This window comes from Pseudomonas sp. SDO524_S393 (assembly GCF_054071875.1).
Genome location: NZ_JBSVVZ010000054.1, coordinates 1 through 46,206, shown reverse-complemented (window position 1 = coordinate 46,206; position 46,206 = coordinate 1). Strand labels below are relative to the sequence as shown.

Below are 46,206 nucleotides of genomic sequence, written 5' to 3'. Positions count from 1 at the left end.
CATCGTCAAGATTAAATTCCGAAACCCCATTTGCGAAAGCAGATGGGGTTTTGTTCTGGGCGGGTGAAAAGGCATTTAAGCGTTTTTGTTGCCCGACCTTCACGCTAAGCGCCCGCCTTTCTATGCAATGGTCTTACGCATGGCTATCATGCGTGCCTCATTGTGAGGCGATACTTGCATGCTGACGTTGTTGAAACTCTTGAAAGACGGTCGATTCCATTCTGGAGAGGCATTGGGTGTCGCCTTGGGCATCAGTCGCAGTGCTGTCTGGAAGCAACTGCAGCACCTGGAGGCCGAATTGAACCTGTCTGTCCATAAGGTTCGAGGGCGGGGATATCAGTTGGCATCGCCATTGGTCTTCTTGAGTGCTGAGGAGATCACCTCAAATGCGCCGACCCTAAGCTGGCCCGTTCATATTTCAGATTCCATTGACTCCACTAATGCTGAAGCGCTGCGCCTTGTCGAGATTGGCTGTGCCGCCCCGCTCCTGGTGCTCGCAGAGCAGCAAACGGCAGGGAGAGGGCGGCGGGGTCGGGCGTGGGTCAGTCCATTCGCACAAAATGTGTATTACAGCCTCGTATTGCGCATCGAGGGTGGACTCAGGCAATTGGAAGGGTTGAGCCTTGTCGTCGGGTTGGCTGTCATGCAGGCTCTGCGTGAGTCTGGGGTGCAAGGCGCAGCGCTGAAGTGGCCAAACGACGTTTTGGTTGGCAGAAAAAAAATTGCCGGAATTTTGCTTGAGCTGGTCGGGGATCCAGCGGATATCTGTCACGTTGTCCTGGGGGTTGGGATTAACGTGAATATGCAAAGAACTGCAGACGTTGATCAGCAGTGGACCTCGGTGCAGCTGGAAACTGGTCTGCCTCTTGATCGTAACCTTCTTGTTGCGAGACTTGGCCTGCAACTGCAGCACTATCTGGATCGACATAAGGCCTCCGGTTTTGCGGCGCTCCAAGAGGAGTGGGAGCAGAATCATTTGTGGCAGGGTAAAGCTGTTTCCCTCATAGCAGGGGTTAATCATATTGAGGGCGTGGTCTTGGGCGTCGATCGTCAGGGGGCTTTGCGATTGAGTGTAGAGGGTGTCGAAAAGACGTACAGCGGTGGTGAGTTAAGCCTGAGGTTGCGTGATGATTCTTGAGCTCGACTGTGGGAATAGCTTCATCAAATGGCGCGTGCTTGATTTGACAGCAATCGGCGTTTTTGCAGAAGGCGTCGTCGGTTCGGATGTTGCCCTAATCGATAGCCTGTTGGCGCTGCCCGGCGTCTTGCTGACACGCTGTCGTTTGGTGAGTGTTAGGGCTTCAGAAGAAACGAGCAAGTTGGTGGCGGCCTTGGAGGCGTCTTTTGGGGTTGTCGTGTCCTGCGCTGCGCCCGCGCGCGACATGGCGGGCGTTCGCAACGGGTATGAGGAGTTCGAGCGCCTCGGGCTTGATCGCTGGTTGGCAATGCTCGGTGCGTTCAAATTGGCCTCGGGTGCCTGCCTGGTACTTGATTTCGGTACTGCGGCAACGGCCGATTTTATTGCTTCGGATGGTGAGCACCTAGGAGGCTTCATTTGTCCTGGGATGCCGTTGATGCGTAACCAGTTGCGAACTCATACCCGCAAGATACGTTATGACGATGCCGCAGCCGAGCAGGCATTGGCGCGCTTATCGCCAGGTCGTACCACCGTCGAGGCAGTAGAGCGCGGCTGTACGCTCATGCTGAGAGGCTTCGTGCTGACTCAGCTGGAGCTTGCTCGAAGTTACTGGGGTGATGAATTCGTGGTGTTTCTCACTGGCGGGGATGCCGAGCTCGTTTCGGAGGCTGTGCCTCAGGCTCGGCTTGTTCCGGATCTGGTCTTTGTTGGCCTAGCGATGGCGTGCCCTTTGTCCTGAGGTGTTTATGCGTTGGCTGTTTTTGCTTTTGCTGGTCCTCAATGCGTTCTACTACATTTGGCATCAGCAAGAGGCGCCGTTACGGGCAAAGGATGTCACTCCTCTGAGTCTTTACAAGGGCTCGCAGCAAGATATCCGCCTTCTGAGTGAATCATCCGATGCCGTGCAAAAGCGTGACAGGGCCAAGGCTTCTGAGGTGAATACCTGTTTGTATCTGGGTGGTTTTGCGGATCAGCGGCAAGCGTTGGTACTAGAGCAGCGTCTGATCAGTCTGGATATAAAGGTCAAGATGCAATTGCTCAATACGCAGGAGGTCTCTGGTTACTGGCTCCGTGTTGCCCCCGAAAGCAGGCGCCTGGCTGAAGATCTGCCCTTTGAAAACCTTGCTAAGGAATTCAATGAGTTAAAACATAAAATAATGTTGTGCGAAGGCGTTGCAACTCTCGATTAGTTTGCATAGAATGGCGCCCGCTTCGCAGTGAAGACCTTTACGGTCAGCGGTGTGAAGCGAAGGTCAATGCAGCTAACCTCATATTTTTAAATGAGAAAATGCTTGACAGAAGGTCGGCGTAATGTAAAATGCCGGCTCGCTTAGGAGGGGTTCCCGAGCGGCCAAAGGGATCAGACTGTAAATCTGACGTCTACGACTTCGAAGGTTCGAATCCTTCCCCCTCCACCATTTTAGCGTGAGCTGCAAGCTCCGCGGGTATAGTTTAGTGGTAGAACCTCAGCCTTCCAAGCTGATGATGCGGGTTCGATTCCCGCTACCCGCTCCAAGTTTGCAGGTTGTGCAATGTGTTTCGCTCTTGTAGCTCAGTTGGTAGAGCACACCCTTGGTAAGGGTGAGGTCAGCGGTTCAAATCCGCTCAAGAGCTCCATATAACAAGGCAGATATGAAAATATCTGCCTTTGTTTTAACAGCTGCCTCGGCTTGATGGTGTTGTGCCTGGCTTTGTTGTCGGGTGATTTCAAGTCTCTTGGGGTTGGTTGTTGTAAAGTCTTTTTCAGGCCTGCATAATGGTCGGCCTGATTTGTTTTAGGTCAGTAGCTCAATTGGCAGAGCGACGGTCTCCAAAACCGTAGGTTGGGGGTTCGATTCCCTCCTGACCTGCCAGATTCACGTGGTGTGTCTGGCTTTCTTTTCACAGGATCTTCATAGATGACTCCTAAGGCTGAAGCTCAAAGCTCTCGTTTCGATCTGGTCAAGTGGCTTGCTGTGGTCGCGTTGGTGGTCGTAGGCGTTGTTGGCAATCAGTACTATTCTGCTTCGCCGATCCTGTACCGTGTGCTCGCATTGCTTGCCCTTGCTGCTGTAGCTGCCTTTGTAGGTCTGCAGACTGCTAAAGGCAAGTCTTTCGCGGTCCTGGTAAAGGAAGCGCGCACCGAAATTCGTAAAGTCGTTTGGCCGACTCGCCAAGAAACCACGCAGACCACCCTGATTGTGGTGGCTGTTGTTCTGGTTATGGCGTTGCTGTTGTGGGGTCTTGATTCCCTGCTCGGCTGGCTTGTTTCCTTGATTGTTGGCTAAGGGTGTCCCGTGGCTAAGCGTTGGTACGTTGTGCATGCTTACTCGGGTTACGAGAAGCATGTTATGCGCTCTTTGCTGGAGCGCGTAAAGCTGGCAGGCATGGAAGATGGCTTCGGCGAAATTCTGGTTCCCACTGAAGAAGTGGTCGAAATGCGGAATGGTCAGAAGCGCAAGAGCGAACGTAAGTTCTTTCCAGGGTACGTGCTGGTTCAAATGGACATGAACGAAGGTACTTGGCACTTAGTCAAGGATACCCCTCGTGTCATGGGTTTCATCGGCGGTACCGCTGATAAGCCTGCTCCAATCACCGATAAAGAGGCAGAAGCAATTCTGCGTCGTGTTGCTGATGGTAGCGACAAGCCCAAGCCGAAGACGTTGTTCGAGCCGGGTGAGGTTGTTCGTGTTACAGATGGTCCGTTTGCTGATTTTAACGGCACTGTCGAAGAGGTTAACTACGAAAAGAGCCGGATCCAAGTGGCTGTGCTCATTTTCGGTCGCTCTACTCCGGTAGAGTTGGAGTTCAGTCAGGTCGAGAAGGTCTAGCTGAGCAAGCATCCCAACCCCACAGTCCTAGGCTGTGGGGTTTTGTCGTCACTGGGATAAACGCGCAAGTAACCGGGGAGCCTTTCGAGGCGTTTGAACCCGTAATTGGAGTGCCTCATGGCCAAGAAGATTACCGCTTACATCAAGCTGCAAGTGAAGGCCGCTCAGGCCAACCCAAGTCCACCCGTCGGTCCAGCTCTGGGTCAGCACGGCGTGAACATCATGGAATTCTGCAAGGCCTTCAACGCCCGTACTCAGGGTCTTGAGCCAGGTCTGCCGACTCCAGTGATCATCACTGTATACAGCGACCGTAGCTTCACTTTCGAAACCAAGTCGACCCCAGCTTCGGTTCTGCTGAAGAAGGCTGCTGGTCTGACTAGCGGTTCCGCTCGTCCTAACACCGTTAAGGTTGGCACCGTAACTCGTGCTCAGCTGGAAGAGATCGCGAAAACCAAAAACGCGGATCTGACTGCAGCTGATATGGATGCAGCCGTGCGTACCATCGCCGGTTCTGCTCGTAGCATGGGCCTTAACGTGGAGGGTGTGTAATGGCTAAGCTGACCAAGCGCCAAAAGGCTATCGCTAGCAAAATCGAAGCAGGCAAGTCTTACAATTTCGAAGACGCTGCTGCTCTGCTGACCGAGCTGTCGACTGTCAAGTTCAGCGAGTCTGTTGACGTTGCTGTGAACCTGGGCGTAGACCCACGTAAATCCGACCAGGTTGTTCGTAGCGCTACTGTGCTGCCGCACGGCACTGGCAAGACTGTACGTGTTGCTGTCTTCACCCAAGGCCCGGCAGCTGAAGCTGCTCTGGCCGCTGGCGCTGATCGCGTTGGTATGGACGACCTGGCTGCCGAAATGAAAGGCGGCGACCTGAACTATGACGTAGTAATTGCTTCCCCGGATGCAATGCGCGTTGTGGGCCAGCTCGGTCAGATCCTCGGTCCACGTGGTCTGATGCCTAACCCGAAAGTCGGTACCGTAACTCCAGACGTCGCCAACGCAGTTAAAAATGCCAAGGCTGGCCAGGTTCGCTACCGCACTGACAAAAACGGCATCATTCACACCTCCGTTGGCAAAGTCGGTTTCGACGCCGTCAAGCTGAAGGAAAACGTTGAAGCCCTGATCGCTGACCTGAAGCGCATCAAGCCGGCCTCTTCGAAAGGTATCTACGTCAAGCGCGTTACCCTGAGCACCACTATGGGCCCAGGTCTGGTCATCGACCAGGGTTCGCTGAACGTATAAGACACAAATTGGCGCAGCTTTAAATGCGCCAATTGAAAGATTGGGGTCCCTGCCTGGCGGGGGCTATCCAAGACCGTAGGCGGCGAAAGTCTTAAACCTACAGCCTACGCAGATGGTGCTCCCGGTTCCTTACCGAATCAGACACCAAAACGACATCCGGCTCAGGCCTGATGAAACGGTAACAAGCAGGAGTTAAACCCGTGGCAATTAATCTCGAAGACAAGAAGGCCATCGTCGCTGAAGTCAACGAGGCTGCCAAAGTCGCTCTGTCCGCTGTCGTGGCTGATGCCCGTGGCGTAACAGTAGGCGCAATGACCGGACTCCGTAAAGAGGCTCGTGAAGCTGGCGTTTACGTACGCGTTGTACGTAACACCCTGCTCAAGCGCGCTGTTGCTGACACTGACTACAGTGTTCTCAACGATGCGTTCACCGGCCCGACCCTGATCGCGTTCTCCAATGAACATCCGGGCGCTGCTGCCCGTATTTTCAAAGAGTTCGCCAAGGGTCAGGACAAGTTCGAGATCAAGGCAGCTGCGTTCGAGGGCAAGTTCCTCGCAGCAAACGAAATCGACGTACTGGCAAGCCTGCCGACCCGTGACGAAGCTATCGCGAAACTGATGAGCGTGATTCAAGGCGCTACCAGCAAGCTGGCTCGTACTCTGGCAGCTATTCGCGACCAGAAGGAAGCTTCCGCGGCCTAAGGCCCTGGATTTCCTTTCGCGTATTTTTGTTTATTTCGATAGCCGTACTAGGCTGTCCCCCAATTCAGGAATTGAGTCATGTCTCTGACTAACGAACAAATCATCGAAGCAATCGGCCAGAAAACCGTTCTGGAAGTTGTTGAGCTGATCAAGGCAATGGAAGAAACCTTCGGCGTGACCGCTGCTGTCGCTGCTGCTGGTCCTGCTGCTGCCGCTGCTGTTGTTGAAGAGCAAACCGAGTTCAACGTTGTTCTGGTTGAAGCCGGCGAGAAGAAAGTAAACGTGATCAAGGCAGTTCGTGAACTGACTGGTCTGGGCCTGAAAGAAGCCAAAGAGAAAGTCGACGGCGCTCCTCAGGTTGTAGCTGAAGGCGTTTCGAAAGAAGCCGCTGAAGACGCTAAGAAGAAGCTGGAAGAAGCAGGCGCTAAAGTCGAGCTGAAATAAGCATCGACCTTGTGTCTCCGGCCCAAGCGTTAAGCTGAAGGCTGATGGCTGGTGGCTCTTGCCACCGGCCTTTTTCCGTTCTTGGCTGTCGACTCGGTCGCCGCCAAAAGCGTGTTGTAGCCACCCGATGCGGTGGTGCAAACCAAGGGGTTTGCAAGATTTTCTGGCTGCTCCCGTCGGGAGGGGCCAAACAAGCAGGTGACCAAGCTGGGGAACGCTGATGGCTTACTCATATACTGAGAAAAAACGTATCCGCAAGGACTTTAGCAAGTTGCCGGACGTCATGGATGTCCCGTACCTTCTGGCTATCCAGCTGGATTCGTATCGTGAATTCTTGCAGGCGGGAGCGACCAAAGATCAGTTCCGCGACGTGGGCCTGCATGCGGCCTTCAAATCCGTTTTCCCGATCATCAGCTACTCCGGCAATGCTGCGCTGGAGTACGTCGGTTATCGTCTGGGCGAACCGGCATTTGATGTCAAAGAATGCGTGTTGCGCGGCGTCACGTACGCCGTACCTTTGCGGGTAAAAGTCCGTCTGATCATTTTCGACAAAGAATCGTCGAACAAAGCGATCAAGGACATCAAAGAGCAAGAAGTCTACATGGGTGAAATCCCCCTGATGACTGAAAACGGTACCTTCGTTATCAACGGTACCGAACGCGTTATCGTTTCCCAACTGCACCGTTCCCCGGGCGTGTTCTTCGACCACGACCGCGGCAAGACGCACAGCTCCGGCAAACTCCTGTACTCCGCGCGGATCATTCCATACCGCGGTTCGTGGCTGGACTTCGAGTTCGACCCGAAAGACTGCGTATTCGTACGTATCGACCGTCGCCGCAAACTGCCGGCCTCGGTACTGCTGCGCGCGCTGGGTTACACCACCGAACAAGTGCTGGATGCTTTCTACACCACCAACGTATTCAGCCTGAAGGATGAAACCCTCAAGCTGGAGCTGATCGCTTCGCGTCTGCGTGGTGAAATTGCCGTTCTGGACATCCAGGACGAAAAAGGCAAGGTCATTGTTGAGGCTGGTCGTCGTATCACTGCACGCCACATCAACCAGATCGAAAAGGCCGGTATCAAAGAGCTGGAAGTGCCTCTGGACTACGTCTTGGGTCGCACGACCGCCAAGGCCATCGTTCACCCGGCCACCGGTGAAATCCTGGCTGAATGCAACACCGAGCTGAACACCGAGATCCTGGCGAAAATCGCCAAGGCCCAGGTTGTTCGCATCGAAACGCTGTACACCAACGACATCGACTGCGGTCCGTTCATTTCCGACACGTTGAAGATCGACTCCACCAGCAACCAATTGGAAGCGCTGGTCGAGATCTATCGCATGATGCGTCCTGGTGAGCCGCCGACCAAAGATGCGGCCGAGACGTTGTTCAACAACCTGTTCTTCAGCCCTGAGCGCTATGACCTGTCTGCGGTCGGCCGGATGAAGTTCAACCGTCGTATCGGTCGTACCGAAATCGAAGGTTCGGGCGTGCTGAGCAAGGAAGATATCGTCGAGGTTCTGAAGACCCTGGTCGACATCCGTAACGGCAAAGGCATCGTCGACGACATCGACCACCTGGGTAACCGCCGTGTTCGTTGCGTAGGTGAAATGGCCGAGAACCAGTTCCGCGTTGGCCTGGTACGTGTTGAGCGTGCGGTCAAAGAGCGTCTGTCGATGGCCGAAAGCGAAGGTCTGATGCCTCAGGACCTGATCAACGCCAAGCCAGTCGCTGCGGCGGTGAAAGAGTTCTTCGGTTCCAGCCAGCTTTCCCAGTTCATGGACCAGAACAACCCGCTCTCCGAGATCACCCACAAGCGCCGTGTTTCGGCACTGGGCCCGGGCGGTTTGACCCGTGAGCGTGCAGGCTTCGAAGTTCGTGACGTACACCCGACTCACTATGGTCGTGTATGCCCGATCGAAACGCCGGAAGGTCCGAACATCGGCCTGATCAACTCCCTGGCGGCCTACGCGCGTACCAACCAGTATGGCTTCCTGGAAAGTCCATACCGTGTGGTTAAAGAAGGTGTGGTCACCGACGACATCGTGTTCCTGTCCGCCATCGAAGAAGCTGATCACGTGATCGCTCAGGCTTCGGCCACGATGAACGACAAGAAAGTCCTGATCGACGAGCTGGTGGCGGTACGTCACCTGAACGAGTTCACCGTCAAGGCGCCGGAAGACGTCACCCTGATGGACGTTTCGCCGAAGCAGGTAGTATCGGTTGCAGCGTCGCTGATTCCGTTCCTCGAGCACGACGACGCCAACCGGGCATTGATGGGTTCCAACATGCAGCGTCAGGCTGTACCAACCCTGCGTGCTGACAAGCCGCTGGTCGGTACCGGCATGGAGCGTAACGTCGCTCGTGACTCCGGCGTTTGCGTCGTGGCTCGTCGTGGCGGTGTGATCGACTCCGTTGACGCAAGCCGTATCGTGGTTCGTGTTGCCGATGACGAAGTTGAAACTGGCGAAGCCGGTGTCGACATCTACAACCTGACCAAGTACACCCGCTCGAACCAGAACACCTGCATCAACCAGCGTCCGCTGGTGAGCAAAGGTGATCGCGTTCAGCGTAGCGATATCATGGCCGACGGCCCGTCCACCGACATGGGTGAACTGGCACTGGGTCAGAACATGCGCATCGCGTTCATGGCATGGAACGGCTTCAACTTCGAAGACTCCATCTGCCTGTCCGAGCGTGTTGTTCAGGAAGACCGTTTCACCACGATCCACATTCAGGAACTGACCTGTGTGGCCCGTGACACCAAGCTTGGCCCAGAGGAAATCACTGCAGACATCCCGAACGTGGGTGAAGCTGCTCTGAACAAGCTGGACGAAGCCGGTATCGTTTACGTCGGCGCCGAAGTTGGCCCGGGCGACATTCTGGTAGGCAAGGTCACTCCAAAAGGTGAGACCCAGCTGACTCCGGAAGAAAAACTGCTGCGTGCAATCTTCGGTGAGAAAGCCAGCGACGTTAAAGACACTTCCCTGCGCGTACCTACCGGTACCAAAGGTACTGTCATCGACGTGCAGGTCTTCACCCGTGATGGCGTTGAGCGCGACAGTCGTGCCCTGTCCATCGAGAAGAGCCAGCTGGACGAGATCCGCAAGGACTTGAACGAAGAGTTCCGCATCGTCGAAGGTGCAACCTTCGAACGTCTGCGCTCCGCACTGGTAGGCCACAAGGCTGAAGGTGGCGCTGGTCTGAAGAAAGGTCAGGACATCACTGACGAAGTGCTCGACGGTCTGGAACACGGTCAGTGGTTCAAGCTGCGCATGGCGGAAGATGCTCTGAACGAGCAGCTCGAGAAGGCGCAGGCCTACATCGTTGATCGCCGTCGCCTGCTGGACGACAAGTTCGAAGACAAGAAGCGCAAACTGCAGCAGGGCGATGACCTGGCTCCAGGCGTGCTGAAAATCGTCAAGGTTTACCTGGCAATCCGTCGCCGCATCCAACCGGGCGACAAGATGGCCGGTCGTCACGGTAACAAAGGTGTGGTCTCTGTGATCATGCCGGTTGAAGACATGCCGCACGATGCCAATGGCACACCGGTGGACGTGGTCCTTAACCCGTTGGGCGTACCTTCGCGTATGAACGTTGGTCAGATCCTTGAAACCCACCTGGGCCTCGCGGCCAAAGGTCTGGGTGAGAAGATCAACCGTATGATCGAAGAGCAGCGCAAGGTTGCAGAACTGCGTAAGTTCCTGACCGAGATCTATAACGAGATCGGCGGTCGCCAAGAGAAGTTGGAAGACTTCTCCGACCAGGAAATCCTGGACCTGGCGAAGAACTTGCGTGGCGGCGTTCCAATGGCTACCCCAGTGTTCGACGGTGCCAAGGAAGTCGAAATCAAGGCCATGCTGAAACTGGCAGACCTGCCAGAAAGCGGCCAGATGCAGCTGTTCGACGGCCGTACCGGCAACAAGTTCGAGCGCCCGGTTACTGTTGGCTACATGTACATGCTGAAGCTGAACCACTTGGTAGACGACAAGATGCACGCTCGTTCTACCGGTTCGTACAGCCTGGTTACCCAGCAGCCGCTGGGTGGTAAGGCTCAGTTCGGTGGTCAGCGTTTCGGGGAGATGGAGGTCTGGGCACTGGAAGCATACGGTGCTGCTTACACTCTGCAAGAAATGCTCACAGTGAAGTCGGACGATGTGAACGGCCGGACCAAGATGTACAAAAACATCGTGGACGGCGATCACCGTATGGAGCCGGGCATGCCCGAGTCCTTCAACGTGTTGATCAAGGAAATTCGTTCCCTCGGCATCGATATCGATCTGGAAACCGAATAACACGTGACGCGAATCGAGAGCGTGGCTGATAAAGCCCGCTCTCTGCTCCGCCAGGAGGAAAGGCCTTGAAAGACCTACTGAATTTGCTGAAAAACCAGGGTCAAGTCGAAGAGTTCGACGCCATCCGTATTGGGTTGGCATCGCCTGAGATGATCCGTTCGTGGTCGTTCGGTGAAGTTAAAAAGCCGGAAACCATCAACTACCGTACGTTCAAGCCTGAGCGTGACGGCTTGTTCTGCGCCAAGATCTTTGGCCCGGTAAAGGACTACGAGTGCCTGTGCGGTAAGTACAAGCGCTTGAAACACCGTGGTGTAATCTGCGAGAAGTGCGGCGTTGAAGTCGCGCTGGCCAAGGTTCGTCGTGAGCGCATGGCGCACATCGAACTGGCTTCGCCGGTTGCCCACATCTGGTTCCTGAAATCGCTGCCGTCCCGTATCGGCTTGCTGATGGACATGACCCTGCGTGATATCGAACGCGTTCTCTACTTCGAGAGCTATGTCGTTATCGATCCAGGCATGACCACCCTTGAAAAAGGTCAGTTGCTGAACGACGAGCAGTACTTCGAAGCGCTGGAAGAATTCGGTGACGATTTCGACGCCCGCATGGGTGCCGAAGCTGTCCGCGAACTGCTGCACGCGATCGATCTGGAGCACGAGATTGGCCGTCTGCGTGAAGAAATTCCGCAAACCAACTCCGAAACCAAGATCAAGAAACTGTCCAAGCGTCTGAAGTTGATGGAAGCCTTCCAGGGTTCCGGCAACCTGCCAGAGTGGATGGTGCTGACCGTTCTGCCGGTTCTGCCGCCAGACCTGCGTCCGCTGGTGCCGTTGGATGGTGGTCGTTTCGCGACGTCCGACCTCAACGACCTGTACCGCCGCGTGATCAACCGTAACAACCGTTTGAAGCGTCTGCTCGACCTGTCCGCTCCGGATATCATCGTGCGCAACGAAAAGCGTATGTTGCAGGAAGCGGTCGACGCCTTGCTCGACAACGGTCGTCGTGGCCGTGCTATCACCGGTTCCAACAAGCGTCCTCTGAAATCCCTGGCCGACATGATCAAGGGTAAGCAAGGCCGTTTCCGTCAGAACTTGCTCGGTAAGCGTGTTGACTACTCCGGTCGTTCGGTAATTACCGTGGGCCCGACCCTGCGTTTGCATCAGTGCGGTCTGCCGAAGAAGATGGCTCTGGAACTGTTCAAACCGTTCATTTTCGGCAAGCTCGAAATGCGCGGTCTGGCGACCACCATCAAAGCGGCCAAGAAAATGGTCGAGCGCGAACTGCCAGAGGTTTGGGACGTTCTCGCTGAAGTGATCCGTGAACACCCGGTTCTCCTCAACCGTGCACCGACCCTTCACCGTCTGGGTATCCAGGCGTTTGAGCCGGTACTGATCGAAGGCAAGGCTATCCAGCTGCACCCTCTGGTCTGTGCTGCGTACAACGCCGACTTCGACGGCGACCAAATGGCCGTGCACGTACCGCTGACACTGGAAGCCCAGCTGGAAGCGCGTGCGTTGATGATGTCGACCAACAACATTCTGTCGCCAGCCAACGGTGAGCCAATCATCGTTCCGTCGCAGGACGTTGTATTGGGTCTGTACTACATGACTCGTGAAGCGATCAACGCCAAGGGCGAAGGTCGTGTTTTCGCTGACCTGCAAGAAGTTGACCGTGTGTTCCGTGCCGGCGAAGCCGCACTGCACGCCAAGGTCAAAGTGCGGATCAACGAAACCGTCAACGACCGTGATGGTGGCAGCGTGACCAACACCCGTATCGTCGACACCACTGTCGGCCGTGCGCTGTTGTATCAAGTTGTGCCAAAAGGTCTGTCGTACGACGTCGTCAACCTGCCGATGAAGAAAAAAGCGATCTCCAAGCTGATCAACCAGTGCTACCGCGTGGTGGGTTTGAAAGAGACCGTGATCTTCGCTGACCAGTTGATGTACACCGGTTTTGCCTACTCGACCATTTCCGGTGTTTCCATCGGTGTTAACGACTTCGTTATCCCTGACGAGAAAGCCCGCATCATCGGTACCGCTACCGACGAAGTGAAGGAAATCGAGAGTCAGTATGCCTCCGGCCTGGTAACCCAGGGCGAGAAGTACAACAAGGTGATCGACCTGTGGTCCAAGGCCAACGACGAAGTGTCCAAGGCGATGATGGCCAACCTTTCGAAAGAAAAGGTTGTCGATCGTCATGGCGAGACCGTTGACCAGGAATCCTTCAACTCGATGTACATGATGGCTGACTCGGGAGCGCGGGGTTCTGCTGCACAGATTCGCCAGCTGGCCGGTATGCGTGGCCTGATGGCCAAGCCGGACGGCTCCATCATCGAAACGCCGATTACTGCGAACTTCCGTGAAGGTTTGAGCGTACTCCAGTACTTCATCTCCACTCACGGTGCTCGTAAAGGTCTGGCGGATACCGCGTTGAAAACTGCGAACTCCGGTTACCTGACGCGTCGTCTGGTAGACGTTGCACAAGATCTGGTTGTAACCGAGATCGACTGCGGCACCGAGCACGGCCTGCTGATGACTCCGCACATTGAAGGCGGCGACGTTGTAGAGCCTCTGGGTGAGCGTGTACTGGGTCGTGTTATTGCCCGTGATGTATTCAAACCAGGTACCGAAGACGTCATCGTTCCCGCCGGCACTCTGGTTGACGAGAAGTGGGTCGAGTTCATCGAGCTCAACAGCATTGACGAAGTGATCGTTCGCTCGCCGATCAGCTGTGAAACCCGCTATGGCATCTGCGCCAAGTGCTACGGCCGTGATCTGGCACGTGGTCACCTGGTGAACATTGGTGAAGCTGTCGGCGTTATCGCCGCTCAGTCCATCGGTGAGCCAGGTACCCAGCTGACGATGCGTACGTTCCACATCGGTGGTGCGGCAAGCCGGACCTCCGCGGCCGACAGCGTTCAGGTGAAGAATGGCGGTACTGTCCGTCTGCATAACCTGAAGCACGTTGAGCGAGTGGATGGTCACCTGGTAGCTGTGTCCCGTTCCGGTGAGTTGGCCATCGCTGATGACTTCGGTCGTGAGCGCGAGCGCTACAAGCTGCCGTACGGTGCTGTGATTTCGGTTAAAGAAGGTGACAAGGTCGACGCTGGCGCAATCGTGGCCAAGTGGGATCCGCACACTCACCCGATCGTTACTGAAATGAAAGGTACCGTGACCTACGTGGGCATGGAAGAAGGCATCACGATCAAGCGTCAGACTGACGAATTGACCGGTATGACCAACATCGAAGTGCTCGACGTGAAGGATCGTCCAGCTGCCGGTAAGGACATCCGTCCTGCCGTGAAGATGGTCGATGCCAACGGCAAGGATCTGTTGCTGCCAGGTACTGACGTACCGGCTCAATACTTCCTGCCAGCCAACGCCCTGGTCGGCGTGGCGGACGGTGCGCAGATCGCGATCGGTGATGTTATCGCTCGTATTCCGCAAGAAACTTCGAAGACCCGTGACATCACCGGTGGTCTGCCGCGTGTTGCCGACCTGTTCGAAGCCCGTCGTCCGAAAGAAGCGTCGATTCTGGCTGAAGTCAGCGGCACCATCGCGTTCGGTAAAGAGACCAAGGGCAAGCGCCGTCTGGTCATCACTCCGAACGACGGTAGCGATCCGTACGAAGAGCTGATTCCGAAGTGGCGTCACCTGAACGTGTTCGAAGGTGAGCAGGTTAACCGCGGCGAAGTTATCTCCGACGGTCCGAGCGATCCACACGACATCCTGCGTTTGCTGGGTGTGAGTGCGCTGGCCAAGTACATCGTCAACGAGATTCAGGACGTTTACCGTCTGCAAGGCGTGAAGATCAACGACAAGCACATCGAGACCATCCTGCGTCAGATGCTGCGTAAAGTTGAGATCTCCGAGTCCGGCGACTCCAGCTTCATCAAGGGCGACCAGATGGAGTTGACTCAGGTGCTGGTAGAAAACGAGCGTCTGGGCGGTGAAGACAAGTTCGTCTCCAAGTTCACGCGTGTACTGCTGGGTATCACCAAGGCGTCGTTGTCGACCGAATCGTTCATCTCGGCGGCCTCCTTCCAGGAGACCACTCGCGTACTGACCGAAGCGGCGGTGACCGGCAAGCGTGACTACCTGCGTGGCCTGAAAGAAAACGTGGTCGTGGGTCGTTTGATCCCGGCTGGTACCGGTTTGGCCTACCACAGCGAGCGCAAGCGTCGCCGTGATGCAGACAAGCCGTTGCGCGTAAGCGCCAGTGAAGTGGAAGCTGCACTGACCGAAGCGCTGAACTCGAGCGGTAACTGAGTTCTGCGATAAATAAGATCGGGCCCTGACAGCCCCCGCTCGTCGGAACAAAGTATTCGTACTTTGATCTGGCGAGAGGGGAGGTCGGGGCCTTGTCTTGACTGGGGGCAAGATCCTCTTTAGACTCTTGTACCCCTAAATTTGGCGGGAATGCGTTCCTGCCATTTTGCTTTTCTTGTAAGACAATAGCGTCGCAAGACAACAGTGGAGCTAGTAGATGGCAACTATCAACCAGCTGGTACGTCAGCCGCGTAAGCGTATCGTCGAGAAATCCGACGTGCCTGCGCTGCAGAACTGCCCGCAACGTCGTGGCGTGTGCACCCGTGTGTACACCACTACGCCGAAAAAACCTAACTCGGCACTGCGTAAAGTATGCCGTGTGCGTCTGACCAACGGTTTCGAGGTTTCCTCGTACATCGGTGGTGAAGGCCACAACCTGCAAGAGCACAGCGTGGTTCTGATTCGTGGCGGTCGTGTAAAAGACTTGCCAGGTGTTCGTTACCACACCGTTCGCGGCTCCTTGGATACTTCCGGCGTTAAAGGCCGTAACCAGGGTCGTTCGAAGTACGGTACCAAGCGTCCGAAGTAATCGGCTGCTTTGCAGATTTTCATTTTATTGAGTCGATAAGAGTAAGGTCGGGCACGCATCCGCAGGGATCTGTTCCGAGCTAACCTGAAGACCGTTTGAGGGCTTATCAATGCCAAGACGTCGCGTAGCAGCAAAGCGTGAGATTCTGGACGATCCGAAATACGGAAGCCAAATCCTCGCCAAATTCATGAACCACGTTATGGAAAGCGGCAAGAAAGCCGTTGCCGAGCGTATCGTTTATGGTGCCCTGGAAACTGTAGCGACCCGTAAGGCCGGTACCGATCCCCTGGAACTCTTCGAAAAAGCACTCGACGCCATCGCTCCGCTGGTCGAAGTGAAGTCGCGCCGCGTTGGTGGTGCTACTTACCAGGTTCCGGTTGAAGTTCGTCCTTCCCGTCGTAACGCTCTGGCAATGCGCTGGCTGGTAGACTTCGCCCGCAAGCGTGGCGAGAAGTCCATGGCTCTGCGTTTGGCTGGCGAACTGCTGGATGCTGCTGAAGGTAAAGGTGCTGCTGTTAAGAAGCGTGAAGACGTGCACCGTATGGCTGAAGCTAACAAAGCTTTCTCGCACTACCGCTTCTAAATTCAGCGTTACTCAATTTGCGAGGGCTTTATGGCTCGTACTACTGCAATCAACCGCTACCGTAACATTGGTATCTGTGCCCACGTTGACGCGGGCAAGACCACCACTACCGAGCGGATCCTGTTCTACACAGGTCTCAGCCATAAAATGGGTGAGGTTCATGACGGCGCTGCTACCACCGACTGGATGGTGCAGGAGCAGGAGCGTGGTATCACCATTACTTCCGCTGCCGTTACCACGTTCTGGAAAGGTTCGGTCGGTCAATACGATAACTATCGTGTGAACGTGATCGACACCCCGGGCCACGTAGACTTCACCATTGAAGTAGAGCGCTCCCTGCGCGTACTCGACGGCGCGGTCGTTGTGTTCTGTGGTACTTCCGGTGTTGAGCCACAGTCCGAAACCGTATGGCGTCAAGCCAACAAGTACGGCGTTCCACGTGTTGTTTACGTGAACAAGATGGACCGTGCGGGTGCCGACTTCCTGCGCGTAGTAGGCCAGATCAAAAACCGTCTGGGTCATACCCCGGTTCCTGTTCAGTTGGCTATCGGCTCGGAAGAAAACTTCCAGGGTCAGGTCGACCTGATCAAGATGAAAGCCATCTACTGGAACGATGACGACAAGGGCACCACTTATCGCGAGGAAGAAATTCCTGCTGATATGCTGAGCCTGGCTGAAGAGTGGCGCGCCAATATGGTGGAAGCTGCTGCGGAAGCCAACGAGGAGCTGATGAACAAGTACCTTGAAGAAGGTGAGCTGTCCGTCGAAGAGATCAAGGCAGGCCTGCGTGCGCGCACCCTGGCCAGCGAGATCGTTCCGGCTGTCTGCGGCTCTTCCTTCAAGAACAAGGGTGTTCCTCTGGTTCTCGATGCCGTTATCGACTATCTGCCTGCTCCGACCGAGATCCCGGCGATCAAGGGTATTCACCCGGATCTGATCGATAAGCCGAAGGAGGAAGTCACTCCAGAGGAATACGACGAGCGTCATGCTGACGACAATGAGCCGTTCTCGGCTCTGGCCTTCAAGATCGCCACCGACCCGTTCGTTGGTACTCTGACTTTCGTTCGCGTTTACTCGGGCTTCCTGAGTTCCGGTGACTCTGTCATCAACTCGGTCAAAGGCAAGAAAGAGCGCGTTGGTCGTATGGTTCAGATGCACGCCAACCAACGTGAAGAGATCAAGGAAGTACGTGCAGGCGACATCGCTGCTCTGATCGGTATGAAGGACGTCACCACTGGTGACACCCTGTGCAATGCCGACAAGCCGATTATCCTTGAGCGTATGGACTTCCCTGAGCCTGTGATTTCGCTCTCCGTAGAGCCGAAAACCAAGCAGGACCAGGAAAAGATGGGTATCGCACTGGGCAAGCTTGCTCAAGAAGACCCGTCGTTCCGCGTCAAGACCGATGAAGAAACCGGCCAGACCATCATTTCCGGTATGGGCGAGCTTCACCTGGATATCCTTGTTGACCGCATGAAGCGCGAGTTCAACGTGGAAGCCAACATTGGTAAGCCTCAGGTTTCGTACCGTGAGAAGATCACCAAGGACAACGTCGAAATCGAAGGTAAGTTCGTTCGTCAGTCCGGTGGTCGCGGTCAGTTCGGTCACTGCTGGATTCGCTTCTCGCAGCCTGCAGTGGACGATAAAGGCAACATTACCGAAGGCCTGGAGTTCACAAACGAGGTCGTAGGTGGTGTGGTTCCTAAGGAATACATCCCGGCAATCCAGAAGGGTATCGAAGAGCAGATGAAGAACGGCGTTGTTGCCGGCTATCCGCTGATCGGCCTGAAGGCTACCGTGTTTGATGGTTCCTACCACGACGTCGACTCCAACGAGATGGCGTTCAAGGTGGCAGCTTCCATGGCGACCAAGCAGCTGGCCTCTAAAGGCGGCGGTGTTGTGCTTGAGCCGATCATGAAGGTTGAAGTGGTAACCCCTGAAGACTACATGGGTGACGTGATGGGTGACCTGAACCGTCGTCGTGGTCTGATCCAGGGTATGGAAGACTCGGTCTCCGGCAAAGTAGTTCGTGCCGAAGTTCCGCTGGGTGAAATGTTCGGTTATGCGACCGACGTTCGTTCCATGTCCCAGGGTCGCGCGAGCTACTCTATGGAGTTCTCCAAATACGCTGAAGCTCCGTCGAATATCGTCGAAGCACTCGTTAAAAAACAAGGCTAATCCCCTTTAGGCAAGGAGTTAATTGTCGTGGCTAAAGAAAAATTTGATCGTTCCCTTCCGCACGTCAACGTTGGCACTATCGGTCACGTTGACCACGGTAAAACCACTCTGACTGCAGCTCTGACTCGCGTCTGCTCCGAAGTTTTCGGTTCTGCAGTTGTTGAATTCGACAAGATCGACAGCGCTCCAGAAGAGAAAGCTCGCGGTATCACCATCAACACCGCGCACGTTGAGTACAACTCGAACATTCGTCACTACGCTCACGTTGACTGCCCAGGTCACGCTGACTACGTGAAGAACATGATCACTGGTGCTGCCCAGATGGACGGCGCGATCCTGGTTTGCTCGGCTGCCGATGGTCCGATGCCACAAACTCGTGAGCACATCCTGCTGTCCCGTCAGGTAGGCGTTCCGTACATCGTGGTTTTCCTGAACAAGGCTGACCTGGTAGACGACGCTGAGCTGCTGGAACTGGTTGAGATGGAAGTGCGCGACCTGCTGAGCACTTACGACTTCCCAGGTGATGACACTCCAATCATCATCGGTTCCGCTCGTATGGCGCTGGAAGGTAAAGACGACAACGAAATGGGCACTACCGCTGTCAAGAAGCTGGTAGAAACTCTGGATAGCTACATTCCAGAGCCAGAGCGTGCTATCGATAAGCCGTTCCTGATGCCAATCGAAGACGTATTCTCGATCTCCGGTCGCGGTACTGTGGTAACTGGCCGTATCGAGCGTGGTATCGTCAAGGTACAAGACCCGCTGGAAATCGTTGGTCTGCGTGACACCACCACCACCACCTGCACCGGTGTTGAAATGTTCCGTAAACTGCTCGACGAAGGTCGTGCTGGCGAGAACTGCGGTGTTCTGCTGCGTGGTACCAAGCGTGACGACGTTGAGCGTGGTCAGGTTCTGGTTAAGCCGGGTTCGGTTAAGCCGCACACCAAGTTCACCGCAGAAGTTTACGTTCTGAGCAAGGAAGAAGGCGGTCGTCACACTCCGTTCTTCAAAGGCTACCGTCCACAGTTCTACTTCCGTACTACTGACGTGACTGGTAACTGCCAGCTGCCAGAAGGCGTTGAAATGGTAATGCCAGGCGATAACATCCAAATGGAAGTTACCCTGATCAAGACCATCGCAATGGAAGACGGTCTGCGCTTCGCTATCCGTGAAGGCGGCCGTACCGTTGGTGCTGGTGTTGTAGCTAAAATCATCGAGTAAGCCTCTTTAGAGTCTGCTTGATGTTTTGAAAAAGCCCCCGCTTAGCGGGGGCTTTTTTATTGGGTTGACACCTATCTGGGGCGTCTATAGAATTGCGCCTCCTTTTAACGGGCGTATTGCGCCCGGTGGGAATAGCAGCCGGAGTCTGAAATCCAATGCAAAATCAGCAAATCCGTATCAGGTTGAAGGCTTTTGACCATCGCCTGATCGACCAATCCACCCAGGAAATCGTGGAAACCGCGAAACGTACTGGTGCTCAAGTGCGTGGTCCAATTCCACTGCCTACCCGTAAAGAGCGGTTCACCGTTCTGGTCTCCCCGCACGTCAACAAAGACGCGCGTGACCAGTACGAGATCCGTACTCATAAGCGCGTTCTGGACATCGTCCAGCCAACGGATAAAACCGTTGACGCACTTATGAAGCTTGATCTTGCGGCCGGTGTGGAAGTGCAGATCAGCCTCGGCTAAGACTCGGTCTTAGTCGTGTAACGCTCTGAAATGGGCGGCCATAGCGGGTGAAAGCCCCGTACACTCATGAGGTTTACAACATGACTATTGGTGTAGTCGGTCGTAAAGCGGGTATGACCCGTATTTTCACCGAAGAAGGTGTCTCCATTCCGGTCACGGTCATTGAGATCGAGCCGAATCGCGTCACCCAGTTCAAAACTGAAGAAACCGATGGCTACCGTGCAGTGCAAGTCACTGTCGGCGAGCGTCGTGCTTCGCGTGTGACTGCTGCTCAAGCAGGCCACTTCGCTAAAGCAAACGTTGCAGCTGGTCGTACCGTTCTGGAATTCCGTCTTGAAGAAGGCGAGTACCAGGCTGGCGATCTGATCAACGCTGAAATCTTCGCCGCTGGTCAACTGGTCGATGTAACCGGTCAGTCCAAAGGTAAAGGCTTCCAGGGTACGATCAAGCGTTGGAATTTCCGTGGCCAAGACAACACTCACGGTAACTCCGTTTCCCACCGCGTCCCGGGCTCTATTGGCCAGTGCCAGACTCCTGGTCGTGTATTCAAGGGCAAAAAAATGTCCGGTCATATGGGCGCTGAGCGCGTGACCGTGCAGTCCCTCGAAGTAGTGCGCGTCGACGCTGAACGCAATCTGTTGCTGGTCAAGGGTGCTGTTCCTGGCGCTACTGGCGGCAACCTGGTTGTACGTCCAGCGGCCAAGGCTCGCGGTTAAGGGGAAGCTGACATGCAATTAAACGTAAATGACGCTCAAGCGATCGAAGTTTCCGAACTGACATTTGGCGGCGAATTCAACGAGACGCTCGTTCACCAAGCAGTCGTGGCCTACATGGCCGGCGGCCGTCAAGGTAGCAAGCAGCAAAAGACCCGTTCCGACGTTTCTGGTGGCGGTAAGCGCCCATGGCGTCAGAAAGGTACTGGCCGTGCTCGTGCCGGTACTATCCGTAGCCCAATCTGGCGCGGCGGCGGTACCACTTTCGCAGCTCGTCCACAGGATCACTCCCAAAAGCTCAACAAGAAGATGTATCGCGCAGCTCTGCGCTCCATCCTCGCTGAGCTGGTGCGTACTGATCGTCTGGTCGTGGTTCAGGACTTCGCTGTAGAAGCGCCGAAAACCAAAGATCTGCTGAACAAGCTGAACGGCATGGGCCTGACTGATGTCCTGATCGTGTCTGAAGCTGTTGATCAGAACCTGTACCTGGCTGCTCGCAACCTGCCTCACGTTGATGTACGTGACGTGCAAGGTTCCGATCCAGTTAGTCTGATCGCATACGACAAGGTGTTGATCACCGTGTCGGCCGTGAAGAAATTCGAGGAGCTGCTGGGATGAACCAGGAACGCGTATTTAAAGTTCTGCTTGGCCCGCACGTTTCCGAAAAGGCTACGGTTCTGGCAGACAAGAAAGGCCAGTTCGTTTTCAAGGTTGCTACCGACGCAACCAAGCTGGAAATCAAGAAGGCCGTCGAAAGCCTGTTCAGCGTGAAAGTAGAGCGCGTAACTACCCTGAATGTTCTGGGTAAGAGCAAGCGCACTGCTCGCGGTCTGGGCAAGCGTAATGACTGGAAGAAGGCAGTTATCTCCCTTCAGCCAGGCCAAGATCTCGATTTCAGCAGCAGTGCTGAGTAAGGAAGGGGTGCATCATGGCAATCGTTAAATGCAAACCGACTTCCCCTGGCCGCCGTTTTGTGGTCAAGGTGGTCAACCAGGAGCTGCATAAAGGCGCTCCTCACGCACCGCTGCTCGAGAAAAAATCGAAGTCTGGTGGTCGTAACAACAATGGTCGTATTACCACTCGTCACGTTGGTGGTGGCCATAAGCAGCATTATCGTCTGGTCGACTTCCGTCGCAACGACAAAGATGGCATCGCTGCCACTGTCGAGCGTATCGAATACGATCCAAACCGTACTGCTCACATCGCTCTGCTGCTGTACGCAGATGGCGAGCGTCGCTACATCATTGCCCCTAAAGGCGTGAGTGCTGGCGACCAGCTGATCGCAGGTGCCTTGGCGCCGATCAAGCCGGGCAACGCTCTGCAACTGCGCAACATTCCAGTTGGTAGCACCGTACACGGCATCGAATTGAAGCCAGGTAAAGGCGCGCAAATCGCTCGTTCCGCTGGTGCTTCGGCTCAGCTGATCGCTCGTGAAGGTGTCTACGTGACCCTGCGTCTGCGTTCTGGTGAGATGCGTAAAGTGCTGGCTGAATGCCGCGCGACCCTGGGTGAAGTCTCGAACTCCGAGCACAGCCTGCGTTCGCTGGGTAAAGCTGGTGCCAAACGCTGGCGTGGCGTTCGCCCAACCGTTCGTGGTGTTGCCATGAACCCGGTTGACCACCCACACGGTGGTGGTGAAGGTCGTACCTCTGGTGGTCGTCATCCGGTATCGCCATGGGGCTTCCCGACTAAGGGCGCGAAGACTCGTGGTAATAAGCGTACCGACAAAATGATCGTCCGTCGTCGCAAGTAAATAGAGGGATACGACAGTGCCACGTTCTCTGAAAAAAGGTCCTTTTATTGATCTTCACCTACTGAAGAAGATCGAAGTGGCGGCGGAAAAGAACGATCGCAAACCAGTTAAGACCTGGTCGCGTCGTTCGATGATCCTGCCACAAATGGTCGGTCTGACCATCGCTGTACACAACGGTCGTCAGCACGTCCCAGTTCTCGTGAACGAAGACATGGTCGGCCACAAACTGGGCGAGTTCGCCGGTACCCGCAACTATCGTGGGCACGTGGCAGACAAGAAAGCCAAGCGTTAAGGGGTAAGGAAATGGAAGTAGCCGCTAAGTTGTCGGGCGCTCGAATCTCCGCCCAGAAAGCCCGCTTGGTCGCCGACCAGATCCGCGGGAAGAAGGTGGGCGAAGCGCTCAACCTGTTGGCTTTCAGCAGTAAGAAAGCCGCCGAGATCATGAAAAAAGTGCTGGAGTCGGCCGTAGCCAACGCCGAGCATAACGAAGGCGCTGACGTTGATGACCTGAAGGTCAGCACCGTTTTCGTCAACGAAGGGCGTTCGCTGAAGCGCATCATGCCACGTGCCAAAGGCCGTGCTGATCGCATCGTCAAGCGGTCTTGCCATATCACTGTCAAGGTTGCTGACAAGTAACGGAGTCGAAGAGATGGGTCAGAAAGTACATCCCATTGGCATTCGCCTGGGAATCGTCAAGGAGCACACCTCCGTCTGGTACGCAGACGGTCGGACTTATGCGGACTACTTGTTCGCAGATCTGAAGGTGCGTGAGTATCTCCAAGACAAACTAAAAAGCGCGTCCGTAAGCCGTATCGATATCCATCGTCCGGCTCAAACTGCACGCATCACCATCCACACCGCTCGTCCAGGTATCGTTATCGGGAAGAAAGGTGAAGATGTTGAAAAACTGCGTCAGGACCTGACCAAGCAAATGGGTGTGCCTGTGCACATCAATATCGAAGAGATCCGCAAGCCGGAGCTCGACGGTATGCTGGTTGCCCAGAGCGTAGCTCAGCAGCTGGAGCGTCGTGTGATGTTCCGTCGCGCCATGAAGCGCGCCGTACAGAACGCCATGCGCATTGGTGCCAAGGGCATCAAAATCCAAGTGAGCGGTCGTCTCGGCGGTGCTGAAATCGCACGTACTGAATGGTATCGCGAAGGTCGTGTGCCACTGCACACCCTGCGTGCCGATATCGACTATGCCACCTACGAAGCTCACACCACTTACGGTGTGATCGGTGTGAAGGTTTGGATCTTCAAAGGCGAAGTAATTGGTGGTCGCCAAGAAGAACTGAAACCACAAGCACCAGCGCCTCGTAAAAAAGCTGCTAAGTAAGGGGTACGCAAAATGTTGCAACCAAAGCGTACGAAGTTCCGCAAGCAGATGACCGGCCACAACCGTGGTCTGGCTCAGCGCGGTAGCAAAGTCAGCTTCGGCGAGTTCGCGCTGAAGTCTGTTGCTCGTGGTCGTCTCACCGCTCGTCAGATCGAGTCAGCGCGTCGTGCTCTGACCCGTCACGTTAAACGTGGCGGCAAGATCTGGATCCGTGTATTCCCGGACAAGCCGATCTCCAAGAAGCCTCTCGAAGTGCGGATGGGTAAAGGTAAGGGTAACGTCGAATACTGGGTTGCCCAGATTCAGCCAGGCAAAGTCCTGTATGAAATCGAGGGTGTTTCTGAAGAGCTGGCGCGTGAGGCTTTCGCCCTGGCTGCTGCAAAGCTGCCGCTCGCCACCTCCTTTGTTAAACGGACGGTGATGTGATGAAAGCGAATGAACTTCGTGAAAAATCCGCACAGCAGCTGAACGAGCAACTGCTCGGCCTGCTGCGCGACCAGTTCAATCTGCGTATGCAGAAAGCAACTGGCCAGTTGGGGCAGTCTCATCTGCTCTCGCAAGTTAAGCGTGACATCGCTCGCGTGAAAACTGTGCTCAACCAGCAGGCAGGTAAGTGATCATGGCTGAAGCCGAAAAAACTGTCCGTACGCTGACTGGCCGTGTTGTCAGCGACAAGATGGACAAAACCATCACCGTTCTGATCGAGCGTCGCGTTAAGCACCCGATCTACGGTAAATACGTTAAGCGTTCGACTAAGCTGCACGCGCACGACGAAACCAATCAGTGCCACATCGGCGACAAAGTCACTATTCGTGAAACTCGTCCGTTGGCCAAGACCAAGTCTTGGGCGCTGGTTGATGTTCTCGAACGCGCTGTGGAAGTCTAAGGGCTAAGGGTCGGAGAAATTATATGATTCAGACTCAATCCATGCTCGATGTGGCCGATAACAGCGGCGCTCGCCGCGTTATGTGCATCAAGGTGCTGGGTGGCTCCCATCGTCGTTACGCTGGTATCGGTGACATCATCAAAGTTACCGTCAAGGAAGCAATTCCTCGCGGTAAGGTGAAAAAAGGCCAGGTGATGACTGCTGTTGTAGTCCGCACTCGTCACGGCGTGCGCCGTGCTGATGGCTCCATTATCCGCTTTGATGGCAACGCTGCTGTTCTGTTGAACAACAAGCAAGAGCCGATCGGCACCCGTATCTTTGGGCCAGTGACCCGTGAACTTCGCAACGAGAAGTTCATGAAGATCGTCTCGCTCGCCCCAGAAGTGCTGTAAGGAGATCCGACATGCAAAAGATTCGTCGTGACGACGAGATCATCGTGATCGCCGGCAAAGACAAAGGTAAGCGCGGTAAGGTGCTGAAGGTTCTCGCTGACAACCGTCTGGTTGTTGGTGGTCTGAACCTGGTCAAGCGTCATACCAAGCCTAACCCGATGTCGGGCGTACAGGGCGGTATCGTCGAGAAAGAAGCGCCACTGCACGCTTCCAACGTCGCCATCTTCAACGGCGAAACCAACAAGGCTGACCGCGTTGGTTTCAAAGTAGAAGACGGTAAGAAAATTCGTGTCTTCAAGTCGACCCAAAAAGCGGTTGATGCTTGAACACTGCTAGGTAGATAAGACCATGGCACGACTACAAGAGATTTACCGGAAGGAAATCGCCCCCAAGCTTAAGGAAGAACTTAAGCTCGGGAACGTGATGGAAGTTCCGCGCGTCACCAAAATCACCCTGAACATGGGTTTGGGCGAAGCGATCGGCGACAAAAAAGTCATCGAGCACGCTGTTGCTGACCTGGAAAAGATCACCGGCCAGAAAGTCGTTGTGACCTACGCTCGCAAGTCCATCGCAGGCTTCAAAGTCCGCGAAGGCTGGCCGATCGGCGTCAAAGTGACCCTGCGCCGTGAGCGTATGTATGAGTTCCTGGATCGTCTGCTGTCGATCTCCCTGCCTCGCGTTCGCGACTTCCGCGGCCTGAATGCCAAGTCCTTCGATGGTCGTGGCAACTACAGCATGGGCGTGAAAGAGCAGATCATTTTCCCGGAAATCGACTACGACAAGATCGATGCTCTCCGCGGTCTGGACATCACCCTGACCACCACTGCCAAGAACGATGATGAAGGCCGCGCTTTGCTGCGTGCTTTCAAATTCCCGTTCCGCAACTGATTGGAGTAGGAAAATGGCCAAGAAGAGCATGAAGAACCGCGAGCTGAAGCGTCAGCTCACGGTTGCCAAGTACGCCCAGAAGCGTGCAGCACTGAAAGCTATCATCGTTGATCTGAACGCAAGTCCAGAAGCGCGTTGGGAAGCGACAGTTGCCCTGCAGAAGCAGCCACGTGACGCAAGCGCTTCGCGCATGCGTAACCGCTGCCGCCTGACCGGTCGTCCACACGGCGTTTACCGCAAGTTCGGCCTGGGCCGTAACAAATTGCGTGAAGCTGCAATGCGTGGTGACGTACCGGGTCTGGTTAAAGCCAGCTGGTAAGTACTTTCAACGTCCTGGTGGTCGGGGTCGCAAGAGACTGACCGCCGGTGGCCTTGAATCTGGAACAAGCCCCTTTTGGGGCTTGTTTCATTTCCGGAGTGTGTCTAGAATACCCGGCTCGCCTGAGCCCGGGTTTTTTATGCTCGGAGATTCTCGGCGACATATGTAGCCGCAAGGCTAATTTTTTTGTATTAGGAGCGTCTAGCCCATGAGTATGCAGGACCCGTTAGCGGACATGCTAACTCGTATCCGTAATGCCCAGATGGCTGAAAAGTCCGTCGTAAGCATGCCATCTTCCAAGTTGAAGGTAGCTGTTGCCAAAGTCCTGAAAGACGAAGGTTACATTGCGGGTTATCAGATCAGCAGCGATGTTAAAGCACTGCTGTCCATCGAGCTGAAGTACTTCGAAGGCCGTTCGGTCATCGAGGAAGTGAAGCGCGTTAGCCGTCCAGGCCTGCGTCAGTACAAGTCCGCCGAAGAACTGCCGAAAGTACGTGGCGGTCTGGGCGTGTCTATCGTCTCCACCAACAAAGGTGTGATGACTGATCGTGCTGCGCGCGCTGCCGGTGTCGGCGGCGAAGTTCTTTGCACTGTGTTCTAAGGGGGGATAAGCATGTCTCGCGTCGCTAAGAACCCCGTTAAGCTGCCAGCCGGTGTCGAAGTCAAATTCGCAGGCCAACAGCTTTCGGTGAAGGGTGCCAAGGGTACTCTTGAACTGAATATCCATTCGTCCGTTGAGATCGTTGAAGAAGCTGGTGAGCTGCGTTTCGCTGCTCGCAATGGCGATCAACAGACTCGCGCAATGGCTGGTACCACGCGTGCGTTGGTGAACAACATGGTCCAAGGCGTAAGCCAAGGCTTCGAGCGCAAGCTCCAGCTGGTCGGTGTTGGTTACAAAGCGCAAGCAAAAGGCTCGGTTCTGAACCTGGCCCTTGGCTTCTCGCACCCAGTGGATTACGAACTGCCGGAAGGCATCACCGCTGAGACTCCTAGCCAGACCGATATCCTGATCAAGGGCATCGACAAGCAGCTGGTAGGTCAAGTGGCCGCCGAGATCCGCGACTTCCGTCCGCCAGAGCCGTACAAAGGCAAAGGTGTGCGCTACGCGGACGAAGTCGTCCGTCGTAAAGAAGCCAAGAAGAAGTAGGGCATAGCAAATGACCGACAAAAAAGTTACTCGTCTGCGTCGCGCTCGCAAAGCACGCCTGAAAATGCACGAACTCGAAGTCGTGCGTCTCTGCGTGTTCCGCTCGTCGCAGCACATCTACGCCCAGGTCATTTCGGCCGACGGCAACAAAGTCCTGGCAAGTGCCTCGACTTTGGATAAAGAACTGCGTGATGGTGCCACCGGCAACATCGACGCGGCCACTAAGGTTGGCCAGCTGGTCGCTACGCGTGCTAAGGCCGCTGGCGTCTCGCAGGTGGCTTTCGACCGCTCTGGCTTCAAGTACCACGGCCGCGTCAAGGCGCTGGCTGATGCTGCTCGTGAAGCTGGGCTGGAGTTCTAAGTTATGTCCAATAACGACCAAAAGCGCGACGAAGGCTACATCGAGAAGCTGGTTCAAGTTAACCGCGTAGCCAAAACCGTTAAAGGCGGCCGTATCTTCACTTTCACCGCGTTGACCGTGGTAGGTGATGGTAAGGGGCGCGTTGGCTTCGGCCGTGGCAAGTCGCGTGAAGTGCCTGCTGCGATCCAGAAGGCAATGGAAGCTGCTCGTCGCAACATGATCCAGGTTGATCTGAACGGCACCACTCTGCAGTACGCAATGAAGTCCGCCCACGGCGCTTCGAAGGTGTACATGCAGCCTGCTTCTGAAGGTACCGGTATCATCGCTGGCGGCGCTATGCGTGCTGTCCTCGAAGTTGCTGGCGTTCAGAACGTTCTGGCCAAATGCTACGGCTCGACTAACCCGGTAAACGTGGTTCACGCCACTTTCAAAGGTTTGAAAGCTATGCAATCCCCTGAATCCATTGCCGCCAAGCGTGGCAAAAGCGTCCAGGAGATCTTCTGATCATGGCTACCGTAAAAGTTACGCTGATCAAAAGCATGACCGGCCGCATCCCTAACCACAAACTGTGCGTTAAGGGTCTGGGTCTGCGTCGCATCGGTCACACTGTAGAAGTCCAGGATACTCCCGAGAATCGCGGGATGATCAACAAGGCTTACTACATGCTGCGTGTCGAGGGTTAATCGATGAAACTCAATGATCTGAGTCCAGCGCCGGGTTCCCGTCGCGAAAAGCATCGTCCGGGCCGTGGTATCGGTAGCGGTTTGGGTAAGACTGGTGGCCGTGGTCACAAAGGTCAGACCTCCCGCTCCGGTGGCACCATCGCTCCAGGCTTTGAAGGCGGTCAACAGCCGCTGCATCGTCGCCTGCCCAAGTTCGGTTTCGTATCCCTGAAAGCCATGGATCGCGCAGAAGTGCGTTTGTCCGAGCTGGCTAAGGTGGAAGGCGACATCGTTACTGTGCAGACCCTGAAAGATGCCAACGTGATCAACGTCAACGTACAGCGTGTGAAAATCATGCTGTCCGGTGAAGTGACTCGCGCTGTCACTATCGGCAAGGGAATCGGCGCCACCAAAGGTGCGCGTTCGGCTATCGAAGCAGCTGGCGGCAAGTTCGAGGAATAAATGGCTAAGCAAGGTGCTCTCTCTGCGCTCGGCAAAGGCGGTATGTCTGAACTTTGGGCTCGTCTGCGTTTTCTGTTCCTGGCGATTATCGTCTACCGAATAGGCGCACACATCCCGGTTCCAGGTATCAATCCGGACCGACTCGCAGACCTGTTTCGACAGAATGAGGGGACCATTCTTAGCTTGTTCAACATGTTTTCCGGTGGCGCGCTGGAACGGATGAGCATCTTTGCACTGGGGATCATGCCGTACATTTCGGCATCGATCATCATGCAACTGATGACCGCCGTCAGCCCGCAACTGGAGCAGTTGAAGAAGGAAGGTGAAGCTGGCCGTCGCAAGATTAGCCAGTACACCCGCTACGGCACTGTCATCCTCGCTCTGGTCCAGGCTATCGGCATGTCCGTTGGTCTGGCTGGGCAGGGTGTTGCGTTCACTGGTGACTTTGGCTTCTATTTCGTCGCGGTATCCACGTTTGTGGCTGGCGCGATGTTCATGATGTGGCTGGGTGAGCAGATTACTGAGCGTGGTGTTGGCAACGGTATCTCGATGTTGATTTTCGCAGGTATCGTCGCCGGTCTTCCGAGAGCGATTGGGCAGTCTTTCGAGTCTGCACGTCAGGGTGATATCAACATCTTCGCCCTGGTTGCCATCGGTTTGCTGGCAGTAGCGATTATCGGTTTTGTGGTGTTCATTGAGCGTGGTCAGCGTCGTATCGCTGTTCACTACGCCAAGCGTCAGCAGGGCCGCAAGGTTTTTGCTGCGCAGACCAGCCACTTGCCGCTGAAAGTGAATATGGCCGGCGTTATTCCGGCAATCTTCGCGAGCAGCATTTTGCTGTTTCCGGCTTCGTTGGGTACCTGGTTTGGTCAGTCTGAAAATATGGGCTGGCTGCAGGACCTTTCTCAGTCGATCGCTCCTGGTCAGCCGTTGAATATTCTGCTGTTTAGTGCAGGGATTATTTTCTTCTGCTTCTTCTATACGGCGTTGATGTTCAATCCGAAAGACGTAGCGGAAAACCTGAAGAAGTCCGGTGCCTTTATTCCGGGCATCCGTCCAGGTGAGCAGTCTGCGCGCTACATTGATGGCGTTCTGACTCGTTTGACCCTGTTCGGTGCTCTCTATATGACGGCCGTGTGCCTGCTGCCCCAGTTCCTGGTGGTTGCAGCAAACGTTCCGTTCTACCTTGGCGGGACCTCGTTGCTGATCGTGGTCGTGGTTGTGATGGACTTCATGTCCCAAGTACAATCGCACCTCGTTTCGCACCAGTACGAATCCCTGATGAAGAAAGCCAACCTGAAGGGTTACGGCAGCGGCATGTTGCGCTGAGTACCCATAAGGTTCGAGGAGTTGGTGATGAAAGTTCGTGCATCGGTGAAAAAGCTGTGCCGTAACTGCAAGATTATTCGCCGCGAAGGTGTTGTTCGAGTAATTTGCAGCGCGGAACCGCGTCACAAACAGCGCCAAGGCTGATGTGATCTGCTTGAAGCCCGGCAGCTAGTGCGCTGCCGGGTTGATTATTTGTTATTACAGCGATATTATCTCGCGCCCTATTTCTTGGCTTCCGGGGCGTAGGTAGCTGTCAATTGGAGTCCCACTGAATGGCCCGTATTGCAGGCGTTAACATTCCAGATAACAAGCACACTGTTATCTCGCTGACCTACATCTATGGTGTTGGTCGCACTACTGCGCAGAAAATTTGCGCAGTTGCTGGGGTAAACCCAGCCGCTAAGATCAAGGATCTGAGCGACGAGCAGATTGAACAGCTGCGTGGCGAAGTGGCGAAGTTCACCACTGAAGGTGACCTGCGTCGCGAAATCAACATGAAAATCAAGCGTTTGATGGACCTCGGTTGCTATCGCGGTCTGCGTCATCGTCGTGGTCTGCCAGTACGCGGTCAGCGTACCAAGACTAACGCGCGTACCCGTAAAGGTCCGCGTAAGCCGATCCGCAAGTAATCGCCCCAGCGAATCGACAGGAAAATTATCATGGCAAAACCTGCTGCTCGTCCTCGTAAAAAAGTTAAAAAGACAGTGGTTGATGGCATCGCCCACATCCATGCTTCTTTTAACAACACCATCGTGACCATCACCGACCGTCAAGGTAACGCGCTGTCTTGGGCTACCTCCGGTGGTTCGGGTTTCCGCGGTTCCCGCAAGTCCACCCCGTTTGCTGCTCAAGTAGCTGCTGAACGTGCTGGTCAAGCTGCGCTGGAATACGGCCTGAAAAACCTCGACGTTAACGTCAAGGGTCCAGGTCCAGGTCGTGAGTCTGCTGTCCGTGCTTTGAACGGCTGTGGCTATAAGATCGCCAGCATCACCGACGTGACGCCAATCCCGCACAACGGGTGCCGTCCGCCGAAGAAGCGCCGCGTGTAATCCAGGAGATTGTAAAGAATGGCTCGTTACATTGGTCCAAAATGCAAACTCGCTCGTCGCGAAGGCACCGATCTCTTCCTGAAGAGCGGCGTGCGCGCGATCGAATCGAAGTGCAACATCGAAGCAGCACCAGGCATCCACGGCCAACGCCGCGGTCGCCAGTCCGACTACGGCACCCAGCTGCGTGAAAAGCAAAAGGTCCGTCGTATCTACGGCGTTCTCGAGCGTCAGTTCAGCGGCTACTACAAAGAAGCTGCTGGCAAGAAAGGTGCAACCGGTGAAAACCTGCTGCAACTGCTCGAATGCCGTCTGGACAACGTTGTATACCGTATGGGCTTCGGTTCGACTCGTGCCGAATCCCGTCAGCTGGTATCGCACAAGTCGATCAGCGTTAACGGTCAGACCGTAAACGTTCCGTCCTACCAGGTTCGTGCTGGTGACGTGGTTGCTGTTCGCGAGAAAGCAAAGAACCAACTTCGCATTGTCCAAGCTCTCGAGCTGTGCGCCCAACGTGGCCGCGTAGAATGGGTAGAGGTAGATGCTGAGAAGAAGTCGGGCGTTTTCAAGAACGTTCCAGCTCGCAGTGATCTGTCCGCCGACATCAACGAAAGCCTGATTGTCGAGCTCTACTCCAAGTAAGTAAGGGCTAGAAAATAGGTGCATCCATGCAGATTTCGGTAAATGAGTTCCTGACACCCCGTCACATTGACGTGCAGGTTGTCAGTCCAACCCGCGCCAAGATCACGCTCGAGCCTCTCGAGCGTGGCTTTGGCCACACCCTGGGCAACGCGCTGCGCCGCATCCTGTTGTCCTCAATGCCCGGCTGTGCAGTAGTCGAGGCCGAGATTGACGGTGTGCTCCACGAGTACAGCGCCATCGAAGGTGTACAGGAAGACGTAATTGAAATCCTGTTGAACCTTAAAGGTCTGGCTATCAAGCTGCACGGCCGTGACGAAGTTACGCTGACCTTGTCGAAGAAGGGTTCGGGGGTGGTTACCGCTGCCGATATTCAGCTGGATCATGATGTCGAGATCGTTAACCCCGATCACGTAATCGCTAACCTGGCGTCTAACGGCGCCCTGAACATGAAGCTCACCGTAGCTCGTGGTCGTGGTTATGAACCGGCCGACTCGCGTCAAAGCGATGAAGACGAAAGCCGCAGCATTGGTCGCTTGCAGCTTGACTCTTCGTTCAGCCCGGTTCGCCGTATCGCATACGTGGTGGAAAACGCCCGTGTCGAGCAGCGTACTAACCTGGACAAGCTGGTTATTGATCTGGAAACCAACGGTACTCTGGATCCTGAAGAGGCAATCCGTCGTGCTGCAACCATCCTGCAACAGCAGTTGGCTGCGTTCGTCGACCTCAAAGGTGACAGTGAGCCAGTGGTAATCGAGCAGGAAGACGAGATCGATCCGATCCTGCTTCGCCCGGTTGACGATCTGGAACTGACTGTACGTTCGGCTAACTGCCTTAAGGCGGAAAACATTTACTACATCGGCGACCTGATTCAGCGTACCGAAGTAGAACTGTTGAAGACTCCGAACCTGGGCAAGAAATCCTTGACTGAAATCAAGGACGTTCTGGCCTCCCGCGGTCTGTCCCTCGGCATGCGCCTCGACAACTGGCCGCCTGCAAGTCTTAAGAAGGACGACAAGGCGACTGCCTGATCGTCGTAATCACCGAACGTTCAGTTTGGTAAGGAATGAACCATGCGTCATCGTAAAAGTGGGCGTCACCTGAGCCGTACCAGCTCGCACCGCAAGGCCATGTTCCAAAACATGGCGGTGTCGCTGTTCGAGCACGAGCTGATCAAAACTACACTGCCGAAAGCCAAAGAACTGCGCCGCGTAGCCGAGCCGCTGATCACTCTGGCCAAGACAGACAGCCTGGCTAACCGCCGCCTGGCTTTCGACCGTACTCGTTCGAAAGCTATCGTTGGTAAGCTCTTCAACGACCTGGGCAAGCGTTACGCTACCCGTGAGGGTGGCTACCTGCGCATCCTCAAGTGCGGCTTCCGCGCTGGCGACAACGCGCCAATGGCGTACGTCGAGTTGGTTGATCGTGCTACTGCCGGCGAAGCTGTAAGCGCCGAGTAAGACGACAGTCTGCAAGCGAAGAACCGGGCCTTGTGCCCGGTTTTTTGTGCGCGTTCAAAAAGTTGTGCGACATAAAGGAACAGGCTATTTGTTCTGATTACGTCTTAGTTATTTTCTATCAGTGCGCACAATTTAATGAATTTGATGGTGTCATCTTCCTGGTCAATACTCTCCCCACGCCGATTAGCCGGCAGTTCCAAGACCGACCTGAGGAAGATTCAGCATGAGCCAGAACAAAACCCTTACTACCGCCAGCGGCGCTCCGGTCGCTGACAACCAGAATTCCCGTTCCGCTGGCCCGCGTGGCCCGCTGCTCCTCGACGACTTTCACCTGATCGAGAAGCTCGCACACTTCAACCGTGAAAACATCCCAGAACGCCGCGTACATGCCAAGGGGTCGGGTGCTTATGGCACGTTCACGGTGACCAAAGACATCACCCAGTACACCAGCGCCAAACTGTTCTCCTCTGTAGGTAAGCAGACGCCGACATTCCTGCGGTTTTCGACCGTGGGCGGCGAGCGTGGCTCGGCTGACACCGAGCGCGATCCACGTGGCTTCGCACTGAAGTTCTACACCGAGGAAGGCAACTGGGACATCGTAGGCAACAACACGCCTGTGTTCTTTATTCGCGACCCTCTGAAATTCCCCGACTTCATTCACACCCAAAAGCGCTTGCCGCAAAGCAACCTGAAAAGCGCACAGATGATGTGGGATTTTTGGTCGCACTCCCCTGAGGCGTTGCACCAAGTCACCATCCTGTTTTCGGATCGCGGCATTCCTGATGGCTATCGCCACATGCACGGCTTTGGCAGCCATACCTACAGCCTGATCAACGCCAAGGGTGAGCGCCACTGGGTGAAGTGGCACTACAAGACCAAGCAAGGCATCAAGAACCTGACGCCTGCCGACGCAGCACGCCTGGCCGGTACAGATCCTGACTATGCCCAACGCGACCTGTTCGGTGCCATTGAGCGTGGTGATTTCCCGAAATGGCGCGTATGCATCCAGATCATGACCGAGGCCCAAGCTAACGCACACCATGAGAACCCGTTCGACGTGACCAAGACCTGGTCGCAGAAAGAGTTTCCGTTGATCGAAGTCGGTGAGCTCGAGTTGAACCGCAACCCGCTGAATTACTTCGCTGAAGTTGAGCAGGCGGCATTTGGTCCAAGCAATATGGTGCCAGGCGTTGGCTTGTCTCCGGACCGTATGCTGCAAGGTCGTGTGTTCGCCTATGCGGATGCTCACCGCTACCGTGTCGGCACCAACCATCAGCAACTGCCGGTGAACGCTCCACGCAGCCCGGTGAATAGCTATCAGCGCGATGGTTCGATGGCCTTCGGCAGTAACGGTGGTGCAGCGCCTAACTACGAGCCAAACAGCTACGCCGATGCACCGAAGCAAGCACCGCAATACGCTGAGCCTGCGTTGGCCCTGAGCGGCGCGGCAGATCGTTACGATCATCGTGAGGACACTGACTACTACAGCCACGCCGGGGCGTTGTTCCGCCTGATGAACGATGACCAGAAGGCGCTGCTGATCAACAACATCGCCGGTGCGATGGGTGGTGTTTCCAGCGATGTAGTCCAGCGTCAGTTGCAGCACTTCCTCAAGGCCGACCGTGCTTATGGAGAAGGAATCGCAAAAGCGTTGGGCGTATCGATTAACTGACTCTAAACGAGAAGCAGAACCGCCCTCAATTGGGCGGTTTTTGCGTTATTTCACCCACTTTTCTCTGAAATACTTCACTTTTCTGCCGTTGGTCCCGTGACCTTCAAGTCATCATGGTTCAAACTACAGACTTTCAAGCAGGGAGATGTAGGGCGATGCAAGGTCACCCCGACGTAATCGATTACCTCAACACGTTGCTGACGGGCGAACTGGCAGCACGTGACCAATATTTCATCCATTCGCGCATGTACGAAGATTGGGGCTTTACCGAGCTCTATGAACGTATCAACCACGAAATGGAAGAAGAGGCACAGCACGCCGACGCGCTGATGCGTCGTATCCTGATGCTTGAAGGTACGCCGCGTATGCGTCCCGACGACCTGGATGTGGGCACCACTGTGCCTGATATGCTGGCGGCGGATCTTCGTCTCGAATACAAGGTACGTGCTGCACTCTGCAAGGGCATCGAGCTTTGCGAACAGCACAGTGACTTTGTCACTCGCGAAATCCTGCGTGTGCAGTTGAACGACACCGAAGAAGATCACACCTACTGGCTGGAAAAACAGTTGGGTTTGATCAAGCTGATTGGTCTGGAGAATTACCTGCAATCGCAGTTCTGATTCCCGCCTACAAAAAAGCCCCTGTCACCAAAAAGTGACAGGGGCTTTCTTATTGGGCCAACACACCATCAGGCCCGGTCGCGTTCCAGCAAGGGTTTCAAGTAGTACCCTGTGTGAGACTGCGGCATTTCGCTGACCTGCTCCGGCGTGCCCGTCGCAATGATCTGGCCGCCCTTGGAGCCGCCTTCCGGTCCGAGATCCACCAGCCAGTCAGCCGTCTTGATCACATCGAGGTTGTGTTCGATCACCACCACAGTGTTGCCGTGGTCCCTCAGGCGATGCAGGACGTCCAGCAACTGTTGGATGTCTGCAAAGTGCAGGCCTGTAGTCGGCTCATCGAGGATGTACAGGGTCTTGCCGGTATCGCGCTTGGACAGCTCACGGGACAGCTTCACCCGTTGCGCCTCGCCACCAGACAGTGTGGTCGCCGATTGCCCCAGCTTGATGTACGACAGGCCCACATCCATCAATGTCTGGAGTTTGCGCGCCAGAGCCGGGACGGCATCGAAGAACTCTCGCGCTTCCTCGATGGTCATCTCCAGGGTTTCGTGGATGCTCTTGCCCTTGTACTTGATCTCCAGGGTTTCGCGGTTGTAACGCTTGCTCTTGCATACGTCGCACGGCACATAGATGTCCGGCAGGAAGTGCATTTCCACCTTGATCAAGCCGTCGCCCTGGCAAGCTTCACAGCGCCCGCCCTTGACGTTGAACGAGAACCTGCCCGGCCCGTAGCCACGGGAGCGTGACTCCGGAACACCGGCAAACAGTTCACGGATCGGCGTGAACAGCCCCGTGTAGGTCGCCGGATTGGAGCGGGGTGTACGCCCGATCGGGCTTTGGTCGATATCGACCACCTTGTCCAGATGTTCCAGCCCCTTTATGCTGTCGTGCGCAGCCGCTTCCAGGGTGGTTGCGCCGTTCAGGGCCGTCGCGCTGAGGGGGAACAGTGTGTTGTTGATCAGCGTCGATTTGCCCGAGCCCGACACACCGGTCACGCATGTCAGCAAGCCAATCGGGATTTCGAGGTCGACATTGCGCAAGTTGTTGCCGCGTGCGCCCTTGAGGTGAATCGCCAGCTTCTTGTTGCGGGGTGTGCGCTTGGCCGGCACCTGGATCTTGACGCGACCGGACAGATACTTGCCGGTCAATGAGTCGGGATGGGCCATGACCTCGGCCGGTGTGCCTTCGGCCACGATGGCGCCACCGTGTACGCCTGCGCCCGGGCCAATGTCGACGACATAATCGGCCAAGCGAATCGCATCTTCGTCGTGCTCGACCACGATCACCGTATTACCGATATCACGCAGGTGTTTCAGGGTTTCCAACAGTCGATCGTTATCGCGTTGATGCAAGCCGATGGACGGTTCATCAAGGATGTACAGCACGCCCACCAGGCCAGCACCAATCTGACTGGCCAAGCGAATACGTTGTGCCTCGCCACCCGAGAGTGTGTCGGCGCTGCGGTCGAGCGAGAGATAATCCAGGCCCACATTGACCAGAAACTGCAGGCGCTCGCGAATTTCCTTGAGGATTTTGTCGGCAATTTCCCCACGACGTCCCGTCAGCTTCAGACCGCCGAAATAATCGCTGGCATCGCCAATCGGAAGGCTGGTCACCGCCGGCAACGTCTTCTCGCCCACCCAGACATGGCGCGCTTCGCGACGCAGGCGGGTTCCACGGCAATCCGGGCACGGCTGTGTGCTGAGGAACTTGGCGAGTTCTTCACGCACACTGGCCGATTCGGTCTCGCGGTAGCGACGCTCCAGGTTCGGTACGATGCCTTCGAACGGGTGGGAACGCTTGACGATGTCACCCCGGTCATTGAGGTACTTGAAGTCGACATTCTGCGAGCCGCTACCGTGCAGAATCACTTTCTGCTGTTCCGCCGGCAGTTCGTTGAACGGCACCTCGAGGCTGAACTTGTAATGCGATGCCAGTGAACCCAGCATTTGGAAGTAGTAGACGTTACGTCGGTCCCAGCCGCGTATCGCGCCTTCTGCCAGCGTCAGGTCACCGTTGACCAGGCGCTTGATATCGAAGAACTGTTTCACCCCCAGGCCATCGCAGGTCGGGCAGGCCCCCGCCGGGTTATTGAAGGAAAACAGCTTGGGTTCCAGCTCGCTGATGGCGTGACCGCATACCGGGCAGGCAAAGCGCGCCGAGAAGATGATTTCTTCGCCGGGCTCGTCGTCCATCGGAGCGACCAGCGCGATGCCGTCCGCCAGCTTCAGGGCCGTCTCGAACGATTCCGCCAGGCGCTGTTGCAGGTCTGCACGCACCTTGAAACGGTCGACCACTACATCGATCGAGTGCTTCTTCTGTTTATCGAGCTTGGGCGCTTCGTCCAGTTCGTACAGCTTGCCGTTGATGCGTGCACGGACGAAGCCTTGCGCGCGCAGCTCTTCAAAGACCGACAGGTGTTCGCCCTTGCGCTCGCGAATCACCGGAGCCAGCAGCATCAGCTTGGCGCCTTCGGGCTGGGCCAGTACCAGGTCGACCATCTGGCTGACGGTCTGGGCCTCCAGCGGAATATCGTGGTCCGGGCAGCGCGGCGTGCCGACACGGGCGTACAGCAGGCGCAGGTAGTCGTAGATTTCGGTGATGGTGCCCACGGTGGAGCGGGGGTTGTGGGAGGTCGACTTCTGCTCGATGGAGATCGCCGGCGACAGGCCTTCGATGGTGTCGACGTCAGGCTTTTCCATCATCGACAGAAACTGCCGGGCGTAGGCCGACAGGGATTCCACGTAGCGGCGCTGACCTTCGGCATACAGCGTGTCGAACGCCAGGGACGATTTGCCCGACCCGGACAAGCCGGTGATGACGATCAGTTTGTCCCGGGGCAGGGTCAGGTCGATGTTCTTCAGGTTGTGGGTTCTAGCCCCACGAATCAGGATCTTGTCCAAGATGGCCTCGCACGGCGGGCGAAAATGATGCCGGAGTATACGTCGAAAGACTGGATGAATATACACTGCCCGATTGCCGCTCGGCGCCTTGCATGAAACCTGCGCGGCAAAGCGCCGCATATACCCTCTCTATCGGTGGGACTGATAGAATCGCCGCCGGTTCACACGAGGTTTTTCCATGCACGATCCCCACAGCGAACGCATGAGTGGCGGCGAGACCCGCGCGGCAAGCGGTCTGGCCCTGGTGTTCGCATTCCGTATGCTTGGCATGTTTATGGTGTTGCCGGTACTGGCCACCTATGGAATGGATCTCGCAGGAGCGACCCCCGCACTGATCGGCCTGGCCATTGGCGCCTATGGCCTGACCCAGGCGATTTTTCAGATTCCCTTCGGGATCATTTCCGACCGCATTGGCCGTCGCCCCGTCATTTATCTGGGCTTGATCGTCTTTGCCCTGGGCAGTGTGCTGGCCGCACAGGCCGACTCGATCTGGGGCGTGATCGCCGGACGTATCCTGCAGGGTGCCGGGGCGATTTCCGCCGCCGTCATGGCTTTGCTCTCCGACCTGACCCGCGAACAACATCGCACCAAAGCCATGGCCATGATCGGTATGACCATCGGCCTGTCGTTCGCCGTGGCCATGGTGGTCGGGCCGCTGCTCACCCGTGCCTTCGGCCTGCACGGGCTGTTCCTCGCCACCGGCGGCATGGCGCTGTTCGGCATCGTGATCGTGGCCTTCATGGTGCCGCGCTCCACGGGTACCTTGCAGCACCGCGAATCGGGTGTGGCACGCAAGGCCTTGTTGCCGACACTCAAACATCCGGACCTGCTACGCCTGGATTTGGGTATCTTCGTATTGCACGCCATGCTCATGTGCAGCTTCGTTGCGCTGCCCCTGGCCTTGGTCGAAAAAGCCGGGCTGCCCAAGGAGCAGCACTGGTGGGTCTACCTGACTGCACTGCTGATTTCGTTCTTCGCCATGATCCCGTTCATCATCTATGGCGAGAAGAAACGCAAAATGAAACGAGTTCTCCTGGGCGCCGTCGGGACATTGATGCTCACTGAGCTATTCTTCTGGCAGTTCGGCGACAGCCTGCGCTCGCTGGTGGTGGGGACGGTGGTGTTCTTCACCGCCTTCAACCTGCTGGAAGCATCGTTGCCGTCGCTGATCAGCAAGGTTTCACCTGCCGGTGGCAAGGGCACGGCGATGGGGGTGTATTCCACCAGCCAGTTCCTCGGTTCTGCACTGGGCGGCATCATGGGCGGCTGGATGTTCCAGCATGGCGGTTTGTCGGTTGTGTTCCTGGGATGCGCCGGGCTGGCTGCACTTTGGTTGGCCTTTGCTGTTACCATGCGCGAACCTCCCTATGTGACGAGCCTGCGCTTGCCGTTATCGCCCGAAGCGATCCGCGAAGCTGGCTTGGTCGAGCGCCTGAAGGCCGTTGTTGGGGTAACAGACGCCGTAGTGGTTGCGGAAGAAGCGGCCATCTACATCAAATTGGACACCGAATTATTGGACCGCGCGACCCTCGAGCAACTGGTCAACCCAGTGCCGGACGCGCGCCCAGCCTAGGAGAATGTTATGGCCCGTGGGGTTAACAAAGTCATTTTGGTCGGTACGTGCGGCCAGGATCCCGAGGTTCGCTACCTGCCGAACGGTAACGCCGTGACCAACCTGAGTCTGGCAACCAGCGAGCAGTGGACCGACAAGCAGACCGGTCAGAAGGTCGAGAAAACCGAGTGGCACCGCGTGTCGATGTTCGGCAAGGTCGCCGAGATCGCCGGTGAGTACCTGCGCAAAGGCTCGCAGGTCTACATCGAAGGCAAGCTGCAAACCCGCGAGTGGGAAAAAGACGGTATCAAGCGCTACACCACCGAAATCATCGTCGACATGCAAGGCACCATGCAGTTGCTGGGTGGCCGTCCACAGGGCGACCAGCAGGGCCAGGGCGGCATGTCCAACTCGGCGCCACGTCCACAGCAGTCGCGCCCGGCACCGCAGCAACAATCGCGTCCGGCCCCTCAGCAGCCGGCACCGCAGCCGGCAGCTGACTTTGACAGCTTTGATGACGATATTCCGTTCTAAGGCCCACGCCCCAGAACGCCCAAAACCCCCGCAGGCCCAGGCCTCGGGGGTTTTTTATTGTCCGGGATCAGGCATCCGTCGCCGCCCTCACCACCATCTCCTTGAACCGGCGCAATACCGCCGAACCTTCCCCAACCCGCGTTGCCAGGTGCAGCGGCGCCACCAGGCTGCGGCACTCGGTCAGTTCCCGGTACACAATGCCGTCCCCGCGCAGCCGTTGCATCGACGCCGGTACGATGGACACGCCAAGCCCCGCCGCCACCAGGCTTAGCGTTGCGGTCATGCGCGGTGCTTCCTGCACCACTTGCGGGCTGAACCCGGCTTCACGGCACGCCACCAGGATCGCGTCATACAACCCCAGCCCGACGCGGCGTCGGTAGAGTACGAAGGATTCGTTCACCAATGCGGCCAAGGGCAGGGGAGGGCCTGACGTGATGGCCAGGGGATGGTCGGTGGGCAGCGCCAGCAGCATGGGCTCCACCAGGATAGGTTCGTCCTGCAACGACTGCGTGCCGCTGAGCGGCGAGCGGATAAACGCCGCGTCCAGTTTCTCGTGCACCAGCGCGTCCAGCAGTTCGCCGGTGCCGGCCTCTTCCAGCACCACCGAGACGCCGACAAAGGTTTCGCGAAACCGCCTCAAGACGCTGGGCACAAAAGGGTGCAGTGCCGCCGAGCTGGTAAAGCCGATGGCCAGTCGTCCGTGTTCCCCGCGGGCGGCGCGTTGCACCACGTCGACAACCCCTTCGGTGCGCGCCAGGATATCCCGCGCCTCCTCCAGCAAGGCCAGCCCGGCCGGGGTTGGCCGCACGCCACGGGGCAGACGCTCCATCAACGCCACGCCCAGTTCGGCTTCAAGGCTTTGCAGCAGTCGGGTCAGCGGCGGTTGTTGCATCCCCAGGCGCTCGGCGGCGCGGGTGATATAGCCTTCTTCGGCAATGGCGACAAAGGCTCTGAGTTGGCGAAGTTCCAACATAGGAATACTTTTCAGGTATGGGAGGGCTCCAATCCTGGCATTTGTTCTCATGGCTCACAAGATTTAGGCTGTAGATCACCTCAACAAGAAGGAAGCCGTGATGACCTGGTCCGCCAAGCAATACACGCTGTTTGAACAACAGCGCACCCGTCCCGTCCGTGACTTGGTCGCGGCCATTCCCGACAGTGATGTGCGCACAGCGGTCGACCTGGGCTGCGGCCCCGGCAACTCCACCGAAGTCCTGGCCGAGCGTTTCCCCCAGGCGCAGGTCACCGGCATGGACAGCTCCGATGACATGCTGTCCGACGCGCGCAAGCGCCTGCCGGCGCTGAGCTTCGAGTTGGCGGACATCGGCGACTGGCGCCCGGCGCAATCCTTCGATGTGATCCTGGCCAACGCTTCGCTGCAATGGCTGCCGAATCACGCCACGCTCTACCCGCACCTGGTCAACCAGTTGGCGCCCGGCGGCACGCTGGCGGTGCAGACCCCGGACAACCTCGACGAGCCCGCGCACCGGCTGGCGCGCGAAGTCGCCGCCGACGGCCCATGGGCTGCGAGGATCGGGGCGGTCAAACACAACGAGCGTCACTCCGCGAGCTACTACTACGAGCTGCTGAGCCCGCATTGCAGCACCGTCGATGTGTGGCGCACCACCTACCTGCACCCGCTGGCGGATCACGCTGCGGTGGTGGAGTGGTTCAAGGCATCGGCCCTGCGGCCATTTTTGGCACCGTTGACCGACGCTGAAAAAGCCGCCTTCCTGCAGGACTACAAGGCGCGGATCACCCAGGCCTATCCGGCCCTGGCTGATGGCACCGTGCTGCTGCCCTTCCCGCGCCTGTTCATCATCGCGACCCGCTGAGGTCGCGCATGCAAGGGGCGGTCAGGCCGCCGCCGCTTGCACCTTCAGGTACTCATCCGCCGACACCACGCTCGCATAGCCGAACGCCAGAGACGTCATATAAGCCCCGTGCACCTGCTCAGCCGGGATCACTTGCCCGTTGAACTCCAGGTCCCGCGTGGCACAGGCGTCGTGAATCACCGTCACTTTGTAGCCCAGGTCCGCCGCCGCCCGCGCCACGCCGTCGATGCACATGTGGCTCATGCTGCCGACCACTACCACCTCGGTAATGCTGCGCTGTTCCAGCAGGGTGCGCAGGTTCGTGTCACGGAACGCATTGATGAAGTGTTTCACCACCACCGGCTCATTGCCCTCGTTCAGCACTTTGGGATGCAAGTGCGCGCCTTCCGAGCCCGGAACGAAAAAGGGCGCGTCTTGCGACGTCGACTCATGACGCACGTGAATCACCGCGTTGCCGGCCTGACGAAACGCCTTCAGCACCTGGGCGGCCTTGTCCGCAGCGGCTTCCACGCCGGCGAGCGGCCACTTGCCCTGGGGGAAGTAGTCGTTCTGGATATCGATTAGGATGAGCGCTTGCTTGGCCATGTGTGTTGCCTCGTGATGGGTTGATGGGCTCAGTATCTTAGCTGGCGCCAGTAGCGAGAATTGGCTGCACCGACAATAACAGGGGGAAAACTGACAATGCTCGTCGTTGAAGTGGGCGTGCTGATCTACCGGGGCGCGCAACTGGCCGCTGTGCATGGCCTGACCGATTTATTCGGCGTGGCCAACCGCATTGCCGCCGAGCATCCGAGCGCACAGCGGCCCTTGCTGCGGGTCAGCCATTGGTTGGTGGATGACCAAGGCACGCCGGCGCGAACCTTCGACAGCCATCCCGGGCCCGACCAACCGATGATGGCCGTGTTGGTGCCCCCGGCCATTGGCGAGTTCACCGACGACCAGGCACCGCCCGCGCTGTTGGCGTGGCTGCGTCAGCAACATGCGGCGGGCACGGTGTTGGGCGGCGTGTGCATCGGCTCGATCATGCTGGCGCGCAGCGGCTTGCTCGACGGGCGCAGCGCCACCACCCATTGGTCGTCGGCACAGTCCTTTGCTGCTCGTTATCCGCAGGTGCGCCTGGAGGCGGATAAACCCATCGTCGATGACGGCGACCTGATCACCACCGCCGGCCTGATGGCCTGGTCCGAGCTGGGCCTGCGCCTGGTGGATCGTCTGATGGGGCCGAGCATCGCGGCCGAAACGGCGCGCTTTCTGGTGATCGAACACAGCGCCAGCATGAGCCAGTGCGGCAGCAATTTCGCGCCGATTCTCGGCCATGGCGACGCTGCAATCCTCAAGGTCCAGCACGGGTTGCAGGCCCGTGGCGCGGTGGATGTCTCCATCGCGGCAATGGCGCAGGAAGCGGGGTTGGAAGAGCGCACCTTCCTGCGGCGCTTTCGCAATGCCACCGGCCTTAAACCCACCGAATACTGCCAGCACCTGCGCGTGGGCAAGGCCCGGCAGATGCTCGAATTCACCAACGACACCCTCGATCACATCGCCTGGACCGTGGGTTACCAGGACCCCAGCACGTTTCGCGCCCTCTTCAAGAAAATCACCGGCATGACCCCCAGCGATTACCGCAGCCGTTTTGGGGTGTGAATCGTGCAGAACGCCACCGTGTTCAAGCGGCGTCGTGCAGAATCAAACAGGCCAACTGCCATCGCTTGGTTCGCAACTGTCTGATTTCACAGCCCCACGCAGCAAACCTGGCCTGGCCTGATCCCTGCAACCGTCCCTCTACACACAAGGCCGGCTGGCCAAGGGGGACGCATGACCCCGACTCAACGCAACAAACTCGTCGTTGCGCATTCCACCCGAGAGGGTGCGCCCGTGCATGAAGTCGAAACCAACCGTGCCCTGGCACGTTGGCTGGCGCAAATTCTCGGGCTGCGCTTTGGCGGCAGCTACGATCCGGCGCTGCATTCAGGCCGTGAGCTGTACCTGGTACCGACGCAAACCCTGGTCGGTGCCGCCCAGGCCCACGCGCTGAACATCAAGGGCCCTGAGGACCTGTGGGGCGGTTATGTCGAACACGACTTCATCGGCACCAAAGCCATCAGCCATGGGCTGCTGGGCCCAACTGCGAAAGCGCCCGAAGGCTGGTCGTCCTTGTTTTGCGAGCGTGTACGAAACGTCGTACTGGATGGCTTCAGCGTGTTTGCCCTGGAAGATGCCCGGCCAGCGGCCACGCGCCTGCTGCACAGGGGTCCATTGCGGGTGAAACCGGTGCATGCCTGCGCCGGGCGCGGCCAGGAAGTTATCCACAGCCTCGATGCGTTCGACGCGCTGCTGGCGCGTCCCGACATGGCGCAATCATTTGCACAAGGCGTGGTATTGGAACAGGACCTGCACAATGTGATCACCCACAGTGTCGGCCAGAGTTTTATCGGCAATCACGTGATCAGCTACTGCGGTGAGCAATACCTCACGCAGGACGGGCAGGGTGAAGACGTTTACGGCGGTTCCACTCTGTTGGTGGTCCCGGGCTATTACGAGGACTTGCTCGAGCTCGGCCTGGCGGATGACGTTCGCCAGGCCATCGAACAGGCCCAAGTCTTCGATACCGCTGCCGATGAAGCCTACCCTGGCTTCTACGCCTCCCGACGCAACTACGACATCGCTCAAGGCCTGGACAACGCAGGTCAGCGACGCAGCGGCGTGCTCGAACAATCCTGGCGCATGGGCGGGGCCAGCAGCGCGGAAGTCGCGGCGTTGCAGAGCTTTGTCGACGATCCGGACCTGCGCGCCATCCGCGTGTCTTCGGTGGAGACCTATGTGGACCAGGCATTGCCGGCGGATGCCGTCGAGGTGTACCGAGGGCCGGCGCAAAACAGCGACTTTCTTCTCAAGTACGTGACGGTTGAACCTTATGACGGCTAGAAGCGAAAGCATCACGATCGACATCGACGAGGAACAGATGAGCGGCACCTTTCTGAGCCCCAAGTCCAAAGTGCCAGGCGTGTTGTTTGTGCACGGCTGGGGCGGTAGCCAGGAGCGCGACCTTGAACGTGCCAAAGGCATCGCGGGCCTGGGCTGCGTGTGCCTGACGTTCGACCTGCGCGGCCATACCGGCAGCGGCATTCCACTGTCCCGGGTGACCCGTGAAGACAACCTGCGCGACCTGTTGGCGGCCTATGATCGCCTGCTCTCGCACCCGGCCATCGACACCTCGGCTGTGGCGGTGGTGGGGACCAGTTATGGCGGCTACCTCGCGGCAATTCTGACTTCATTGCGTCAGGTACGCTGGCTGGCGCTGCGGGTCCCGGCGTTGTACCGCGACCAGGAGTGGCTCAAGCCCAAGCGGGACCTGGACAAGGCCGACTTGCTGGATTACCGCAGCACCCTGGTCCACGCCGAAACCAATCGCGCCCTGCATGCCTGTGCGCAATTTACCGGGGATGTGCTGATCGTCGAGTCGGAAACCGATGACCACGTGCCCCACGCCACCATCATGAGTTACCGCGCGGCGTGTCAGCAGACCCATTCCCTGACGCATCGCATCATCGACGGGGCGGACCATTCGTTGAGTGACCCGGTGTCTCAACAGGCCTACACCTCGATCCTGGTGGACTGGATTACCGAGATGGTGGTGGGCGAGCGGTTGAGCATCATCCAATCCCGGTGACCGGGTGCTTTTCATCTCAACTGTGGGAGCGGGCTTGCCCGGGTACAAACCGGAGACATCGTTTACATTTCTAACCGGGGACATGGTTTACAGGCT

At 56.7% G+C, this 46,206-nt stretch carries 54 protein-coding genes and 4 tRNA genes; 55 read left to right on the top strand and 3 right to left on the bottom strand.

The features are described from left to right. The first annotated feature begins 178 nt into the window (after positions 1-178). The 49 genes from birA (at position 179) to bfr (ending at position 35,619) form a co-directional block, all read left to right on the top strand. On the top strand, positions 179-1,138 hold the full coding sequence (gene birA, locus ACW9IB_RS21520; RefSeq protein WP_457415435.1) for a bifunctional biotin--[acetyl-CoA-carboxylase] ligase/biotin operon repressor BirA: 960 nt from the start codon (positions 179-181) through the stop codon (positions 1,136-1,138). Beyond that, a complete protein-coding gene (locus tag ACW9IB_RS21515; protein ID WP_457415433.1) occupies positions 1,128-1,877 on the top strand; it encodes a pantothenate kinase in 750 nt (249 codons plus the stop codon). Before birA ends, ACW9IB_RS21515 begins: the two co-directional genes overlap by 11 nt. 7 nt (positions 1,878-1,884) lie before the next feature. Further along, positions 1,885-2,328 carry a hypothetical protein gene (locus tag ACW9IB_RS21510; RefSeq protein ID WP_457415431.1) on the top strand — a complete coding sequence of 148 codons (444 nt, stop codon included), beginning with the start codon at positions 1,885-1,887 and terminating at the stop codon, positions 2,326-2,328. Positions 2,329-2,471: 143 nt separating this feature from the next. Beyond that, positions 2,472-2,556 (top strand) — tRNA-Tyr (locus ACW9IB_RS21505). A gap of 23 nt (positions 2,557-2,579) precedes the next feature. Beyond that, a tRNA-Gly gene (locus tag ACW9IB_RS21500) sits at positions 2,580-2,653 on the top strand. Between the two features lie 26 nt (positions 2,654-2,679). After that, a tRNA-Thr gene (locus ACW9IB_RS21495) sits at positions 2,680-2,755 on the top strand. A gap of 160 nt (positions 2,756-2,915) precedes the next feature. Beyond that, positions 2,916-2,991 (top strand) — tRNA-Trp (locus ACW9IB_RS21490). Positions 2,992-3,036: 45 nt separating this feature from the next. Then, entirely contained in the window at positions 3,037-3,405 is a 369-nt protein-coding gene (gene secE / locus ACW9IB_RS21485; protein WP_003194658.1) for a preprotein translocase subunit SecE, read from the top strand. Between the two features lie 9 nt (positions 3,406-3,414). Then, a complete protein-coding gene (nusG, locus tag ACW9IB_RS21480) occupies positions 3,415-3,948 on the top strand; it encodes a transcription termination/antitermination protein NusG (protein WP_003176436.1) in 534 nt (177 codons plus the stop codon). Between the two features lie 117 nt (positions 3,949-4,065). Beyond that, positions 4,066-4,497, top strand: coding sequence for a 50S ribosomal protein L11 (rplK, locus tag ACW9IB_RS21475; RefSeq protein ID WP_003176435.1), 432 nt, complete (start codon positions 4,066-4,068; stop codon positions 4,495-4,497). Further along, complete coding sequence (rplA, locus tag ACW9IB_RS21470; protein WP_457367415.1) at positions 4,497-5,192, top strand: 50S ribosomal protein L1; 696 nt, start codon at positions 4,497-4,499, stop codon at positions 5,190-5,192. The genes rplK and rplA overlap by 1 nt, the downstream gene beginning before the upstream one ends. A gap of 200 nt (positions 5,193-5,392) precedes the next feature. Next, the gene (rplJ, locus tag ACW9IB_RS21465; RefSeq protein WP_457415429.1) at positions 5,393-5,893 is read left to right on the top strand and encodes a 50S ribosomal protein L10; all 501 of its coding nucleotides are present in this window, start codon (positions 5,393-5,395) and stop codon (positions 5,891-5,893) included. 78 nt (positions 5,894-5,971) lie between these two features. Continuing rightward, positions 5,972-6,337 carry a 50S ribosomal protein L7/L12 gene (gene rplL / locus ACW9IB_RS21460; RefSeq protein WP_007957596.1) on the top strand — a complete coding sequence of 122 codons (366 nt, stop codon included), beginning with the start codon at positions 5,972-5,974 and terminating at the stop codon, positions 6,335-6,337. A gap of 220 nt (positions 6,338-6,557) precedes the next feature. After that, a complete protein-coding gene (gene rpoB / locus ACW9IB_RS21455) occupies positions 6,558-10,631 on the top strand; it encodes a DNA-directed RNA polymerase subunit beta (protein WP_457367417.1) in 4,074 nt (1,357 codons plus the stop codon). 65 nt (positions 10,632-10,696) lie between these two features. Next, the gene (rpoC, locus tag ACW9IB_RS21450) at positions 10,697-14,896 is read left to right on the top strand and encodes a DNA-directed RNA polymerase subunit beta' (protein WP_457367418.1); all 4,200 of its coding nucleotides are present in this window, start codon (positions 10,697-10,699) and stop codon (positions 14,894-14,896) included. 217 nt (positions 14,897-15,113) lie between these two features. Then, positions 15,114-15,485 carry a 30S ribosomal protein S12 gene (rpsL, locus tag ACW9IB_RS21445; protein ID WP_003186084.1) on the top strand — a complete coding sequence of 124 codons (372 nt, stop codon included), beginning with the start codon at positions 15,114-15,116 and terminating at the stop codon, positions 15,483-15,485. A 109-nt stretch (positions 15,486-15,594) separates the two neighbouring features. Further along, a complete protein-coding gene (gene rpsG / locus ACW9IB_RS21440) occupies positions 15,595-16,068 on the top strand; it encodes a 30S ribosomal protein S7 (protein WP_007916467.1) in 474 nt (157 codons plus the stop codon). 30 nt (positions 16,069-16,098) lie between these two features. Beyond that, positions 16,099-18,246, top strand: a complete 2,148-nt coding sequence (gene fusA, locus ACW9IB_RS21435) for an elongation factor G (RefSeq protein ID WP_457415428.1) — start codon at positions 16,099-16,101, stop codon at positions 18,244-18,246. 27 nt (positions 18,247-18,273) lie between these two features. After that, positions 18,274-19,467, top strand: a complete 1,194-nt coding sequence (tuf, locus tag ACW9IB_RS21430) for an elongation factor Tu (protein WP_401057898.1) — start codon at positions 18,274-18,276, stop codon at positions 19,465-19,467. Positions 19,468-19,622: 155 nt separating this feature from the next. Next, positions 19,623-19,934 (top strand): 30S ribosomal protein S10, encoded by a 312-nt coding sequence (rpsJ, locus tag ACW9IB_RS21425; protein ID WP_003186070.1) that lies wholly within the window; start codon positions 19,623-19,625, stop codon positions 19,932-19,934. Between the two features lie 80 nt (positions 19,935-20,014). After that, positions 20,015-20,650: a 50S ribosomal protein L3 gene (gene rplC / locus ACW9IB_RS21420; protein WP_457367420.1), complete on the top strand. Its 636-nt coding sequence runs from the start codon at positions 20,015-20,017 to the stop codon at positions 20,648-20,650. 12 nt (positions 20,651-20,662) lie between these two features. Continuing rightward, positions 20,663-21,265, top strand: coding sequence for a 50S ribosomal protein L4 (rplD, locus tag ACW9IB_RS21415; RefSeq protein ID WP_457367421.1), 603 nt, complete (start codon positions 20,663-20,665; stop codon positions 21,263-21,265). Beyond that, positions 21,262-21,561 carry a 50S ribosomal protein L23 gene (gene rplW / locus ACW9IB_RS21410; protein WP_002555488.1) on the top strand — a complete coding sequence of 100 codons (300 nt, stop codon included), beginning with the start codon at positions 21,262-21,264 and terminating at the stop codon, positions 21,559-21,561. Before rplD ends, rplW begins: the two co-directional genes overlap by 4 nt. A gap of 14 nt (positions 21,562-21,575) precedes the next feature. Beyond that, positions 21,576-22,400 (top strand): 50S ribosomal protein L2, encoded by an 825-nt coding sequence (gene rplB, locus ACW9IB_RS21405; protein WP_007924198.1) that lies wholly within the window; start codon positions 21,576-21,578, stop codon positions 22,398-22,400. A 16-nt stretch (positions 22,401-22,416) separates the two neighbouring features. Then, complete coding sequence (gene rpsS, locus ACW9IB_RS21400; protein ID WP_085585806.1) at positions 22,417-22,692, top strand: 30S ribosomal protein S19; 276 nt, start codon at positions 22,417-22,419, stop codon at positions 22,690-22,692. 11 nt (positions 22,693-22,703) lie between these two features. After that, a complete protein-coding gene (gene rplV / locus ACW9IB_RS21395) occupies positions 22,704-23,036 on the top strand; it encodes a 50S ribosomal protein L22 (RefSeq protein ID WP_003103908.1) in 333 nt (110 codons plus the stop codon). Positions 23,037-23,049: 13 nt separating this feature from the next. Next, on the top strand, positions 23,050-23,736 hold the full coding sequence (rpsC, locus tag ACW9IB_RS21390; RefSeq protein ID WP_027982006.1) for a 30S ribosomal protein S3: 687 nt from the start codon (positions 23,050-23,052) through the stop codon (positions 23,734-23,736). Positions 23,737-23,748: 12 nt separating this feature from the next. Continuing rightward, positions 23,749-24,162: a 50S ribosomal protein L16 gene (gene rplP / locus ACW9IB_RS21385; RefSeq protein WP_003176421.1), complete on the top strand. Its 414-nt coding sequence runs from the start codon at positions 23,749-23,751 to the stop codon at positions 24,160-24,162. Further along, on the top strand, positions 24,162-24,353 hold the full coding sequence (gene rpmC / locus ACW9IB_RS21380; protein ID WP_002555481.1) for a 50S ribosomal protein L29: 192 nt from the start codon (positions 24,162-24,164) through the stop codon (positions 24,351-24,353). Before rplP ends, rpmC begins: the two co-directional genes overlap by 1 nt. A 2-nt stretch (positions 24,354-24,355) precedes the next feature. Next, positions 24,356-24,622 (top strand): 30S ribosomal protein S17, encoded by a 267-nt coding sequence (gene rpsQ, locus ACW9IB_RS21375; RefSeq protein ID WP_003176419.1) that lies wholly within the window; start codon positions 24,356-24,358, stop codon positions 24,620-24,622. 23 nt (positions 24,623-24,645) lie between these two features. Further along, positions 24,646-25,014, top strand: a complete 369-nt coding sequence (gene rplN / locus ACW9IB_RS21370; RefSeq protein ID WP_011063774.1) for a 50S ribosomal protein L14 — start codon at positions 24,646-24,648, stop codon at positions 25,012-25,014. Between the two features lie 11 nt (positions 25,015-25,025). Beyond that, the gene (rplX, locus tag ACW9IB_RS21365; protein ID WP_003186046.1) at positions 25,026-25,340 is read left to right on the top strand and encodes a 50S ribosomal protein L24; all 315 of its coding nucleotides are present in this window, start codon (positions 25,026-25,028) and stop codon (positions 25,338-25,340) included. Between the two features lie 22 nt (positions 25,341-25,362). Next, positions 25,363-25,902, top strand: a complete 540-nt coding sequence (gene rplE, locus ACW9IB_RS21360) for a 50S ribosomal protein L5 (RefSeq protein WP_003194642.1) — start codon at positions 25,363-25,365, stop codon at positions 25,900-25,902. A gap of 13 nt (positions 25,903-25,915) precedes the next feature. Further along, positions 25,916-26,221 (top strand): 30S ribosomal protein S14, encoded by a 306-nt coding sequence (gene rpsN, locus ACW9IB_RS21355; RefSeq protein ID WP_457367423.1) that lies wholly within the window; start codon positions 25,916-25,918, stop codon positions 26,219-26,221. A 208-nt stretch (positions 26,222-26,429) separates the two neighbouring features. Further along, on the top strand, positions 26,430-26,822 hold the full coding sequence (rpsH, locus tag ACW9IB_RS21350; protein ID WP_457367424.1) for a 30S ribosomal protein S8: 393 nt from the start codon (positions 26,430-26,432) through the stop codon (positions 26,820-26,822). Between the two features lie 12 nt (positions 26,823-26,834). Beyond that, entirely contained in the window at positions 26,835-27,368 is a 534-nt protein-coding gene (gene rplF / locus ACW9IB_RS21345; RefSeq protein ID WP_024077677.1) for a 50S ribosomal protein L6, read from the top strand. 10 nt (positions 27,369-27,378) lie between these two features. Further along, positions 27,379-27,729 (top strand): 50S ribosomal protein L18, encoded by a 351-nt coding sequence (gene rplR, locus ACW9IB_RS21340; RefSeq protein ID WP_003186037.1) that lies wholly within the window; start codon positions 27,379-27,381, stop codon positions 27,727-27,729. A gap of 3 nt (positions 27,730-27,732) precedes the next feature. Then, entirely contained in the window at positions 27,733-28,233 is a 501-nt protein-coding gene (rpsE, locus tag ACW9IB_RS21335; protein ID WP_010566852.1) for a 30S ribosomal protein S5, read from the top strand. A 2-nt stretch (positions 28,234-28,235) separates the two neighbouring features. Next, entirely contained in the window at positions 28,236-28,412 is a 177-nt protein-coding gene (gene rpmD / locus ACW9IB_RS21330) for a 50S ribosomal protein L30 (RefSeq protein WP_003176408.1), read from the top strand. Between the two features lie 3 nt (positions 28,413-28,415). Next, the gene (rplO, locus tag ACW9IB_RS21325; RefSeq protein WP_003176407.1) at positions 28,416-28,853 is read left to right on the top strand and encodes a 50S ribosomal protein L15; all 438 of its coding nucleotides are present in this window, start codon (positions 28,416-28,418) and stop codon (positions 28,851-28,853) included. After that, entirely contained in the window at positions 28,854-30,182 is a 1,329-nt protein-coding gene (secY, locus tag ACW9IB_RS21320; protein WP_071485371.1) for a preprotein translocase subunit SecY, read from the top strand. 27 nt (positions 30,183-30,209) lie between these two features. Beyond that, positions 30,210-30,326: a 50S ribosomal protein L36 gene (gene rpmJ, locus ACW9IB_RS21315; RefSeq protein WP_002555468.1), complete on the top strand. Its 117-nt coding sequence runs from the start codon at positions 30,210-30,212 to the stop codon at positions 30,324-30,326. Positions 30,327-30,454: 128 nt separating this feature from the next. Then, positions 30,455-30,811, top strand: a complete 357-nt coding sequence (gene rpsM, locus ACW9IB_RS21310; protein WP_003194635.1) for a 30S ribosomal protein S13 — start codon at positions 30,455-30,457, stop codon at positions 30,809-30,811. Positions 30,812-30,841: 30 nt separating this feature from the next. Continuing rightward, positions 30,842-31,231, top strand: coding sequence for a 30S ribosomal protein S11 (rpsK, locus tag ACW9IB_RS21305; protein WP_002555466.1), 390 nt, complete (start codon positions 30,842-30,844; stop codon positions 31,229-31,231). 18 nt (positions 31,232-31,249) lie between these two features. Next, a complete protein-coding gene (gene rpsD, locus ACW9IB_RS21300) occupies positions 31,250-31,870 on the top strand; it encodes a 30S ribosomal protein S4 (RefSeq protein ID WP_457367425.1) in 621 nt (206 codons plus the stop codon). A 26-nt stretch (positions 31,871-31,896) separates the two neighbouring features. Next, entirely contained in the window at positions 31,897-32,898 is a 1,002-nt protein-coding gene (locus tag ACW9IB_RS21295) for a DNA-directed RNA polymerase subunit alpha (RefSeq protein WP_003176403.1), read from the top strand. A 42-nt stretch (positions 32,899-32,940) separates the two neighbouring features. Continuing rightward, positions 32,941-33,327 carry a 50S ribosomal protein L17 gene (rplQ, locus tag ACW9IB_RS21290; RefSeq protein ID WP_003176402.1) on the top strand — a complete coding sequence of 129 codons (387 nt, stop codon included), beginning with the start codon at positions 32,941-32,943 and terminating at the stop codon, positions 33,325-33,327. Positions 33,328-33,550: 223 nt separating this feature from the next. Beyond that, positions 33,551-34,999, top strand: a complete 1,449-nt coding sequence (locus tag ACW9IB_RS21285; protein WP_457415426.1) for a catalase — start codon at positions 33,551-33,553, stop codon at positions 34,997-34,999. A 155-nt stretch (positions 35,000-35,154) separates the two neighbouring features. Then, positions 35,155-35,619: a bacterioferritin gene (gene bfr, locus ACW9IB_RS21280; protein ID WP_033900044.1), complete on the top strand. Its 465-nt coding sequence runs from the start codon at positions 35,155-35,157 to the stop codon at positions 35,617-35,619. Between the two features lie 68 nt (positions 35,620-35,687). On the opposite strand, the gene uvrA is transcribed toward bfr, so the two are convergent. Next, entirely contained in the window at positions 35,688-38,522 is a 2,835-nt protein-coding gene (gene uvrA / locus ACW9IB_RS21275; protein WP_457415424.1) for an excinuclease ABC subunit UvrA, read from the bottom strand. 178 nt (positions 38,523-38,700) lie between these two features. On the opposite strand from uvrA, the gene ACW9IB_RS21270 reads away from it, so the two are divergent. Together ACW9IB_RS21270 and ACW9IB_RS21265 are read left to right on the top strand one after the other, a co-directional pair. Beyond that, on the top strand, positions 38,701-40,095 hold the full coding sequence (locus ACW9IB_RS21270) for an MFS transporter (protein WP_457415421.1): 1,395 nt from the start codon (positions 38,701-38,703) through the stop codon (positions 40,093-40,095). 9 nt (positions 40,096-40,104) lie between these two features. Continuing rightward, positions 40,105-40,608: a single-stranded DNA-binding protein gene (locus ACW9IB_RS21265; protein ID WP_457367430.1), complete on the top strand. Its 504-nt coding sequence runs from the start codon at positions 40,105-40,107 to the stop codon at positions 40,606-40,608. Between the two features lie 67 nt (positions 40,609-40,675). Here the strand turns inward: ACW9IB_RS21265 and ACW9IB_RS21260 are convergent, their stop codons facing one another. Then, positions 40,676-41,581, bottom strand: coding sequence for a LysR family transcriptional regulator (locus ACW9IB_RS21260; RefSeq protein WP_457415418.1), 906 nt, complete (start codon positions 41,579-41,581; stop codon positions 40,676-40,678). Between the two features lie 100 nt (positions 41,582-41,681). Here ACW9IB_RS21260 and tam point away from each other — a divergent pair, with 100 nt between their 5' ends. Beyond that, complete coding sequence (tam, locus tag ACW9IB_RS21255; RefSeq protein WP_457415415.1) at positions 41,682-42,443, top strand: trans-aconitate 2-methyltransferase; 762 nt, start codon at positions 41,682-41,684, stop codon at positions 42,441-42,443. Between the two features lie 21 nt (positions 42,444-42,464). Here tam and ACW9IB_RS21250 read toward each other — a convergent pair whose 3' ends face one another. After that, on the bottom strand, positions 42,465-43,028 hold the full coding sequence (locus ACW9IB_RS21250) for a cysteine hydrolase family protein (protein WP_457415412.1): 564 nt from the start codon (positions 43,026-43,028) through the stop codon (positions 42,465-42,467). A 96-nt stretch (positions 43,029-43,124) separates the two neighbouring features. Between ACW9IB_RS21250 and ACW9IB_RS21245 the strand changes: the two genes are divergently transcribed. The 3 genes from ACW9IB_RS21245 to ACW9IB_RS21235 all read left to right on the top strand — a co-directional run bounded on the left by ACW9IB_RS21245 (position 43,125) and on the right by ACW9IB_RS21235 (position 46,110). Continuing rightward, complete coding sequence (locus ACW9IB_RS21245; protein ID WP_457367434.1) at positions 43,125-44,084, top strand: GlxA family transcriptional regulator; 960 nt, start codon at positions 43,125-43,127, stop codon at positions 44,082-44,084. Positions 44,085-44,255: 171 nt separating this feature from the next. Next, positions 44,256-45,365, top strand: coding sequence for a DUF3182 family protein (locus tag ACW9IB_RS21240; protein ID WP_457415410.1), 1,110 nt, complete (start codon positions 44,256-44,258; stop codon positions 45,363-45,365). Then, positions 45,355-46,110, top strand: a complete 756-nt coding sequence (locus ACW9IB_RS21235) for an alpha/beta hydrolase family protein (RefSeq protein ID WP_457415408.1) — start codon at positions 45,355-45,357, stop codon at positions 46,108-46,110. Before ACW9IB_RS21240 ends, ACW9IB_RS21235 begins: the two co-directional genes overlap by 11 nt. Positions 46,111-46,206: the final 96 nt, after the last annotated feature.

Coding starts and splice junctions, on each gene's coding strand:
- ACW9IB_RS21235 (WP_457415408.1), top strand. CDS start 45,355: ATGACGGCTAGAAGCGAAAGCATCACGATCGACATCGACGAGGAACAG.
- ACW9IB_RS21240 (WP_457415410.1), top strand. CDS start 44,256: ATGACCCCGACTCAACGCAACAAACTCGTCGTTGCGCATTCCACCCGA.
- fusA (WP_457415428.1), top strand. CDS start 16,099: ATGGCTCGTACTACTGCAATCAACCGCTACCGTAACATTGGTATCTGT.
- rpsQ (WP_003176419.1), top strand. CDS start 24,356: ATGGCTGAAGCCGAAAAAACTGTCCGTACGCTGACTGGCCGTGTTGTC.
- rpmD (WP_003176408.1), top strand. CDS start 28,236: ATGGCTACCGTAAAAGTTACGCTGATCAAAAGCATGACCGGCCGCATC.
- rpsK (WP_002555466.1), top strand. CDS start 30,842: ATGGCAAAACCTGCTGCTCGTCCTCGTAAAAAAGTTAAAAAGACAGTG.
- rpmJ (WP_002555468.1), top strand. CDS start 30,210: ATGAAAGTTCGTGCATCGGTGAAAAAGCTGTGCCGTAACTGCAAGATT.
- ACW9IB_RS21260 (WP_457415418.1), bottom strand. CDS start 41,581: ATGTTGGAACTTCGCCAACTCAGAGCCTTTGTCGCCATTGCCGAAGAA.
- rplQ (WP_003176402.1), top strand. CDS start 32,941: ATGCGTCATCGTAAAAGTGGGCGTCACCTGAGCCGTACCAGCTCGCAC.
- ACW9IB_RS21510 (WP_457415431.1), top strand. CDS start 1,885: ATGCGTTGGCTGTTTTTGCTTTTGCTGGTCCTCAATGCGTTCTACTAC.
- rpmC (WP_002555481.1), top strand. CDS start 24,162: ATGAAAGCGAATGAACTTCGTGAAAAATCCGCACAGCAGCTGAACGAG.
- tam (WP_457415415.1), top strand. CDS start 41,682: ATGACCTGGTCCGCCAAGCAATACACGCTGTTTGAACAACAGCGCACC.
- rpsD (WP_457367425.1), top strand. CDS start 31,250: ATGGCTCGTTACATTGGTCCAAAATGCAAACTCGCTCGTCGCGAAGGC.
- rpsM (WP_003194635.1), top strand. CDS start 30,455: ATGGCCCGTATTGCAGGCGTTAACATTCCAGATAACAAGCACACTGTT.
- rplE (WP_003194642.1), top strand. CDS start 25,363: ATGGCACGACTACAAGAGATTTACCGGAAGGAAATCGCCCCCAAGCTT.
- secY (WP_071485371.1), top strand. CDS start 28,854: ATGGCTAAGCAAGGTGCTCTCTCTGCGCTCGGCAAAGGCGGTATGTCT.
- rplW (WP_002555488.1), top strand. CDS start 21,262: ATGAACCAGGAACGCGTATTTAAAGTTCTGCTTGGCCCGCACGTTTCC.
- rplR (WP_003186037.1), top strand. CDS start 27,379: ATGACCGACAAAAAAGTTACTCGTCTGCGTCGCGCTCGCAAAGCACGC.
- rplL (WP_007957596.1), top strand. CDS start 5,972: ATGTCTCTGACTAACGAACAAATCATCGAAGCAATCGGCCAGAAAACC.
- rplN (WP_011063774.1), top strand. CDS start 24,646: ATGATTCAGACTCAATCCATGCTCGATGTGGCCGATAACAGCGGCGCT.
- rplA (WP_457367415.1), top strand. CDS start 4,497: ATGGCTAAGCTGACCAAGCGCCAAAAGGCTATCGCTAGCAAAATCGAA.
- secE (WP_003194658.1), top strand. CDS start 3,037: ATGACTCCTAAGGCTGAAGCTCAAAGCTCTCGTTTCGATCTGGTCAAG.
- rpsL (WP_003186084.1), top strand. CDS start 15,114: ATGGCAACTATCAACCAGCTGGTACGTCAGCCGCGTAAGCGTATCGTC.
- birA (WP_457415435.1), top strand. CDS start 179: ATGCTGACGTTGTTGAAACTCTTGAAAGACGGTCGATTCCATTCTGGA.
- ACW9IB_RS21265 (WP_457367430.1), top strand. CDS start 40,105: ATGGCCCGTGGGGTTAACAAAGTCATTTTGGTCGGTACGTGCGGCCAG.
- rplO (WP_003176407.1), top strand. CDS start 28,416: ATGAAACTCAATGATCTGAGTCCAGCGCCGGGTTCCCGTCGCGAAAAG.
- ACW9IB_RS21270 (WP_457415421.1), top strand. CDS start 38,701: ATGCACGATCCCCACAGCGAACGCATGAGTGGCGGCGAGACCCGCGCG.
- rplV (WP_003103908.1), top strand. CDS start 22,704: ATGGAAGTAGCCGCTAAGTTGTCGGGCGCTCGAATCTCCGCCCAGAAA.
- rpsJ (WP_003186070.1), top strand. CDS start 19,623: ATGCAAAATCAGCAAATCCGTATCAGGTTGAAGGCTTTTGACCATCGC.
- ACW9IB_RS21285 (WP_457415426.1), top strand. CDS start 33,551: ATGAGCCAGAACAAAACCCTTACTACCGCCAGCGGCGCTCCGGTCGCT.
- ACW9IB_RS21295 (WP_003176403.1), top strand. CDS start 31,897: ATGCAGATTTCGGTAAATGAGTTCCTGACACCCCGTCACATTGACGTG.
- rpsH (WP_457367424.1), top strand. CDS start 26,430: ATGAGTATGCAGGACCCGTTAGCGGACATGCTAACTCGTATCCGTAAT.
- bfr (WP_033900044.1), top strand. CDS start 35,155: ATGCAAGGTCACCCCGACGTAATCGATTACCTCAACACGTTGCTGACG.
- rpoB (WP_457367417.1), top strand. CDS start 6,558: ATGGCTTACTCATATACTGAGAAAAAACGTATCCGCAAGGACTTTAGC.
- rpsC (WP_027982006.1), top strand. CDS start 23,050: ATGGGTCAGAAAGTACATCCCATTGGCATTCGCCTGGGAATCGTCAAG.
- rplK (WP_003176435.1), top strand. CDS start 4,066: ATGGCCAAGAAGATTACCGCTTACATCAAGCTGCAAGTGAAGGCCGCT.
- rplD (WP_457367421.1), top strand. CDS start 20,663: ATGCAATTAAACGTAAATGACGCTCAAGCGATCGAAGTTTCCGAACTG.
- rpsN (WP_457367423.1), top strand. CDS start 25,916: ATGGCCAAGAAGAGCATGAAGAACCGCGAGCTGAAGCGTCAGCTCACG.
- rplC (WP_457367420.1), top strand. CDS start 20,015: ATGACTATTGGTGTAGTCGGTCGTAAAGCGGGTATGACCCGTATTTTC.
- rplX (WP_003186046.1), top strand. CDS start 25,026: ATGCAAAAGATTCGTCGTGACGACGAGATCATCGTGATCGCCGGCAAA.
- rplB (WP_007924198.1), top strand. CDS start 21,576: ATGGCAATCGTTAAATGCAAACCGACTTCCCCTGGCCGCCGTTTTGTG.
- ACW9IB_RS21250 (WP_457415412.1), bottom strand. CDS start 43,028: ATGGCCAAGCAAGCGCTCATCCTAATCGATATCCAGAACGACTACTTC.
- ACW9IB_RS21515 (WP_457415433.1), top strand. CDS start 1,128: ATGATTCTTGAGCTCGACTGTGGGAATAGCTTCATCAAATGGCGCGTG.
- rplF (WP_024077677.1), top strand. CDS start 26,835: ATGTCTCGCGTCGCTAAGAACCCCGTTAAGCTGCCAGCCGGTGTCGAA.
- rpsG (WP_007916467.1), top strand. CDS start 15,595: ATGCCAAGACGTCGCGTAGCAGCAAAGCGTGAGATTCTGGACGATCCG.
- rplP (WP_003176421.1), top strand. CDS start 23,749: ATGTTGCAACCAAAGCGTACGAAGTTCCGCAAGCAGATGACCGGCCAC.
- ACW9IB_RS21245 (WP_457367434.1), top strand. CDS start 43,125: ATGCTCGTCGTTGAAGTGGGCGTGCTGATCTACCGGGGCGCGCAACTG.
- rpsE (WP_010566852.1), top strand. CDS start 27,733: ATGTCCAATAACGACCAAAAGCGCGACGAAGGCTACATCGAGAAGCTG.